The 57,412-nt window shown below is 38.6% G+C and carries 61 protein-coding genes, 1 pseudogene and 2 riboswitches (1 of these 64 cut by a window edge); of the genes and pseudogenes, 44 read left to right on the forward strand and 18 right to left on the reverse strand.

The genetic code is table 11. From position 1 onward, the window contains the following. Window positions 1-828 precede the first annotated feature (828 nt). From CEY16_RS09220 to CEY16_RS15045, 8 genes are all read left to right on the forward strand, one after another. Entirely contained in the window at window positions 829-1,665 is an 837-nt protein-coding gene (locus CEY16_RS09220) for a sulfite exporter TauE/SafE family protein (protein WP_101331694.1), read from the forward strand. 13 nt (window positions 1,666-1,678) lie between these two features. After that, window positions 1,679-3,061, forward strand: a complete 1,383-nt coding sequence (locus CEY16_RS09225; RefSeq protein ID WP_101331695.1) for a bifunctional metallophosphatase/5'-nucleotidase — start codon at window positions 1,679-1,681, stop codon at window positions 3,059-3,061. A gap of 61 nt (window positions 3,062-3,122) precedes the next feature. Beyond that, a complete protein-coding gene (locus CEY16_RS09230) occupies window positions 3,123-3,428 on the forward strand; it encodes a YunC family protein (RefSeq protein WP_101331696.1) in 306 nt (101 codons plus the stop codon). Between the two features lie 99 nt (window positions 3,429-3,527). Then, entirely contained in the window at window positions 3,528-4,628 is a 1,101-nt protein-coding gene (locus CEY16_RS09235) for an HD-GYP domain-containing protein (RefSeq protein ID WP_101331697.1), read from the forward strand. Window positions 4,629-4,686: 58 nt separating this feature from the next. Further along, window positions 4,687-5,469, forward strand: coding sequence for a sporulation protein YunB (yunB, locus tag CEY16_RS09240; protein WP_338015917.1), 783 nt, complete (start codon window positions 4,687-4,689; stop codon window positions 5,467-5,469). Between the two features lie 58 nt (window positions 5,470-5,527). After that, window positions 5,528-5,699, forward strand: a riboswitch (Lysine riboswitch). Window positions 5,700-5,826: 127 nt separating this feature from the next. After that, window positions 5,827-7,380, forward strand: a complete 1,554-nt coding sequence (locus tag CEY16_RS09245; RefSeq protein WP_101331698.1) for a Na+/H+ antiporter NhaC family protein — start codon at window positions 5,827-5,829, stop codon at window positions 7,378-7,380. A gap of 246 nt (window positions 7,381-7,626) precedes the next feature. Next, the gene (locus CEY16_RS09250; RefSeq protein WP_101331699.1) at window positions 7,627-9,156 is read left to right on the forward strand and encodes a sodium-dependent transporter; all 1,530 of its coding nucleotides are present in this window, start codon (window positions 7,627-7,629) and stop codon (window positions 9,154-9,156) included. A 1-nt stretch (window position 9,157) separates the two neighbouring features. After that, window positions 9,158-9,256 carry a methionine/alanine import family NSS transporter small subunit gene (locus CEY16_RS15045; protein WP_143484610.1) on the forward strand — a complete coding sequence of 33 codons (99 nt, stop codon included), beginning with the start codon at window positions 9,158-9,160 and terminating at the stop codon, window positions 9,254-9,256. A gap of 108 nt (window positions 9,257-9,364) precedes the next feature. On the opposite strand, the pseudogene CEY16_RS09255 reads toward CEY16_RS15045, so the two are convergent. Next, a pseudogene (locus CEY16_RS09255) lies at window positions 9,365-10,650 on the reverse strand (MFS transporter). 376 nt (window positions 10,651-11,026) lie between these two features. Between CEY16_RS09255 and CEY16_RS09260 the strand changes: the two are divergent. The 3 genes from CEY16_RS09260 to CEY16_RS09270 are packed head-to-tail and all read left to right on the forward strand — an operon-like array spanning window position 11,027 to window position 14,723. Further along, window positions 11,027-12,112 carry a GerAB/ArcD/ProY family transporter gene (locus CEY16_RS09260; protein WP_101331700.1) on the forward strand — a complete coding sequence of 362 codons (1,086 nt, stop codon included), beginning with the start codon at window positions 11,027-11,029 and terminating at the stop codon, window positions 12,110-12,112. Next, on the forward strand, window positions 12,109-13,560 hold the full coding sequence (locus CEY16_RS09265) for a spore germination protein (protein WP_101331701.1): 1,452 nt from the start codon (window positions 12,109-12,111) through the stop codon (window positions 13,558-13,560). The genes CEY16_RS09260 and CEY16_RS09265 overlap by 4 nt, the downstream gene beginning before the upstream one ends. Further along, window positions 13,557-14,723, forward strand: coding sequence for a Ger(x)C family spore germination protein (locus tag CEY16_RS09270; protein ID WP_101331702.1), 1,167 nt, complete (start codon window positions 13,557-13,559; stop codon window positions 14,721-14,723). The genes CEY16_RS09265 and CEY16_RS09270 overlap by 4 nt, the downstream gene beginning before the upstream one ends. Window positions 14,724-15,013: 290 nt before the next feature. On the opposite strand, the gene CEY16_RS09275 is transcribed toward CEY16_RS09270, so the two are convergent. Continuing rightward, entirely contained in the window at window positions 15,014-15,952 is a 939-nt protein-coding gene (locus tag CEY16_RS09275; protein WP_101331703.1) for a M23 family metallopeptidase, read from the reverse strand. Between the two features lie 114 nt (window positions 15,953-16,066). On the opposite strand from CEY16_RS09275, the gene CEY16_RS09280 reads away from it, so the two are divergent. Further along, window positions 16,067-16,348: a YutD family protein gene (locus CEY16_RS09280; protein WP_101331704.1), complete on the forward strand. Its 282-nt coding sequence runs from the start codon at window positions 16,067-16,069 to the stop codon at window positions 16,346-16,348. A 22-nt stretch (window positions 16,349-16,370) separates the two neighbouring features. Here CEY16_RS09280 and CEY16_RS09285 read toward each other — a convergent pair whose 3' ends face one another. Continuing rightward, window positions 16,371-16,646, reverse strand: a complete 276-nt coding sequence (locus CEY16_RS09285; RefSeq protein WP_101331705.1) for a cytosolic protein — start codon at window positions 16,644-16,646, stop codon at window positions 16,371-16,373. Window positions 16,647-16,692: 46 nt separating this feature from the next. Further along, on the reverse strand, window positions 16,693-16,965 hold the full coding sequence (locus CEY16_RS09290) for an SAV0927 family protein (RefSeq protein ID WP_101331706.1): 273 nt from the start codon (window positions 16,963-16,965) through the stop codon (window positions 16,693-16,695). A 126-nt stretch (window positions 16,966-17,091) separates the two neighbouring features. Between CEY16_RS09290 and hepT the strand changes: the two genes are divergently transcribed. Both hepT and CEY16_RS09300 read left to right on the forward strand, forming a co-directional pair. Then, the gene (hepT, locus tag CEY16_RS09295; protein WP_101331707.1) at window positions 17,092-17,541 is read left to right on the forward strand and encodes a type VII toxin-antitoxin system HepT family RNase toxin; all 450 of its coding nucleotides are present in this window, start codon (window positions 17,092-17,094) and stop codon (window positions 17,539-17,541) included. Then, the gene (locus tag CEY16_RS09300; RefSeq protein WP_101331708.1) at window positions 17,538-18,302 is read left to right on the forward strand and encodes a TIGR01457 family HAD-type hydrolase; all 765 of its coding nucleotides are present in this window, start codon (window positions 17,538-17,540) and stop codon (window positions 18,300-18,302) included. The genes hepT and CEY16_RS09300 overlap by 4 nt, the downstream gene beginning before the upstream one ends. Window positions 18,303-18,362: 60 nt before the next feature. On the opposite strand, the gene CEY16_RS09305 is transcribed toward CEY16_RS09300, so the two are convergent. Next, a complete protein-coding gene (locus tag CEY16_RS09305) occupies window positions 18,363-18,845 on the reverse strand; it encodes a phosphatidylglycerophosphatase A family protein (RefSeq protein WP_101331709.1) in 483 nt (160 codons plus the stop codon). A 93-nt stretch (window positions 18,846-18,938) separates the two neighbouring features. On the opposite strand from CEY16_RS09305, the gene CEY16_RS09310 reads away from it, so the two are divergent. Beyond that, window positions 18,939-19,907: a 2-hydroxyacid dehydrogenase gene (locus CEY16_RS09310; RefSeq protein ID WP_101331710.1), complete on the forward strand. Its 969-nt coding sequence runs from the start codon at window positions 18,939-18,941 to the stop codon at window positions 19,905-19,907. A 50-nt stretch (window positions 19,908-19,957) separates the two neighbouring features. On the opposite strand, the gene CEY16_RS09315 is transcribed toward CEY16_RS09310, so the two are convergent. Further along, window positions 19,958-20,182, reverse strand: a complete 225-nt coding sequence (locus tag CEY16_RS09315; protein WP_101331711.1) for a NifU family protein — start codon at window positions 20,180-20,182, stop codon at window positions 19,958-19,960. A gap of 147 nt (window positions 20,183-20,329) precedes the next feature. Between CEY16_RS09315 and CEY16_RS09320 the strand changes: the two genes are divergently transcribed. The 5 genes from CEY16_RS09320 to CEY16_RS09340 all read left to right on the forward strand — a co-directional run bounded on the left by CEY16_RS09320 (window position 20,330) and on the right by CEY16_RS09340 (window position 22,959). Then, on the forward strand, window positions 20,330-20,659 hold the full coding sequence (locus tag CEY16_RS09320; RefSeq protein WP_101331712.1) for a YuzD family protein: 330 nt from the start codon (window positions 20,330-20,332) through the stop codon (window positions 20,657-20,659). Window positions 20,660-20,734: 75 nt separating this feature from the next. Then, window positions 20,735-20,971 carry a YuzB family protein gene (locus CEY16_RS09325; RefSeq protein ID WP_101331713.1) on the forward strand — a complete coding sequence of 79 codons (237 nt, stop codon included), beginning with the start codon at window positions 20,735-20,737 and terminating at the stop codon, window positions 20,969-20,971. 18 nt (window positions 20,972-20,989) lie between these two features. Beyond that, window positions 20,990-21,853 (forward strand): diaminopimelate epimerase, encoded by an 864-nt coding sequence (gene dapF / locus CEY16_RS09330; protein ID WP_101331714.1) that lies wholly within the window; start codon window positions 20,990-20,992, stop codon window positions 21,851-21,853. A gap of 56 nt (window positions 21,854-21,909) precedes the next feature. After that, complete coding sequence (locus CEY16_RS09335) at window positions 21,910-22,266, forward strand: HesB/IscA family protein (protein ID WP_101331715.1); 357 nt, start codon at window positions 21,910-21,912, stop codon at window positions 22,264-22,266. Between the two features lie 36 nt (window positions 22,267-22,302). Next, window positions 22,303-22,959: a hypothetical protein gene (locus CEY16_RS09340; protein ID WP_101331716.1), complete on the forward strand. Its 657-nt coding sequence runs from the start codon at window positions 22,303-22,305 to the stop codon at window positions 22,957-22,959. A gap of 521 nt (window positions 22,960-23,480) precedes the next feature. On the opposite strand, the gene CEY16_RS09345 is transcribed toward CEY16_RS09340, so the two are convergent. Further along, the gene (locus tag CEY16_RS09345) at window positions 23,481-24,467 is read right to left on the reverse strand and encodes an NAD(P)/FAD-dependent oxidoreductase (protein ID WP_202908619.1); all 987 of its coding nucleotides are present in this window, start codon (window positions 24,465-24,467) and stop codon (window positions 23,481-23,483) included. A gap of 271 nt (window positions 24,468-24,738) precedes the next feature. Between CEY16_RS09345 and CEY16_RS09350 the strand changes: the two genes are divergently transcribed. The 3 genes from CEY16_RS09350 to CEY16_RS09360 all read left to right on the forward strand — a co-directional run bounded on the left by CEY16_RS09350 (window position 24,739) and on the right by CEY16_RS09360 (window position 27,122). Further along, entirely contained in the window at window positions 24,739-25,959 is a 1,221-nt protein-coding gene (locus tag CEY16_RS09350) for an NAD(P)/FAD-dependent oxidoreductase (protein ID WP_101331718.1), read from the forward strand. Between the two features lie 135 nt (window positions 25,960-26,094). Next, window positions 26,095-26,412: a YuiB family protein gene (locus CEY16_RS09355; protein ID WP_101331719.1), complete on the forward strand. Its 318-nt coding sequence runs from the start codon at window positions 26,095-26,097 to the stop codon at window positions 26,410-26,412. Between the two features lie 62 nt (window positions 26,413-26,474). Then, a complete protein-coding gene (locus CEY16_RS09360; protein ID WP_238378811.1) occupies window positions 26,475-27,122 on the forward strand; it encodes a 3D domain-containing protein in 648 nt (215 codons plus the stop codon). A gap of 45 nt (window positions 27,123-27,167) precedes the next feature. On the opposite strand, the gene CEY16_RS09365 is transcribed toward CEY16_RS09360, so the two are convergent. After that, on the reverse strand, window positions 27,168-27,641 hold the full coding sequence (locus CEY16_RS09365) for a divergent PAP2 family protein (RefSeq protein WP_101331720.1): 474 nt from the start codon (window positions 27,639-27,641) through the stop codon (window positions 27,168-27,170). Window positions 27,642-27,785: 144 nt separating this feature from the next. Between CEY16_RS09365 and CEY16_RS09370 the strand changes: the two genes are divergently transcribed. After that, window positions 27,786-29,270 (forward strand): leucyl aminopeptidase, encoded by a 1,485-nt coding sequence (locus CEY16_RS09370; RefSeq protein ID WP_143484612.1) that lies wholly within the window; start codon window positions 27,786-27,788, stop codon window positions 29,268-29,270. Between the two features lie 221 nt (window positions 29,271-29,491). Here CEY16_RS09370 and CEY16_RS09375 read toward each other — a convergent pair whose 3' ends face one another. From CEY16_RS09375 to CEY16_RS09385, 3 genes are all read right to left on the reverse strand, one after another. Beyond that, entirely contained in the window at window positions 29,492-30,094 is a 603-nt protein-coding gene (locus CEY16_RS09375; protein ID WP_101331722.1) for a biotin transporter BioY, read from the reverse strand. 126 nt (window positions 30,095-30,220) lie between these two features. Then, window positions 30,221-30,928, reverse strand: coding sequence for a purine-nucleoside phosphorylase (gene deoD / locus CEY16_RS09380; RefSeq protein WP_101331723.1), 708 nt, complete (start codon window positions 30,926-30,928; stop codon window positions 30,221-30,223). A gap of 111 nt (window positions 30,929-31,039) precedes the next feature. Further along, window positions 31,040-31,870, reverse strand: coding sequence for a VLRF1 family aeRF1-type release factor (locus CEY16_RS09385; RefSeq protein WP_101331724.1), 831 nt, complete (start codon window positions 31,868-31,870; stop codon window positions 31,040-31,042). A gap of 157 nt (window positions 31,871-32,027) precedes the next feature. Beyond that, a riboswitch (FMN riboswitch) is annotated at window positions 32,028-32,173 on the forward strand. A 35-nt stretch (window positions 32,174-32,208) separates the two neighbouring features. On the opposite strand from CEY16_RS09385, the gene ribD reads away from it, so the two are divergent. The 7 genes from ribD (at window position 32,209) to CEY16_RS09420 (ending at window position 37,960) form a co-directional block, all read left to right on the forward strand. Continuing rightward, complete coding sequence (gene ribD, locus CEY16_RS09390) at window positions 32,209-33,312, forward strand: bifunctional diaminohydroxyphosphoribosylaminopyrimidine deaminase/5-amino-6-(5-phosphoribosylamino)uracil reductase RibD (RefSeq protein ID WP_202908620.1); 1,104 nt, start codon at window positions 32,209-32,211, stop codon at window positions 33,310-33,312. Next, window positions 33,312-33,965 carry a riboflavin synthase gene (gene ribE / locus CEY16_RS09395; RefSeq protein WP_101331725.1) on the forward strand — a complete coding sequence of 218 codons (654 nt, stop codon included), beginning with the start codon at window positions 33,312-33,314 and terminating at the stop codon, window positions 33,963-33,965. Before ribD ends, ribE begins: the two co-directional genes overlap by 1 nt. 12 nt (window positions 33,966-33,977) lie before the next feature. Next, window positions 33,978-35,165: a bifunctional 3,4-dihydroxy-2-butanone-4-phosphate synthase/GTP cyclohydrolase II gene (locus CEY16_RS09400; RefSeq protein ID WP_101331726.1), complete on the forward strand. Its 1,188-nt coding sequence runs from the start codon at window positions 33,978-33,980 to the stop codon at window positions 35,163-35,165. 23 nt (window positions 35,166-35,188) lie between these two features. Then, window positions 35,189-35,653 (forward strand): 6,7-dimethyl-8-ribityllumazine synthase, encoded by a 465-nt coding sequence (gene ribH / locus CEY16_RS09405; protein ID WP_101331727.1) that lies wholly within the window; start codon window positions 35,189-35,191, stop codon window positions 35,651-35,653. 83 nt (window positions 35,654-35,736) lie between these two features. Beyond that, window positions 35,737-35,934 (forward strand): hypothetical protein, encoded by a 198-nt coding sequence (locus CEY16_RS09410; RefSeq protein ID WP_101331728.1) that lies wholly within the window; start codon window positions 35,737-35,739, stop codon window positions 35,932-35,934. Window positions 35,935-36,123: 189 nt separating this feature from the next. Further along, window positions 36,124-37,131: an NADP-dependent oxidoreductase gene (locus tag CEY16_RS09415; protein ID WP_101331729.1), complete on the forward strand. Its 1,008-nt coding sequence runs from the start codon at window positions 36,124-36,126 to the stop codon at window positions 37,129-37,131. A 250-nt stretch (window positions 37,132-37,381) separates the two neighbouring features. Next, window positions 37,382-37,960: a superoxide dismutase family protein gene (locus tag CEY16_RS09420; protein WP_238378812.1), complete on the forward strand. Its 579-nt coding sequence runs from the start codon at window positions 37,382-37,384 to the stop codon at window positions 37,958-37,960. Between the two features lie 84 nt (window positions 37,961-38,044). Here the strand turns inward: CEY16_RS09420 and CEY16_RS09425 are convergent, their stop codons facing one another. Then, on the reverse strand, window positions 38,045-39,220 hold the full coding sequence (locus tag CEY16_RS09425) for a MalY/PatB family protein (RefSeq protein WP_101331730.1): 1,176 nt from the start codon (window positions 39,218-39,220) through the stop codon (window positions 38,045-38,047). A gap of 291 nt (window positions 39,221-39,511) precedes the next feature. Between CEY16_RS09425 and yugI the strand changes: the two genes are divergently transcribed. From yugI to CEY16_RS09440, 3 genes are all read left to right on the forward strand, one after another. Next, window positions 39,512-39,892 (forward strand): S1 domain-containing post-transcriptional regulator GSP13, encoded by a 381-nt coding sequence (yugI, locus tag CEY16_RS09430; protein ID WP_101331731.1) that lies wholly within the window; start codon window positions 39,512-39,514, stop codon window positions 39,890-39,892. Window positions 39,893-40,000: 108 nt separating this feature from the next. Continuing rightward, window positions 40,001-41,164, forward strand: a complete 1,164-nt coding sequence (locus CEY16_RS09435; protein WP_101331732.1) for an iron-containing alcohol dehydrogenase — start codon at window positions 40,001-40,003, stop codon at window positions 41,162-41,164. Between the two features lie 245 nt (window positions 41,165-41,409). After that, entirely contained in the window at window positions 41,410-41,814 is a 405-nt protein-coding gene (locus tag CEY16_RS09440) for a YugN family protein (protein ID WP_101331733.1), read from the forward strand. Here CEY16_RS09440 and CEY16_RS09445 read toward each other — a convergent pair. From CEY16_RS09445 to CEY16_RS09460, 4 genes are all read right to left on the reverse strand, one after another. Then, window positions 41,811-42,815: an ion channel gene (locus CEY16_RS09445; RefSeq protein WP_101331734.1), complete on the reverse strand. Its 1,005-nt coding sequence runs from the start codon at window positions 42,813-42,815 to the stop codon at window positions 41,811-41,813. The two genes, CEY16_RS09440 and CEY16_RS09445, sit on opposite strands and share 4 nt — an antisense overlap. A 105-nt stretch (window positions 42,816-42,920) precedes the next feature. Then, on the reverse strand, window positions 42,921-43,265 hold the full coding sequence (locus CEY16_RS09450; RefSeq protein WP_101331735.1) for a TraR/DksA family transcriptional regulator: 345 nt from the start codon (window positions 43,263-43,265) through the stop codon (window positions 42,921-42,923). 18 nt (window positions 43,266-43,283) lie between these two features. After that, a complete protein-coding gene (locus tag CEY16_RS09455) occupies window positions 43,284-43,667 on the reverse strand; it encodes a hotdog fold thioesterase (protein ID WP_101331736.1) in 384 nt (127 codons plus the stop codon). A 43-nt stretch (window positions 43,668-43,710) separates the two neighbouring features. Further along, window positions 43,711-44,643 carry a 1,4-dihydroxy-2-naphthoate polyprenyltransferase gene (locus CEY16_RS09460; protein ID WP_101331737.1) on the reverse strand — a complete coding sequence of 311 codons (933 nt, stop codon included), beginning with the start codon at window positions 44,641-44,643 and terminating at the stop codon, window positions 43,711-43,713. 329 nt (window positions 44,644-44,972) lie between these two features. Between CEY16_RS09460 and CEY16_RS09465 the strand changes: the two genes are divergently transcribed. The 10 genes from CEY16_RS09465 (at window position 44,973) to ytkD (ending at window position 55,382) form a co-directional block, all read left to right on the forward strand. Beyond that, on the forward strand, window positions 44,973-46,367 hold the full coding sequence (locus CEY16_RS09465; RefSeq protein WP_162297913.1) for an isochorismate synthase: 1,395 nt from the start codon (window positions 44,973-44,975) through the stop codon (window positions 46,365-46,367). Beyond that, window positions 46,367-48,109, forward strand: coding sequence for a 2-succinyl-5-enolpyruvyl-6-hydroxy-3-cyclohexene-1-carboxylic-acid synthase (menD, locus tag CEY16_RS09470; protein ID WP_238378813.1), 1,743 nt, complete (start codon window positions 46,367-46,369; stop codon window positions 48,107-48,109). Before CEY16_RS09465 ends, menD begins: the two co-directional genes overlap by 1 nt. Continuing rightward, the gene (menH, locus tag CEY16_RS09475) at window positions 48,106-48,909 is read left to right on the forward strand and encodes a 2-succinyl-6-hydroxy-2,4-cyclohexadiene-1-carboxylate synthase (protein ID WP_101331739.1); all 804 of its coding nucleotides are present in this window, start codon (window positions 48,106-48,108) and stop codon (window positions 48,907-48,909) included. Before menD ends, menH begins: the two co-directional genes overlap by 4 nt. An 11-nt stretch (window positions 48,910-48,920) precedes the next feature. Continuing rightward, the gene (gene menB, locus CEY16_RS09480; RefSeq protein ID WP_101331740.1) at window positions 48,921-49,739 is read left to right on the forward strand and encodes a 1,4-dihydroxy-2-naphthoyl-CoA synthase; all 819 of its coding nucleotides are present in this window, start codon (window positions 48,921-48,923) and stop codon (window positions 49,737-49,739) included. 125 nt (window positions 49,740-49,864) lie between these two features. Then, window positions 49,865-51,328: an o-succinylbenzoate--CoA ligase gene (locus CEY16_RS09485; RefSeq protein ID WP_101331741.1), complete on the forward strand. Its 1,464-nt coding sequence runs from the start codon at window positions 49,865-49,867 to the stop codon at window positions 51,326-51,328. A gap of 5 nt (window positions 51,329-51,333) precedes the next feature. Further along, complete coding sequence (gene menC, locus CEY16_RS09490; protein ID WP_101331742.1) at window positions 51,334-52,437, forward strand: o-succinylbenzoate synthase; 1,104 nt, start codon at window positions 51,334-51,336, stop codon at window positions 52,435-52,437. A 100-nt stretch (window positions 52,438-52,537) separates the two neighbouring features. Further along, window positions 52,538-53,404, forward strand: coding sequence for an ABC transporter ATP-binding protein (locus CEY16_RS09495; protein WP_101331743.1), 867 nt, complete (start codon window positions 52,538-52,540; stop codon window positions 53,402-53,404). 428 nt (window positions 53,405-53,832) lie between these two features. Beyond that, complete coding sequence (locus CEY16_RS09500; protein WP_101331744.1) at window positions 53,833-54,165, forward strand: hydrolase; 333 nt, start codon at window positions 53,833-53,835, stop codon at window positions 54,163-54,165. A 137-nt stretch (window positions 54,166-54,302) separates the two neighbouring features. After that, window positions 54,303-54,884: a hypothetical protein gene (locus CEY16_RS09505; RefSeq protein ID WP_101331745.1), complete on the forward strand. Its 582-nt coding sequence runs from the start codon at window positions 54,303-54,305 to the stop codon at window positions 54,882-54,884. Window positions 54,885-54,911: 27 nt separating this feature from the next. Beyond that, the gene (ytkD, locus tag CEY16_RS09510; protein WP_101331746.1) at window positions 54,912-55,382 is read left to right on the forward strand and encodes an RNA deprotection pyrophosphohydrolase; all 471 of its coding nucleotides are present in this window, start codon (window positions 54,912-54,914) and stop codon (window positions 55,380-55,382) included. 35 nt (window positions 55,383-55,417) lie between these two features. Here ytkD and CEY16_RS09515 read toward each other — a convergent pair whose 3' ends face one another. Both CEY16_RS09515 and pckA read right to left on the reverse strand, forming a co-directional pair. After that, window positions 55,418-55,819, reverse strand: a complete 402-nt coding sequence (locus CEY16_RS09515; RefSeq protein WP_101331747.1) for a hypothetical protein — start codon at window positions 55,817-55,819, stop codon at window positions 55,418-55,420. 75 nt (window positions 55,820-55,894) lie between these two features. Continuing rightward, window positions 55,895-57,412, reverse strand: the 3' portion of a protein-coding gene (gene pckA / locus CEY16_RS09520) for a phosphoenolpyruvate carboxykinase (ATP) (protein ID WP_101331748.1). It continues 75 nt past the right edge of the window; the window shows 1,518 of its 1,593 coding nt (coding positions 76-1,593); its start codon lies off the right edge, out of view; it ends in the stop codon at window positions 55,895-55,897.

Here is a 57,412-nt window from a genome sequence, read left to right on the forward strand (position 1 = left end):
GAAGAAGCAAGAGAAGAAGCAGAAGAGCGAGAAGAAGCAAGAGAAGAAGCAGAAGAGCGTGAGGAAGAAGCAAGAGAAGAAGCAGAAGAGCGTGAAGAAGAAGCAAGAGAAGACGAAGACGAAGATGAAGACGAAGATGAAGATGATGAAAAAGACGAGTGAAATCTAAGAAATTAGATAAAGGTAGAGGAAATTAATGAATCTATTAACATCCCCACATTAATGGGGATGTTTTTATTTGTTCTATTTAGAGTTATAGTAATTGGATGATTATTAAGTTGATCTACTTGTTTACCATGCAGTTCCTTTTTTCACTAAAGAACAATTCCTATTAACAATCTGATATTCACAAAATAAAGTCGTTTGCTACGCAGTACAACGCTACTATGCAACAGAAAAATGATCTTCAACTATCAATCGCTATTATAGATCAATCCAGAAAATTGGAATTAACAAGGTAATTTAAAACGCATCGTTAATCAAATTTGAAATGGAAGGTTCAATCGGTTAAAATTTAACTAGAGACGTAAGATATATAGCTGACTCAAGGCTAAGGGGGAACTTCTTTCCGATGATTCCCTCCGTCCGGGTCAGCTTTTTCTTTTCTAATAGGTAAGAATGTATAAAGCAGTGGAGCATAACTGTCTAGCTTCAGCGCCCAGAAACTTGGTGACTTCAGTCATCAACCTACGATAAGTCAACAACGGCTCAATTCTTCACCGTGTTTCCCTTATCTCAGTTGTCGAACTCCAGTCCCTACGTTTCTAAACAGGCGCATGCGCTTTTCTTAATTGCAACATGAATAGTCGAAGATCGAAGGGATAAAAAATGGTATTTCTTATCATGTTTTTAATTGGTGTCTTCAGCGCCATTGTAGGAAGTGTCGCCGGGCTTGGAGGCGGCGTTATTTTTGTTCCAGTCTTATTGTTTTTAGCCCAATTTCATACAGATTTCTCTTGGGTGAATCCACAAAATATCGTAGCTATGTCCTTATTAGTCATGATTTTTACTGGACTATCGGCTACTTTAACCTTTTTAAAAAGGAAACGTGTCGATGTACATAGTGGTTCATTATTTTTAATAGGTAGTATTCCTGGTGCACTTACAGGCGTCTGGGTAAACCGTTTCATTGATATAGATACATTCCAATTGTATTTCGGTTTATTAATGCTATTTGTTTCAAGTATGTTTTTCATCAAAAAGAAATTACTAAAAAATGTGGAGTCTAAACAGGCATCTCGAGTAGATAAAAAATATTATGTTACTCGCACATTTGAACTGTCAGGTGTTTCAACCACTTATTCATATTCACTTATTCTCGGAATTTTTATCTCTTTTTTTGTGGGGATGATGTCCGGGCTGTTCGGAGTCGGTGGTGGATCATTAATGGTTCCAGCGATGATTCTTTTATTTGGATTCCCAGCGCATATTGCCGCGCCAACATCCATGTTCATGATTTTCTTTTCAAGTATCATGTCTTCAGGTGCCCATGTAATTGCAGGACATGTGCTGTGGTCTTACACGCTAGCTAGTATCCCAGGGGCATGGCTCGGTGGTTATTTAGGTGCAAAATTGAATCAAAGATTAAACAGTCATGTAATTGAATGGATCTTGCGTATCATAATGATAGTAATAGGGGTACGATTAATATTAGAGTCCTTATAGAAGGAGACTAAATATGAGCGAAACGATTCACGTGCTATTCACGAGTGATTTACATAGTCATTTCGATAACTGGTCAAAATGTATTCATGATATGAATACACAATTAAATAAGATTCAACAGAAAAACGAGTATGTTTTGATGTTGGATAACGGGGATCATGTGGATCGCTCCCATCCAATCAGTGAGGCGACTCTTGGACAAGGTAGTGTCCAATTGTTGAATCATGCAGGCTTTCATGCCGCGACGTTAGGCAATAATGAAGGTATTACGCTTCCGGCAGATAGTTTATATCATTTATATGATGATGCGAATTTTGATATTGTTTGTGCTAACTTGAGTACAATAGACCGTGAGAGTCCTCCTTGGTTGAAGCCATTTGAGACTTATAAGACACCTAATGGCACTAATATAGGTGTTATAGGTTTGACGGCCCCATTTCAATTGTTTTATGAAAAGTTGGGCTGGGAAACTTCAAACCCATACGAAGAACTAGACTACTGGGTACCCAAAATGAGAGAGACTTGCGATATAGTGATATTGTTATCGCATTTAGGTGTGAATGATGATGAAGCGATTGCTCAAAAATATGATATCGATGCGATCATCGGTGGGCATACGCATCATTTATTTGAACATGGTCAAGAAATTGAAGGGACTTTATTGACCGCAGTCGGCAAACACGGTTTTTATTATGGGTCGATGCGCTTGGAATATAACAAAAATCAGGGTCTGATTCATAGAAAAGAAGGGTATGCTCATTCTATATCTAAGCAGGATGATGTTGAAACGAACAGACTTCTGCAAACTTTACAAATCGAGTCAGATCACCAATTAAGTGAGGTTGTCGTAGATCTACCTGAGGCATACCCAGTCGACTGGTTTACAGAAACAAAACTGATGAAATCTTTTGTTCAAACGTTAGAAGATTGGACAGAGGCAGACTGTGCTATGCTCAACTCTGGTGTGCTACTTGAAGGTTTCAAAGAGGGCCCTGTCACAAAGAAGCACATCCATCAAAGTTGTCCTCACCCTATGAACCCCTGCACAATGATGATGAGTGGTAATGAAATCATAGAAGCTATTCGTATGCTTGAAACGGAACGGTTCATTCAGTTTGAGTTAAAAGGCTTAGGGTTCCGCGGTAAGAAACTCGGAAAAATGGTTTATTCTAATATTGAACTGGTCTATCACGATCAAACGAATTTTGTTGAAAAGATCTTTATAAATGGAAAAGAAGTTGAGTCTGACGAAAAATATAAGGTAGCAACAGCTGATACTTTTTCATTTTCATGGTTGTTACCACCGATTTCCTCTGTAAAAGAAAAGCATTATTATATGCCAGAATTTTTAAGAGATGTATTAGCGAAGTGCCTAGGGAATATCAAAGGTGTATAATTCCTGACAGGCACTTCTTTCTTTCCTTTTCATAGGGTATATGAAAAGGAGGTTACTTATAATGATACACGTTGAACCTTTGTGGATAGATGATGTAGGTTTTACTGTGGTTAAAGTCCAGTTACCTAAAACAAACTTGATGGTCATATCAAATGATATTGGCTACATTATGTGTGGAGCTTTAGATGTAGATTTGTTAGATGACCGTTTATCAGATCGGCAAATAATCGCTGGCCGCGCAGTAGGGGTCAGAACAATCGATGAACTTCTCTACGCGCCTTTGCAAAAAGTGACGAAGTATGCAGAAGATAAATATGGATGGTATGAAGGAATGATCGGTAAAGCAGCATTGTTAGCGTTAAAATAATTTGTTGAATTCTTCCTATAGTAAATATATGATATTAATATGTAATAACTTCCATAAAATAAAGTCATATTTACTATAAAAGGTATCGGAGAAAAGATTATGCGTGCTGTTCAAATTACAAATGTTTGGCCTGGAGATCGACTAGGGAGGCCTATTACTGATTCATACGGCAGGGTCCTTCTGCAAAAGGGAGTCATTTTTACAGAAAAATTAATTCGAAAACTAGAGGAATTACACTTCTCATTTGTTTTCATTGATGATGAAACAACAGATGGAATCATCCCACAGTCCGGAATTAGTGAATCTTTACGCCTCGAAGCGATTGATAATGTTCGATCGGCTTTCCGTTCCATAGATGGCTATGTGCAAGGTCATATGAACCAGTACATCCTTGAGCGGACGGTTGAGTCTATTCATAGAACTGTAGTTGATTTGACCCAGGCCATCAAGGACAATGACCAAATTATATCGATTATTTCAGACATTTTCGTGTATGATAATTATTTGTATGTTCATAGTGTTAATGTCGGTTTATATACGATTGCCCTCGCTAACAAACTCGGATTCAGCGATCGTCAAATAGAGGAAATTGGAATAGGCGCCTTGTTGCACGATATTGGGAAAATGCGTGTACCCCAATCTATTCTGAACAAGCCCGATAAGCTATCTGATATGGAATATGAAGTAGTAAAAGAACATACAACTTACGGATATAATCTTTTAAAAGACGTACCGAACTTACCACCCAACATCTCATTTTGTGCCTATCAACATCATGAACGGTTAAACGGGAGTGGTTATCCATTAGGTATAGAAGGATCGAATATTCATGAATATGCAAAGATTATAGCTGTCGCTGATGTGTTTGATGCAGTAACTTCAAATCGAGTTTATCGCAAGGGAATGTTACCTCATGAAGGTTTAGAAATCTTATATTCAGGGAGTAATGGATTGTTTAAAAAAGAGTACGTAGACCTCTTCAGAAAAACGATTTCAATATATCCGAACGGAGCCTATGTTGAACTGAATGATGGCAGAAGGGGTATAGTTGCTGATCAAAGCAAGTCAATTCCTGATCGGCCAATCATCCGCATTTTAGAAGACAAAGATATGAAGTTGAATATGCATGAGATTTACGAGATTGATCTATCAGTATCACCATCCGTCATGATTTCTAAATGCAATACGAATCCAATATAAAATACATATCGAATTCCCTTCAGGTTACAAGCATATATTTTCCTGAGGGGGTTTTTTTGTGAAAATAAAACATCGTAGGCCCATGAAAAAGAGAAAACCAAAGACATTTGGTCAAATCCTCTTTATTACGTTCGTGTCTTTTTTTATTGCTATTATATTTTCATTGTGGATTATAAATAAAGGGATAGAGCCGACGTTGATTGATATTGCTGAAACAAAAACGAGGGTCTTTGCCAGAGAGGCTATCAACGAAGCAGTCAGTAAACGGATTGTTGATGATTTGGAAGTGGAAGAGCTTGTTCAGTTAGAAAAAGATGATAATGGAAACATTGTATCAATAGGATGGAATACGGTAGTGGTCAACCGGGTTCTAAGAAATACAACGTTCCGAGTTCAAAATTTTTTGAAGCAAATAGAACGGGGAGAAATTTCTCCAGGAGATTCGCTTGACTTCGATTTGGACGAAGACCCTATTATACGTGAAGATACCGTTGAGAATTATCGGGTGATTGAAAGGATACCAATTGGTCAGGCAACAGGGAATGCATTACTAGCTAACTTAGGTCCTCGTGTACCTGTGTACTTCAGTGTCATTGGTGATGTTCAATCTGATGTAGTGCGCGAGGTGACGGAATATGGAATCAACAACGCAATGATTGAGTTGTCTATCCAGATTGAAGCCAATGTTCAGATCGTAATACCTTTCTCAACTAAAACAACAGTTGTTGAAACTAGCATTCCTGTCTATGTAGGTGTCTTACAAGGTGAGGTACCAAATTATTATAATAACGGTGGGCGAGCACCTGATATAGCGATTCCGTATGAGGATTTGCCAGATTAAATAGTGTATGCTATTATAATTTTCGTGAAAAATTATAAATTAAATATAACCTTATCTTCGATGAGGTAGAGGTGCACGATACAAGAGTAGTACTTATGAGAATGACAACGATGATTAAGTACGAAAGGGTAGCGGGCCGAAGTGATTGCTTATGTCATGAAGTAATCATTGGTGTATGTTTGAATAAAGCATATACTCTCGCGGGAAACTAGCGGGGAGCTACTGATCGAGAAATAACCGACTGTAAAAGTAATGGTAGATTTCTCTATCATTACTTTTTTTTAATACGCTTATTTTAAAGCTTATACCATGTCAATCTAGGGTATTTAATTTAATAAAAAATGAGGAGGTCAGGAGATGGAAGGAACTATTTGGTCATTAGTACCACCCCTTGTGGTAATCATTCTTGTGCTATTGACTCGTAAAGTTCTGCTTTCTTTAGGTGCAGGTATCGTCGTAGGTGCACTGATGATTGCAGAATTCGACGTAATTGAAGCGTTGAATCAGATTTGGAGTTCATTTATAGGTAACTTTTATGTAGATGGAGCTATTGAGACTTGGGGTGTTCAACTTATCTTATTCTTGCTTTTACTTGGTGTGCTCATTGCGTTTTTGACTGCAACAGGTGGAGCTCGAGCTTTTGGAAGATGGGCAATCGAACGGATTCAAACGCGTGAAGGCTCTCAATATACGACCGGTTTACTAGGTTTAGGAATTTTTATTGATGATTATTTCAATAGTTTGACGATCGGCCAGGTTTCTCGTCCAATTACAGATAGACAAAACGTTTCACGTGCAAAGCTGGCTTACTTAATTGATTCAACTTCTGCACCGGTTACAGTGTTGATGCCGATCTCGAGCTGGGGTGCCTATATCATAGGAACAATAGGAGTTATTATTGCTGATCATGAATTAGGTTATCAGGCTTTTGAAACATTTGTAAGAATGATTCCATTCAACTTTTATGCTATTGCAGCCATTATTTTAGTTTTTGTAGTCATTCGTTTGAACTTGGATATAGGCTTAATGCGTCAACATGAAAAGCGTGCTAAATCAACAGGTGAGTTGATCGATCCTTTGAATAAAGGTGATATTCCTGGTGACTTGAAAGATGATGTGCATGAAAGTGAAAGAGGTTATATATATCACCTAGTCGCACCTATCTTAATATTAATTGGTGCTACAGTGATAACGATGGTGGTTACAGGAATTGATGCTACTGAAGGCGATGTTTCACTTGTATCAATTTTCGCTAATACGAATGTAAACTATTCCTTATGTTTAGGTGGAGCTATTGCTGTGGTATCTTCGATGGCATTATATTTTATGCAAAAAGGTGAAAAGACGAATTTCTTCAGAGTAGTTTGGGAAGGAATTAAAGCGATGTTACCAGCTATTTATATATTGGTTCTGGCATGGATGACTGTTTCAATTATTGGTGGCATTGGAACTGATGCATATTTAGCTCAGAAAGTTGAAGAAGATTGGAATTTCACAATTACTTATTTACCAATCATCGTGTTCATGATTTCTGGGTTCATGGCTTTTGCTACTGGTACATCATGGGGTACCTTCGGAATCATGCTTCCTATTGCTGGTTCTATTGCTGCTTCGATGGATCCTAACTTCTTTGTTCCTGCACTAGCAGCAGTGTTAGCAGGTTCTGTTTTCGGAGATCACTGTTCTCCTATTTCGGATACGACGGTCCTATCATCTACTGGAGCAGGATCAAATCATATTGATCACGTCATGACCCAGATACCTTATGCAATAATTGCAGCAGTCTCATCATTGGCTGGGTATCTTCTTTACGGCTTAACAGGTTCATTGATTGTAGGGTTACTGGTTACAATTGGATTCATGTTCCTTATCGTATATTTTGTACATCGAAAAGTCCGAGAAGTACAATAGATAAAAAAGAGCGTCCTTGGGGCGTTCTTTTTTTTGCATTAATTCAACAAATCACTTCTTAAGTAGCGGGTCAATCTTTAATTACCAAATATTTTTTATGAAATCACTTTGACACTGGTACAAGGTAACTATATAATCATGATATAAGTTGCAATTATTCTGAAAAAAGAAAAAAATCAGTACATCCCATTTTGCAGCTAAACATAGAATAGATACAGGGATGTAATCCTGAAAGGAGAGAAAGATATGAAAATGCGTTCTCAGTGGGGAACACGCGCCGGATTTATTTTGGCCGCTGTTGGTTCTGCTGTCGGGCTAGGTAACATTTGGCGTTTTCCGGCAACAGCTTATGACAGTGGTGGGGGAGCATTCTTTATACCTTACTTATTTGCTTTATTAACAGCAGGTATTCCGCTTTTGATCATGGAGTTTACGATTGGTCATAAGTACAGAGGTTCAGCTCCGTTATCATTTGCACGTCTGAACAAGAAAACAGAATGGCTTGGATGGTGGGCAGTTTTTGTTTCGTTCGTCATCTCTACTTATTACGCGGTAATTATCGCATGGGCAATTATGTATTCATATTATTCGTTTAATCTTAATTGGGGTGCTGACCCTGAAGGATTCCTATTTAGTGAATACCTTCAATTATCAGTCGATCCAGGGCAAGCTGGTTCATTCGTACCAAGTGTTTTAATTCCGTTAATATTTGTTTGGGTTATTGTGCTAGGTGTTCTGTTAGCAGGGGTTAAAAAAGGGATCGAAGTTGCAAACCGAATCTTCATTCCAACTTTGATGGTAATCTTCTTAATCATTGTTATTCGTGCGGTGACACTTCCCGGTGCAGCTGAAGGTCTAGACGCTTTCTTCTCACCTGATTTCAGTGCTATTGCTGATCCAACTGTCTGGGTAGCAGCCTACGGGCAAATATTCTTCAGTTTATCCATCGCATTTGCGATTATGATTACTTACTCCAGTTATTTGAGTAAGAAATCGGATATAACGAACAATGCGTTCATCGTTGGATTTGGTAACTCAAGCTTTGAGTTATTAGCAGGTATCGGTGTCTTCTCGGTATTAGGATTCATGGCAACCTCACAAGGTGTAGCTGTAGACGAAGTTGTGGCCGGCGGGGTTGGTTTAGCATTCGTTGTATTCCCTGCTATTATCAATGAGTTTCCGACTATGCCACAATTGTTTGGTTTCCTGTTCTTTGCTTCACTAGTATTAGCTGGTTTATCTTCTATGATTTCAATCGTAGAGACATATGTAGCTGGATTTTCTGAGAAGTTCAACGTCTCTCGTAGAAAAGCCGTATTCTTCGGTGGGGGACTTGCAGCACTGGTTTCACTTCTGTTCGCGACACAGGGTGGACTGTTCTTCCTAGATGCTGCCGATTACTTCATCAACCAATTTGGTGTTGCATTCGTCGGTCTAGTAGAGGTTGTAGTAATTGCTTGGTTTGTACGCAAACTTAAAGTGTTCCAGACTCACGCAAATGCGGTATCAGATATCCGATTAGGATCATGGTGGATTGCATGCTTAGGATTAATTACACCACTTGTATTAGGTTATATGATGTTCGGATTATTCAAGCAGAACCTTTTGAAAGAATTCGATACTGAAACTGGTAACTATGAAGGTTATACAGATGGATTTATTTTATTCGGTGGTTGGTTTGTTGCTGCCGGCGCATTAATCTTAGGTTTCCTATTCATGATGAAAAAATGGAAACCTGAAGTATTAGCAATGGATACTACTAAGGAGGATGAATAACATGGGTCTTGATGCGATAATTGTTATGCTCATCGGAATGGTTCTCCTTTGGGGAGGCCTTGCAGTAAGTATTACTTCTGCAATCAAGAAAAGTAAATAATCTTTATTGTAAAGAGGGCGATCATAATTGATCGCCCTCTTTTTTTTGATGGCCTTAACTTACACACTCGCTACTTTTAGTTGTGAGAGGTTCACAAACACAGTTTATTTAGATAGAGATATCTTTTGATTTAGGTTTCATTCTATACCAGAGAACAAATGGCAAGAGGAGAATTGCGACCACTCCACCAATTACGGACAATACAGGGAAGTTTGATAGAGCGACAATGACGCCCGAAATTGCCCCGCCAGAAGCCCCGGCTAATGCGATAAAGACATCGACAGACCCCTGAGTTTTAGCGCGGTTCTCTGGAGTTGTATTGTCGACGAGTATGGCAGTGCCACTGATCAAACCAAAGTTCCAACCAAGCCCTAGAAGAGCTAGTGCAATCGCCAACCCTATCATGGATTCACCTGGTGAAATAGCACTTATAATACCTGAAGCAAGCAAAGTTATGCAGGAAGCTATTACCACTGGGAAGCGTCCGACTTTATCCACTAAAATACCAGTAACTGGAGAGGGAAGATACATTGCCCCAATATGAATAGCTATAACAAATCCGACAGCTCTTAGTTCATGACCATGTGCTCCCATATGCACCGGGGTCATTGTCATAATGGCAACCATGACAATTTGACTCACGATCATAACAGTTGCCCCGATAATGACACCCCTTTTATTAAAAGAGGAAGGTAACTTAATAGATGGTTCCGCATCTGTTGCTGTTTCTTCTGCATTAGCTAGCATCTTAGAAACGAAAAAAGGGTCTGGTCGCATGAATATAAAAATGGCCAAACCAGCTACGATATATGCTGCTGATGCCAAGATGAAAGGGCCAGCTAAGGCGGGAATTCGAATAGAGGTAGCAAATTGACCCATTACATCAACTAAGTTGGGTCCAGCAACTGCCCCAAATGTGGTAGCCATCATCGCAATGCTGACCGCAGTCGCACGTTGGTCAGATTTGGCTAAGTCAGTACCTGCATATCGGGCTTGTAGATTAGTGGCTGTACCAGCCCCATAAACTAATAACGAAACAAAAAGAAGAATGACACTGTTAAATACAGCGGCAATAATAACTCCAATGGCACCTATTCCACCAGAAAGGAAACCAATTGTTAACCCTAAGCGCCGACCGAGGCGTTGGGACAGACGACCAACAATTAATGCTGTACCAGCCGATCCAAGTGTAAATAGTGCAACGGGAAGACCTGCGAAACTATTGGTGCCAAGCATATCTTCAGCAAGCAAAGCCCCTACTGTAATCCCCGCGGCAAGACCTGCCCCTCCGAATAGTTGAGCCACCATGACGATAATTAAAGTTTTGCGATAAAGTCTTTTTTGTTTATGGGGTGATTGTATGTAAGTGTGAAACTGATTGTATTGATATCGATTTTCTTTCTTGGCCACCGTCTTCAACCTTTCTAAATGATTAATGCTGATCCGTAAATACATTAAAACCATTATACTACTAGGGGTATACAAACTTATACTATTTAGCTCATTCTGAGTAACTTTCAATTTTAGGAAATGATATTAAAAGAAACGACATTCTTCACAAGCATCAAATATGTGGTATGGTTCTATTCGACAATGCCTTTCGCAATGATTAATTAGAAAGTAAAACATTCTTTTATATAACGAAAGAATGTTTTTTTATTAACCACAAATGTTTAATAGAGTTCCATTAAGCAGCCTCACTATGATTGAATATAAACTACTTATTAGTCAATACTATGGAGAAAAAGTACCGAACTTAGGAGTTTTTCAATGAAATCAGGAGAGCAAGTAAAGTTTTTCTATGTAATTTTGTTGATTATCACATCAGGGGGCTTAGTAAACCACGTCATCATTATCCCGGCACTGTTTGACACCGCAGGTAGAGATGCCTGGTTATCAATTATTTTTTCAGCAGTTGCATTAATCCCATGGTTCTTCCTCGTTATATTTATCTCCAGAAAAACCAACAAAACTCACTTATTGGTATGGTTGACGAAGAATGTCAATAAGCCCATAGCTTATATAGTCATCAGCCTGATCGGGGTTTATTTGTTTATGATGAGCTTTGTGACAGCCAAGGATTTAATTATATGGACCCATATTACATATTTGCCAAAAACACCTCAATTTGTCCTTTTTATCCTAATACTCATTGCTTGTATTTTTTTGGCGAATACCAATCTTAGAACTATAGCTATTGTCAACACGGTTCTATTGCCGATCATTGTCATCCTTGGTTTTTTCGTTGCTTCGACCAATTTACCGAAAAAGGACTATTCCATGTTAATGCCAATGTTTGAACATGGGATTGAACCAGCGTTGATTGGAATGATTTTTTCAAGTGCTGGCATTTTAGAAGTAACATTAATTTTATTCATCCACCACCGCATTAAGTCAAAAATTAAATACTGGCAAGTACTTCTTTTAGGGTTTATTTTAGCTGGATTGAGTCTAGGTCCTACAGCTGGAGGTATTGCAACATTTGGACCTGAAGAGATGATCAAAAGCCGCTTTCCTGCATTTGAACAGTGGCAACTGGTCTCTCTTGGCCGTTTTATTGAGAACTTGGATTTTTTCTCGATATACCAGTGGTTGGCCGGGGCCTTAATCCGTATATCACTAAGCTTATATTTACTAATGGAAATTTTTCATATACCTAAGGGAAAAAAGAGAACCTGGATACTGATATTATTAGCTGTAATAATAATTTCAGCGAACTTTATACCAATAAATGATGTCATGTTTATTGATTTTTTAAAGTTTTATTATCTTCCTTTTAATTTTATTTTCTTGATTACTTTAACCCTTACCCTGACAATCCTGGTTGGGATTCAAAGTAGGAGGCAGCTGAAATGAAAAACAACACGATGATTCAAGACCTTAGAAAGTTATTTCATAATTGCCAAGATGTGATTTTTGAGGAAAGATCCTTTTGTGAAAACAAATATAAAGTTACTCTCGTATATACTGAAGGTCTTTCGGATCAAAAACTATTGAGTGAAGACATTCTACCAAGTTTAGGTAAATTGTTTAAGTCTTATAATGATCGCTGGAAGAAAGATACATTAATTGAAAACTGGCATAAATCATCGATTACTATAGAAGAGAAAAATGATGTGATGATGGAGAAGGTTTTTTCAGGTGAATTATTGATTTGTTTAGAATTTCTCGGGGTTATTTATAGTCTGAATATAGCTGATTTGCCCAGAAGAAAGCCAGAAGAAACAAATGCAGAGGTAGCGATAAGAGGGCCTAGGGATGGTTTCATAGAAGAAATTGAAACGAATGTTGCTTTGGTTCGTAAAAGATTAAAAACAAATACCTTGCTTTATGAAAAATTCACTGTCGGAGAGCGGGCAAAGACTAAGGTAGGACTAATGTATATCGAGGACATCGCGCGTCCGGAAATCATTTCTGATATCCGTAGGAGAATAGAAAACTTAAAGGTGGATGCTATTACCAATACCAACGAGCTGGAAGAACTATTGGAAGAAAGTTCATTAAGATTATTTCCTATGTTTCATTATACTGGGAGAACGGATTTAACCGTTGACGCATTGCTAAGAGGGAGGTTTATTTTGTTTTTAGACGGTGCTCCAATTGCTGTAATTGGTCCCGTTAATTTAATGCTGTTATTGAAAACAGGTGAGGACCAAGAATATATCTGGCTTTATAATTCATTTGAAAGATTCATTCGGCTTTTTGGGTTAATTATAGGAATTGCACTACCTGGCTTCTGGCTGGCTTTGGCAGGATTTCATCAAGACCAATTACCTTTAGTCCTACTCTCCAGTCTCACCCAAGCACGGCAAGGGGTTCCCTTACCGACGAGTCTTGAGATAATAATTTTGGTTTTGCTATTCGATCTATTCAGGGAAGCGGGGCTGAGGCTTCCGTTGGCTGTCGGGCAGATTTTAGCGGTAGTAGGTGGATTGATTATAGGGGATGCAGCGATTCGGGCAGGACTTACTAGCCCGTCCACCATAGTAATTATTGCAACTTCTACTGTTGCATCTTTTACAATTGCAAATCAGTCACTAACTGGAGTGATTAGTGTGATGAGATTATTTGTCGCGTTAGGTGCTTCACTAGCAGGAATGTTTGGTTTTTTGGTCACTGGCTTTCTAGTTTTAATTTACGTTAGCAATTTGAGATCGTTTAGTTTACCTTATTTAGCCCCTGTAGCTCCTATAAATTTTAAAGATTGGTTTAAAGCTGTTTTTAGACCTTCTCAAAAAGCGGTAAAAACCCGTCCTGCAATTCTACAGGTTACAGATGAAGATGATCAGGTGAGGGGAAAATGAAGAAAATACTCAATCTGGTTATGTGTAGCCTACTAACTATTCTTCTTTCAGGTTGCTGGGATGCAGAGGAATTGGAAGGGATGTATTATGTTCATGCGCTTGGTGTTGATTATGTAGACAATGAATACGAAGTCTATCTCCAAATAGTTAATTTTCAGTCATCGCCTGGTACGGGTGAACAACAAGGTGGGGGAGGGAGCGGGAGTGAGATTGAAGTCGGAAAAGCAAGAGGTAAAACGGCACTGGAAGCAATTCATCACTTATATCCATCTACACAGAGAAGGGTATTTTGGGGGCATCTATCTGGTATCGTATTTACAGAGAGAATGATGGAACATGGGATAGAAGAGGTTCTGGATTCGATTGATCGATATCGTGAAATAAAACCGACTCTATGGACATTTACTACTTCAGAATCCTTGCATGAACTCCTAGTTATAACACCAATTCTTGAGATGAACACAATTTTTTCTTTTTTAGGCGATCCAGAGAAGAGCTATCAGCAGAGTTCTTTGGTAGAACCTATACAGGAATATCAATTTTTATCTGTTTTGCGGGAGCCTGGAAAGACCCTGATTCTTCCTCACTTTAGTATTACTAGATCTGATTGGAAGAATAATCTGGGAGAGACTAAGGAGAACTTAAATATTTCATCGGCTTCTTTAATGAGTGATTCACATTATAAAGGTGTCTTAGAACATAACGAAATGCTGGGGATCAGGTGGATTCAAAGAGCTGCACAGAGAGCCTTGTTGGTTGTTCCAGACTCAGAAGGTAAACCCCTTGCCTCTGTTACCTTGAATACAGAAAAGGTAAAAATTAAACCGCATATAGACGAAGAAGGTGTGACCTTTTCCATAGATATAAAAGTTAGTGGTGATGTCTCTGTTTTGCAAGAAGATAAAAAACTAAATGAATTGGTGCAATCAGCTAAAGAACAAATAATAAATGAAGTAGAAGAAACTTATAAAAAGGGGCTTGAAATCGATGCAGATGTTTATAGTTTTTCAAATGCCTTGTACAAAGAAAATCCTCAGGAATGGAAGAAATTAACCGAAAAAAATGAGTTGCCATTAACTGAAGAGTCTCTCCAAGAAGTCAATGTAAAAGTTGTCATTGATACAACAGGACTAGAGAAATACAGACCTCCAGGGGCACCCTGATTGAATTGTGACTTCAGTTGACAAAACAATTTGATCAATAAAAATGCTGTTAACAAATGAAAATAAATGAGTGATTAGCTGAAAAAATGTCAGAAGACGGTATATTCATTGACCATAAATTTTGGAGAGTATGAAGTGTATCGTCTTTTACTTATAAGGGTCCACCTAAAGGTCTGTAATTAGAATCAACAACAAACTTTAATATAATCACAAAAACTAAAGTAGATTATCCCTACACATATAAAGAAAAGACTTCCAGTGTTCACTGGAAGTCTTCATATTTTATATTGCTATTCTTGACGTTCCCATCTTTTTAAGTATGGATAAGGATCATACGCCCATTCATTTTTACCGTTGTCTTTGTACATTCCATAATGAAGGTGTGGCGGGAATTTCCCAGCTGTTCCCTCAGGTCCATAACCGGAGGCACCGACAGATCCGATCAAGTCTCCTGGTTTTACGAATGAACCTTCTTCTATACCATCTGCAAACCCGTTCAGGTGTGCGTAGTAATGATAAATATTATACATATCACGAATACCTATTCGCCATCCACCAAATCGATTCCAACCCTTAATTTCTACGATTCCATAAGAGACGGACCTGACTGGAGTTCCATAGTGTGCGAATAAATCAGTTCCTTCATGAATTCGGTTGCCTCCGAACCCGCGACGGTCTCCCCATGTGGAACGGTAGCTATATTGTTGATGTTTTGGGATAGGGAAAGCTCTTTCATCTAATTCAATCGTACCGAAATGCTGAAACAATTTGGCGTATTGTGTAATTAATTCTCCAGCTTTTTCGCGCTCATAATACTCTTGGATGGCTGCTTTGAAGGAACCAACTTGACTTTGCGACTCCATGATTATTAGTGCTGCTGTATACAAAGCGTCTTCATCGTTTTTATGATTTGCAATCCCATCGCCATCTCCGTCTTTACCAAGCCCGTTAAACAGATCTAATTGTTCCTCTCTGAAGGGTTGTTCAGGTGCGGCACTCAGTAGACCGTACCACTTTTCGTTCGGAATTCTGATACCTGTCCATCGGTTGTCTTCTGTTCCGTTGATATTTCTCTCATATTGGTCCATAGCCGCGATGTAATTCCATGGCAGACCAGTTGTCGCTTCAATCTTTTCATATAAAGACTGTCTGACTTGATGTTCGTTTTCTTCTGCCGATACAAAGGTGACTGGTAATAAAAAAATAACTAGCATTAACATTGTCTTCATTGGACTACTCCCTATAAAAATAATCTTCAAATATTTTGTTCGAATTTGACCTAAAAAATGTACGCTAAGGCTTAGGAATATATGGTACACTGTGAATAACAGAGGTGATTTTGAATGGAACTGCAAGGATATCAATATGAACTGATGCACAATCATCGTGAAGGATTTCAAGAGGAAACACTTACAGAAAGATTCAGTGACATATTGACTAAGTATGATTATATTGTTGGAGATTGGGGTTTCGGCCAGCTTCGTTTAAAAGGCTTCTATGATGATCAAAATCAAAAAGCTACATTCGATACAAAAATCTCTACATTAGAAGATTATTTATATGAATATTGTAATTTTGGCTGTGCTTTTTTTGTATTGAAAAAAATAGGACAAGTAAGCGAATAACCTGATCCTTAGAGAGGTCAGGTTATTCTTTTTCTGGGTCCGTGATTCCTTTTTCATTAGGGGCATCTTGCGGGTTATGTGCTCCAGGGTATTTTCTTGGCATATCATGGTGTAATTGTTTATTTTCATAATTGAATGCTGAATAGTGTCGTCTATTTGGATTGTATCTCTTTGCCTTCAATGGCTCATCTTTATGAATCGGTTGGCCATAAGTACCTTCTGGAAATTCTTGAGCCCCTTGGTATTGGTTTTGAACTTCAACAACTTTAAAATCGTCTGAATCTTTATTGTTACTCATAAAACAATCGCCTCCTGCCATCTTAGTTTGGGCAGGAGGCGATTGTTTATACGAGAAAATCTTTTATATAGCTGTAAAGTTCCTCAGCTTGGTATTCGTTCACATTGAAGGCATGACAGAAAAAATCTCCATCATGTAATTGTTCAGGTCTGACTTTCGTGTAGCGACTTCCATCTAAATCAATGATGACGTATTCGGATAAGTTGGAAGGATTCTTCATAATGGCTAAGTCATATCGTCTCAATTCACCCATAAAACTGATATAGCGAATATCGACTTGCTTCGTTTCGTTAATCAAATACTTTTTCTGATCATCCAATACGCTCACTCCTTAAGACAAGTTGTTTACATTTTATCAATTAGATTCAGAACTGTCATTCGATATCACGTATGAATGAAGTTATGATAGACTGAGTGTGAGAAAGATATAAGGAGTGAAATAAAGATGTATTTTGTTGAAAGCAAACAAATTGAGGACACATTAAGTTATATGGAAAATCTTTTGAAGATATATGAAAAAGAAAACATATCGTCTGATTTTGACCGGTTGGGACTTGAAAGACTGGCACATATGGTGATTGAATCAATCATTGATGTAGGTAACATGATGATCGATGGTTTTATCATGCGTGATCCGGGAAGTTACGAAGATGTTATAGACATCTTGGTGGATGAAAAAGTAGTTCCTGAATCTTCAAGTGAAGCATATAAAAGTGTGATTCGATTAAGAGTTGAGCTCGTCAAAAATTATCAGTCGATCGATCACTCCACTATTGAAAACGTGATGAATGAACACCTTCAAACATTGAAACAATTTCGTCAGGATGTTTTGAAGTACTTGCAAAATGAAGCAGGAACCATCACTACATTTACGAAACGCGAGGATGAATCATGAAGAACTATTCAGCCTACTTGATCGATTTAGACGGAACAATGTATCGTGGGAAAGAAGTCATTGCAGAAGCAAGGCAGTTCATAGAACATTTACAAGCAAATGGCATTCCTTATCGATATGTAACAAATAACTCATCAAGAACCCCGGAGGATACGGCGAAAAAACTCCAGAATTTCGGTATAGAAGCGTCCGTTGAGCAAATTGTTACTGCTTCAATGGCAGCTGCAGCTCACATAAAAAGTCATTTTCCTGAAGCGAGGGCTTTTGCTATTGGGGAAAGGGGGCTTACTGATGCTCTGAAAGAAGTAGGAATTGAGATTGTAGAAGAGAGTCCGGACGTTGTCATCATGGGCATTGACCGAGAGAATAATTATAAAAAACTTCGAAATGCATGCCTTTATGTTCAGCAAGGGGCAGAATTTTTAGCCACCAATCCAGATATCAAAGTACCGACTGAAAAAGGTTTAGTTCCTGGAAACGGAGCCTTCATAAAGCTTGTTGAAAATGTTACAGGTGTTGAACCAACAGTTATCGGAAAACCTAAACGTCATATGATTGATTTTGCGCTAGAACAAATAGGTGCGAATGCAGAAGATACAATCATGGTCGGTGATAATTACGATACGGATATTCTAGCTGGAATGGAAGCTGGTTTGGATACGCTTCATGTCCACACTGGGGTAACCACTTTAGATGAAATAAAAAATAAAGACCGTCGACCGACTTACTCGATTGAAACTTTAGAAGAGTGGTTCAAATAAGAAAGGATCCTGGAACTGTTCTTTAATTTTATAAAAAAAGAGCATCACTCAGATGCTCTTTTAATCATCAAGGTGGATATCTCCACTATGAGCTAGACGACTAGAGGCAGCTGCAGCGATTGCACCTACAATATCATCTAAAAATGTGTGACACCCATTGCTTTTGTCGTTCAGTTTTTCCAAAATACCTGGTTTGACTTTATCGATATAGCCAAAGTTTGTGAAGCCGATTGACCCATATACGTTAATGATGGAAAAGGCCACTACTTCGTCAATGCCGTAAAGTCCTTCATCTGTATCTACAATTTGTTGAAGCGGCTGCTCCAATTGATTATTCTCTGCTAATTTATCAATTTGGATGCCTGTCATAATCGCATTCTGTACTTCTCTTTTCTTTAGGACCTTATCGACATTCGCTAAGCATTCTTCATGAGTCAGGTCATTTCTGTATCCTGATTGCAGGTAATAGACAAGCTCAGCTATATCGTCGAGTTTAACACCACGCTCGTTCAACATATCTACCACGATTTTTTCTAGATCCATTTTTACACATCCACTTCTTTTAAATATGATTATTTAATCTATTGTACTTGAAAGGTTCAGAAAAGCAAAATAATAATTTATAGGAGGATGTTTATGAGTGATAAGAAGAAAGTATATATCTGTCGCATGCTTCCAGAAAGCGTGGTAAGCCCGTTGAAGAAAGAGTTTGAGGTCGAAATGTGGCCGCATGAGGATCAACCTGTTACAAAAGAGGAATTAAATGCTCAATCAAAAGATGCGCATGCATTACTGACAATGCTTACCGATCCGATCGATGAGGATCTTTTAGCTAATGCTGAAAATCTTGAAATCGTATCTAACTTAGCTGTCGGTTACGATAATATCAATTTAAATGCAGCGAAAAAACAGGGAGTAGTTGTCACGAATACCCCGGATGTACTCACAGATACAACAGCCGATTTGACGTTTGCATTATTAATGGCTACTGCGAGAAGAATTCCTGAAGGCGTAGATTTTATAAAAGAAGACCAGTGGACGACGTGGTCACCGTTGTTATTAGCTGGCGCTGATATTCATCATAAGACAATAGGAATTGTTGGTATGGGAAAAATAGGAGAAGCAGTAGCTAGGCGTGCCAAAGGCTTTGATATGAAGATCTTATATCATAACCGAAGTCGTAAAGAGTCAGCTGAACGGGAAATAGGAGCGACTTATGTAGATTTTGATCAGCTTCTTGCTGAATCAGACTTTGTAGTGTGTATGACACCACTTACTGAGGAAACCGATGGGATGTTTAATGGAGAGGCATTTAAAAAAATGAAAAACAGTGCCATTTTCATTAATTCATCTAGAGGGAAAGTTGTAAATGAAAAAGATCTACAGAAAGCATTGGAAAAAGGTAAAATTAAAGCAGCAGGGTTGGATGTATTTGAACAAGAACCAATCCGTAGCAGCCATCCACTGTTAGAATTAGATAATGTTGTGGCGTTACCTCATATTGGTTCATCAAGTGTAGAGACGAGGCACAAAATGATGGAGCTGACTGTAAATAATATTAGCAATGTGTTAAATGGTGAAAAAGCAATAACTCCAATAAAATAATTGCTGAAAACAAAAAAGAGCTGGATAGACCAGCTCTTTACTATATGAGATTAAAATATTTGTTCAACTTCACGGACACCTGGAACTTCTGCCACTAATGCACGCTCGATACCAGCTTTCAATGTAATTGCTGAGCTAGGGCAGTTCCCGCATGCACCTTTTAAACGAAGAAGTACGATGCCTTCATCGTCAACATCGACCAATTCAACGTCTCCACCATCTCGTAATAAGAATGGGCGTAGTTTCCCAATGACTTCTTGCACCTGATCAAACATCGTCGATCTTCCCCTTTCATATCTCTATTATAACCATTTTTCATGAAAAAATCTATTGTCTCTGATATTGATAACCATTATCATTTTATCTTTTTTCGCTTATTTTGTAAAATGAAATTAACTGAAGTTTTAGCAGGGGGAGAAATAATGAAGAATGAAGTCGAATTAGTGGTTTATGGGGCTGAAGTGTTGTGCCCAAGCTGTGTGAACTTACCGAGTTCTAAAGAACAGTATGAGTGGCTCCAAGCTGCCATTTCAAGAAAATATGGAACAGAAGGAATCAATTATAAATATATTGATATTTACAACCCACCGGAAGAAAAGCCTTACGAAGAATTTGCAGAACGCGTAATAGAAGAAGATATGTTTTATCCGGTTGTCTTAGTTGAAGATGAAATCGTTGGAGAGGGAAACCCACGCTTGAAAACAGTTTACAAAGCACTGGAAGAAAGAGGTTTTGAACCTCAATCCTCATAATTGAAAGGATACCACTGCTGTGCTAGCATATGCTAAGGGTTCAAATAGAAAATAATAAATCAAGGGGTGTCATAAATGAACCCAATTATAGAGTTTTGCGTCAATAATTTAGCCAGTGGCTCACAAGAAGCATTCGATAAATTGGATAGAGATCCTGATCTGGATGTTATCGAATACGGGTGTACCAGCCATTGTGGGATTTGCGCTGCAACCACGTTCGCAATTGTAAATGGTGAATGTGTGACAGCCGATTCACCAGAGGAACTGGTTGAAAGTATATATCAGCATTTAGATGAAAACCCGTTATTTTAATGAAGGGATTCGAAATAAATGAAAATTCCATTTACAAAAATGCACGGCCTAGGCAATAGTTATATTTATATAAATGGATTTGAAACGACTATTGAAGAAAGTCGATTGAGTGAATTATCAATCGCAGTTTCAAATCCTAATTTCGGAATTGGTTCTGACGGGATGATTTTACTCTTACCATCTGAAATAGCTGATGTAAGAATGAGGATTTTCAATAAAGATGGTTCAGAAGCGATGAACTGCGGTAATGGCCTCAGATGCGTTGCAAAGCTAGCCTACGAGCTCGGCTATGTTACAAGTAGGAGTTTCACCATTGAAGCTAAGGCAGGAGTGGTGGATGCAACTGTCCAGTTAGATGAAGAGGGCAGTGTTGACCAAGTTACGGTGGATATGGGGGAACCCATTTTAGAAAGACAAAAGATCCCTATGGTGGGGCAGGGTTTTCCTGAAGACCGTGTAATCAATGAAGTCTTTCAAACGAAAAATGAGGCTTTACGCGGGACTGCGGTATCAATGGGGAACCCTCATATCATTTTTTTCATAGAAAATATAAAAAATGCTCCATTAGAATCATTAGGACCCGAAGTTACAAATGATTCTAGATTCCCTGAAGGAGTAAATGTCGAATTTGTGGAAGTCGTAAACTCAAATGAGTTGAATTTCCGAGTTTGGGAGCGCGGTTCCGGTGTTACTCAAGCTTGTGGTACAGGAGCATGTGCAGCAGGAGTAGCTTCTGTCTTGAATGATTTTTCAAGAAAAGATGAAGAAATCACTGTTCATTTAGATGGCGGCGATCTAGTTATATCGTGGTCTGAAAATGGTCACGTTTGGATGACAGGTCCTGCTGTAACAGTTGCAAAAGGTGACTTTTGGCACGTCTAGATAGAATTGAACGATACAAAAATAGTTTGTATACTTATTAATAGGAGGTATTAGCAATGGCAATCGAAATCACGGATCAAGCGGTATTGCAAATCAATGAAATGATGAAAGATGAAACAGCAGAGGAAGTTTATTTGCGCTTTGGAGTAAAAGGTGGAGGCTGCAGTGGTCTTTCATATAAACTTGGATTTGATTACGAAGTGAAAGAAACAGACAACTCTTATGAAATCAACGGGATTCCAGTTGTAATCGCAACAATGGATGTTCCGATAATCGAAAACACAAAGATTGATTTCAAGCAGAACATGATGGGTGGAGGTTTCACAATCGATAACCCTAATGCAATCGTTTCATGCGGTTGTGGGTCGTCTTTCAAAGCAAAAGATCGAGAAGGGTCGCCAGAAAATTGCTAAACTCCTAAAATGACACCATTTTAGAGGAGATACGAGATGAAAAAACAATTTTGGCTAATGCTCATTGCAGTGGCAACTGTTCTTTTGATGACAGCTTGTTCATCCGAAGGTGAGGATATGACTGAAGAAACAGATGAAGAAGTTATTTCTGAGCCGGATGAGAATGAAGAAGAGGAAGGCGAATCAGAAGAAGGAAATGAAGAATCAACTGACGAAGTGGAAGAAACTGAAACTAACGATGAAGAAGAAACCGAAAGTGAATCTGAGGAAACAGTAGAAGAAGCAGAAGAAGCTCAAGAGACATCTTCAGAGTTGAATGAAGAGGACGCTATTTCTATTATTGAAGGATTCCATGCACAAGCGTTTGTAGAAACGAATGAAGATTTGAAAGTGGTTAACTATTCTTCTATTTCAGGTATGATTGCTGACATGCAGGAGTTTACCACTGAAGAAATTGCGACCAATATCATTACTCCGATGTATTATGAAGAAGAAGGCTCTGTTTATATGAAACCTCAAGGTGAGTTTTCACTATTCGACACTGAAGGGGAATATTCATTAAGCCAAGAGGGTGAAAATGAGTACTTAGTTTCCCAATCAAGAGAAACTGACTTAGAAGGTAAAGTGGAGTTTAATATATCTATAGAGAATGTAGATGGTAATTATATCATTACGAATTACGGAATTAATTAGTCAAAAGGCCCGCGTGCGCGGGTCTTTTTTTTTATACTTTAAGAATGTTTAACTTTGTTAAAGGATTAAAGTATATGAAAAACAAAGGCTTTCGCCATTAAGACTTGGCGAAAAGCCAAGTTTTTCTCACAAGATAAGAGAGTCTAGAAGGAAGCCCATCTGTTCAGCTTTTCAAAAAATGGTCAGCCATTGATTTGATCCGTAACTATTTGAGTAAAATCTCTTGAAATAATGGGTAATATGTTAAAAATAAGGTAAAATATGATGTTTATCCGTAACTATTTTGCATTTATCCGTAACTATTTACTGTTTTTCTGTAGCAAATCATTCATCCTTCAAAAACAAAAAATCAGCCGGAAACTTATAGCCGGCTGATTTCTTTAATGACACTTTTAAGTATAGAAACTTTATCCGTAATTAATCGGCATTCTAAGAATTGCACCAAGTTAATCAATCAGCAACAACGACATAAAAAAGACCAGAAGGAACTCCTTCTGGTCTTTTAATCTATAAATCTTATATTAGTTGAACATATGAGTAGAATGTTTCGGTTGGACACGGGCCTCAGGGTCTATTCTAACCTTGGCGTTATTAACGGCGGTTGGACCTTCTCCGAACCCGGCAACAATTAGGTTCACTTTTCCTGGATACGTGCAGATGTCACCAGCAGCGTATACGCCCTCAATGTTCGTTTCCATTTTAGAATTGACAACGATGCTTGTTTTATCTAGTTCAAGTCCCCAATCTTTGATCGGGCCAAGAGAAGATACAAAACCATAATTGACGATCATGTCATCAATTTCAATTTCAATTGTCTCTTCTTCCTTCATTTTTTGAAGGATGACTTTCTCAATGTTTTCTTCACCTTGTACTTCTATAGGTACATATGGTGTCAAAATCTCGACATTGGAATTCATCAATTGTTCTACACTGTGCTCATGTGCACGGAACTTGTCGCGACGGTGAACAAGTGTCACTTTTTTCGCGATTGGTTCTAACATTAGAGCCCAATCAACTGCCGAATCCCCTCCACCACAGATCATAACGTTGCGATCGCGGAAGGATTCAAGGTCTGTTATATAATAATGAAGGTTATTATCTTCATATTTTTCCATTCCTTCAAGGCGTAGCTTTCTAGGTTCAAATGCTCCGTTCCCTGCAGTAATTATGACGGATTTAGTGAAGAACTCATCTTTGTCAGTTGTTAATTTGATCAAGTTATCTTCAATTTTTTCAATTGATTGAACCGCTTGGTTTAAAACGATCTCAGGATTGAAAGGTTTTGCTTGTTCGTATAAATTATCGACAAGCTCTTGGGCGCGGATTTTTGGAAATCCGGCTACGTCATAAATATATTTTTCTGGATAAAGGGCTGAAAGTTGACCGCCTATATGCGGCAAGTTCTCGATGATTTGAACATCCGCCTGTCTCAAACCGCCGTAGAAAGCAGTGAAAAGACCAACTGGACCAGCGCCAATGATCGTGATATCTCTTACATTTTCACTCATATATATTCCTCCAACATTAAAAATTCGAATTCACACCAAACGTTATTATAACATTATCTTAATGGATGTTAAATACATAACGGTTTTTGTCAAGAGGAATGAAGAAATTATCAGAAACATTTGAAATTGACGAAATGCTTGAAAAAACGATAAAAAAGTTCTATTATGGTGGTTAGATAATGTTTACGAATTTATGACATTTTTCTTTGAATCAGAACGTGAAGTAAATCACAAAGATAATTCTCAAAATTTATGGATGGATGTGATGTAAATGCAAAAGCCAAACATCGTAGTGCTTGGTGCAGGGTACGGAGGAATGATGACTACCGTCAATCTTCAGAAGAAATTGAACACACATGATGCGAATATCACTCTAGTGAACAAACATGATTATCACTATCAAACAACGTGGTTACATGAAAATGCTGCTGGTACGCTTCACCATGATCGTACGCGTATCCAAATCAAAGATGTACTTGATTTCAGCAGAGTGAACTTTGTGCAGGATTCTGTCGTTTCGATCGACCCGAAACAAAAGAAAGTGAAATTAGAAGACGGCGAATTGGATTATGATTATCTAGTTGTCGGTCTTGGTTTCGAATCTGCTACTTTCGGCATCAAAGGCCTAGAAGAGCATGCATTCATGATTAACAATATCAATAGTGCACGTTTAATCCGTGACCATATTGAATATAACTTTGCGCAATACAATAACTATAAAGAAGATCGCCCTGAACTATTAACAATTATTGTGGGTGGAGCTGGCTTTACAGGAATTGAGTTCGTTGCAGAACTAGCGAATCGTGTACCTGAACTTTGCCAAGAATATGATGTTGATCCAAGTAAGGTTCGCGTGATTAATGTTGAAGCTGGTCCAACGGCTTTAGCAGGATTTGACCCAGAATTGGTCGAATATGCGATGAATCGTTTAGAAGAGAAGGGTGTAGAATTCCGCTTGGGCACAATGATTAAAGAGTGTTCTCCAGAAGGAATTTTAGTTGAAAAAGATGACGAACAAGAAACAATCAAGTCTAATAATGTTATTTGGGCCGCCGGTGTTCGCGGTAACTCGATCGTTGAAGAGTCTGGATTCGAAGTGAATCGTGGACGAGTACCTGTACGTGACGACTTACGTACACCTGACTATGATGATGTTTTTGTTGTAGGTGACTGTGCGGTTCTATTTAATAAGGAAACAGAACGCCCATATCCACCAACAGCTCAGATTGCTACACAAATGGGCTCTACAGTTGCAACAAACATCAAACTTCTAATGAATGGTGCAAAAGAACTTGAATCATTCACACCTGATCTGAAAGGTACAGTTGCTTCACTTGGCCATACGGATGCAATCGGTGTAGTATTTGATGATAAAAAATTATTCGGTCGTTCAGCATCAATTATGAAAAAAGTGATTGATAACCGTTATCTAATGCAATTAGGAGGTCCAGCACTAGTCCTTAAAAAAGGTAAACTGGACATGTATCACTAAGTTTATAATGTGATAAAATGTTGACAATTGAATGAGCAAAGGGCTTTGAGTCGATCAACGCCCTTTGCTTTTTTTATATGATGATATAAAATGTAGATTGGTACATAGTGAGACTTCAGATTAGGAGGAGTCAATTTGGGCGTTTTATTTATATTTGTAGAATCAGTATTGTTTTTTGTGTTATTTTTCGGAATAGCTTTTATATTAAATATGTTGTTAAGGGCAACGTGGATCATGTCGATTGTCTTTCCAATAGTCGTTGTTTTGATTGTTGATGAGGTTTCGATCATGTCATACTTCACTTCACCAGGATCGTCATTTGCTATGCTCGGAGAACAACTTGTCAACTTGAAAGTGTTCGATATGATCATTTTAACAGCTGGTTTTATTGGAACGATTGTCTCGGGAATCGTCATAAAATTACTTCGTAAGAACGGTTATCAAATGTTCTAATAGACAGAAATGTATAAAAGTTTCTTAATCTGGTTACGCTTTTGGACAAAGAGGTGTTCAAAATGAATAAACCGTTAAGAAACTTTTTTCTGTTTCTCAGTGCTTTTCTGATCTCAACAACTGGGGTAATTCTCATCATGACTCAATCTTCAGAAGCAGATCAACAAAAGCCTGGACAAAGCGTAAATTCTCATCAATCTGAATTAGAAAACAAAGCAGACATTTATATACAGCATGAGGAAGTTAAGGATGCAGAGCATGCAAATATTGAACTGGCATCAACGAAGTCTGAAGATGCTTTTAAGCGATACCCTACACAAGTAGTAGTTGCTACAGGTTATACAGCCGGCTATGAATCTACTGGTAAAACAGAGGGACATCCTCAATATGGCATCACATTTTCAGGCCTTAAGGTGCAAAGGGATGAAATTTCGACCATTGCCGCTGATCTTAGTACCTTCCCTTTAGGAACAGTGCTATACATCCCAGAGTATGGCTATGGAATCGTGACAGATATTGGAGGAGCTATCAAAGGGAATAAAATAGACCTTTATTATGATACAGTGGATGAAGTATTCAATGAATGGGGCAAACGAGAACTTGAAGTATACGTGATTGAACAGGGCGATGGAACTGTTAATCAAGAAGACTTAGAAGTTTGGAAAAAGAAAATCGAGGATCGCGTTGTTCCTGTCATGAGTAATGAATAATGACCATTTTGAAAAACTCAGCTGAAAAAATTTCAGCTGAGTTTATTAAATAATCCCATATGCAAGTATTGCTAACAAGATTCCTGTTACTGCTCCGAAGAAAACCTCCACAGGCTGGTGACCTAATAGCTCTTTCAGTTCTTTTTGTTTTTCTACCTCTTTTTTATTGGGCCAATCTTTTGCATCATCCACAAATCGCTGAAAATCTTTTACCAGTTGATTCAAAAGAGTCGCATGTTGACCTGCTTGACGTCGCACACCTGTTGCATCATACATAACAATAATACTCAGTACACAAGCAATGGCGAAGAAATGAGAGTCAAGCCCGTGTTCAATGCCAACTGCCGTTGTAAGGGCAGCTACGGCCGCTGAGTGGCTACTCGGCATACCACCGGTACTGAATGCCAATCCGACGTTCAGTTTTCGTATAGCAATAAACTGAATGGGTATTTTGATTACTTGAGCAAATATGACTGCGAATAGCGCAATCATAAGAGGTGTATTGTTGAAAATTTCCATGCGTAGTGACACCCTTTCTTATACTTACATCATACCCTAAGTAACCTTCTAAAAAAACGGGAAATCTTCAATTGTTATATAAAATATATTTCGAATTATGAATTATTTTGTTAAGATAATACTATTAATATGGAGGTGAAAAACGTGTTTCAAGTAATAAATGAAGATATTTTAAACCACCAAACAGAAGCACTAGTAATTGGACTTTTTGAAGAGAACAAACATGAACAAAATGAGTATCAATTGCTCAATGAAAGAATGAGTGAACAACTGGACGAACTTGTCCAAGCTGGAGATCTTTCATATACATTCGGTAGTGTCTCTAAAATTCACACATTGAATCAACTGACTGCCAAGCGTATTTATGTAATAGGAATGGGTAAGAGAGAAGAGCTGAATGTCGATAAACTTCGTAAATCGTTCGGTCGTTTATTTAAGCAATTGAAAAAAGACCGTATCAATGAAATCAGCATTTCTTGGGATAGCTTTTTATCCACTAAATCTTTTGACTACGTTGAAGCTGTGGGAGAAGCACTTGCGATGGCCCCTTATAAGCTGGAAACATACCATACAAAAGATAAAGAAGAAGTCGTTGAGTTAGAAAAGTTGACGATGATTACAGGGTTAGAAGAGGAGTTAGTATTAAAAGCATTGGATACTGGTTTTGCTCTAGGTAATGGTACTAATATTGCCCGTCATCTAGTCAATTTACCTTCAAATATTTTAACAGCATCTGAGCTGGCATCTTTCTCAATCAACATTGCGGAAAAACATGGCCTAGAAATAGATGTTTTTGATAAGAAAGATATTGAAGACCTTGGTATGGGCGCACTTCTTGCGGTCAACCAAGGATCAGAAGAACCACCACGTTTCATCGTTATGAAGTATCAAGGAAAAGCTACTTGGGAAGATCCAATTGCATTAGTAGGTAAAGGAATCACTTTCGATACTGGTGGTTATTCAATCAAACCAAAAGACGGTATCGTTGGCATGAAGATGGATATGGGTGGAGCTGCATCAGTATTAGGTGCTATGGACGCAATTGGTGCTGTGAAACCTGAAGAGAATGTTATCGCATTGATTCCTTCTACAGATAACATGATCAGCGGCTCAGCTTTCAAACCAGATGATGTCATTGTCTCGATGAGCGGGAAGACGATCGAGATTCGTAATACCGATGCAGAAGGTCGCCTTGCACTTGCAGACGCTATCACGTATGCGAGACAACAAGGAGCTTCACGAATCATCGATGTTGCTACTTTGACAGGTGGCGTAGTAGTTGCATTAGGTGATGAAATGACCGGTGCAATGACGAACAATAATGATTGGCTAGAAGAAGTAACGAAAGCTTCAGAACAAGTAGGAGAGCTGATCTGGGAACTTCCTTACAATGATGTTTTCAAAAAGAAAGTCCGCACAAGCCACATTGCAGACTTGAACAATTCACCAGGACGTAAAGGACATGCCGTGTTGGCTGGCGCATTCGTCGGTGACTTTGCTGAGGATACTCCGTGGGTCCACTTGGATATCGCGGGTACAGCGATGTCGGAAGGCGAACACGACTTAGGACCAAAGGGACCAACTGGCTCCATGGTCCGTACACTAGCAAAAACAATTATGAACAGATAATAGGTACAGGCCTCCTCGGTGGGAGGCCTGTTTTTATATAGATGGGTTGTTGAAAACTAGTCGCAAGAGGATTTTAACTAGTCATAAGGCGGGTCTTACTATTCGTAAGCAGGGGTTAACTAGTCGTATGCAGAGATTAACTAGTCATAAACAGTTAAATACTACTTGCAAGCATAAAAAAACTTGCGAACATTTATATATTCGCAAGTTTCTCTCAAAAGTTATTGTCTCGCCAGTGACGGACTGGCTTTTGTAAGACGAGTCACAAATTGAGGCAACAAGAGTGCAAATAGCATGGTGATGATGAAGTCTTTAATAAAGAATGGCACCATGATCATCGTCGCACCCCAAAGCGTAATGCCCACTTCGAGCACGTAATTCATTGAGTACCACATATAAGGTGTTCCGATCAAATAATTCACCAATAATCCAGCAAAGGTAGCCAATAAATATGTCATGATGGAAGACTTGCTTCCTTTTTCGACGATGTAGCCTGCGACAAAAGCTACGAAGATAAATGAAATCAAAAATCCGCCCGTTGGCATAGCAAGTTGAGCTACTCCAGATTTCATTTCAGCAAATACAGGAACACCGACAATCCCCACTAATAAGTATACAATCATAGAGAATGCGCCTAATTTTTTACCTAATAAAATACCCGCTAAAATTGCAAAAAATGTCTGTAAAGTCAGTGGCACTTCTCCAGCTCCGTAAGAAATCCTCAACGCTGGGAACCAAATAGCGATATTTGCTCCGATCATCATCAGAACAACGAATACTGCTCCTAACGTTAATTCAACTGTACGGAAAGGTCTCTTTTTCATGTGTAAATCTCCCCCTTCGTACTTTATAGTACTCAATTCGACATTTGATTGTCAACCTAATTTTTAATTAGGTAAACAATGAAAATAAAAATAAGATGCTCATCGTGAGCACCTTATGCATTGGGATTATTTAATGCTTGCTTCTAATGCGATCTCGATCATGTCGTTGAAAGTCGTCTGACGCTCTTCGGAAGTTGTTTCTTCACCTGTAAGGATGTGATCACTTACTGTCAACACGGCCAACGCTTGACGATTGAACTTGGCAGCTAATGTATATAGAGCTGTCGTTTCCATTTCTACAGCGAGAACGTTATATTCAGCTAATTGTTTAAAAAGATCCATCGCATTATCACGGTAAAAGCTATCGCTTGTGAATACGTTACCTACAAGCGGCTTGATACCTTTCGTTTCACCAACTTCATAAGCATTCTTTAATAAATCAAAGTTGGCAGTAGGGGCGAAATCAATGCCTCCGAAAGTCATACGGTTCATTTGTGAATCAGTTGTTGAAGTGGATGCTAGAATAACGTCACGCACTTTTACATCTTCCTGAAGAGCACCACAAGAACCAACGCGGATTAGTTTTTTAACATCGAACTCTTGAATCAATTCATTTACATAAATAGAGATACTCGGTACTCCCATTCCAGTTCCTTGAACAGAAATACGTTCACCTTTGTAAGTACCTGTATAGCCATACATGCCACGTACTTCGTTATAGCATGTTACATCTTCTAGAAAATTCTCAGCAATATATTTTGCACGTAAAGGATCCCCTGGTAGTAAGATTGTTTCAGCTATGTCACCTTTTTTTGCGCCAATATGTGTACTCATTTAAAAAATTCCTCCTTGAATTTAAGTCCCACAATAAATTACCACAATTATAACTCATTTGGAAGTGAAATTAAAAAGGAGATCGGGGGGAACCGATCTCCTTTTTCATTATTATTTATCTTGGTCATCATCTTCTTGGTTAACCACTTGGTCGATTACTTTCATTTCTTCATGATCAAGTAAGTTTTTGTTGACGACTTTATAAGGCTCTTTATTCATTGCTGCTTGTAAGTCGGCAACCTCACTCTTATCACCGACAAAATAAAGGCGCTGCCAGTCGTTTTCTTTTGCTAATTTATCAAGTTTTGGGGCAACACTCTTATACCAGCGTTGACGGTTTGCTTCAAATCTTGACTCGTACTCTTCTTGTTTAGAAGTTTTTGCGCCGCCTGACCCCATAGATGGCTGTGCACGGTGAGGTCCTTGGTGCATTCTCCAGTCTTCTGTATCCAAGTCTAACTCAAACAAGTTGGTATCATTCACATTTCCGAGTTGAGCGTCAATCGTTTTGATTTCATTTTTCTGAGTTAAAATTACACCAGAACGAGGGAAACGTTCTTGCATTTCTTTTAGTTGGTCCAGTTGTGGCTGTTCTTCCCAGTAGAATTTGCTCTCAACTGGCATTTGGAATTTTTCAGCAAACCAGATTGTTTCATCTGAACTAGCAAAGATTACTACACTTTTTTTCAAGTCTGGCTCGTTATCTTGCATGAACTTCTCAACTTTTTCTTTGACGGCCCAGTAGTTACGTTTTTCATCTGAATCGCCGTCCTCTTGTAAATATGTTTCGAAGTTATTTAAACCATTTTTCAAGTGAATCTTCCACTCGCCACCTTGGTTATCTTGACTAGCAGGATCCGTATTTAAATACATTGTAAAGACTCTTTGAGGTTTTTCTAAATATACACTTTCAAGTTTTTTGATTTCTTTATTCAAGTCCATTGCTTACTTCCACTCCTTCTGAAAAAAATATTGCGTTCTATTCTAACAATTGCCGAAGTTACATTTTTTTAAACTTCAATTTTCAGAGGGGTGAATTACGGTTCAAACGCTTGACACCTGTACTCAAAAAGTTGGATAATCAAAGGAGATCATATGGGTGATCCTTCGGGGCAGAGTGAAATTCTCGACCGGCGGTGTTGAACAAACATGTTCTCAGTCCGTGACCCGCGCGACATATGTCGTTCGGTGGATCCAGTGAGACCCTGGAGCCGACAGTTAAAGTCTGGATGGGAGAAGGATGTTAAAAGTTGTGACTCAGTTGAGAGGAGGAACAACATTTGAAAGACCCAGAATTTTATATGCTTCATGCCTTAGAATTAGCGAGACTGACCATTGGACAGACACGGCCTAACCCTTCTGTGGGAGCTGTCGTCGTTAAAGACGGTCTTGTTGTCGGAACAGGTACACATATGCGTCCTGGCCATCCCCATGCAGAAGTTTATGCACTTGGTCAGGCTGGAGAACTCGCTCAAGGGGCGACTATTTATGTGACGCTCGAACCTTGTTCTCATTACGGGAAGACACCACCTTGTGCCAAAGCGATTATTGACGCTGGTATTTCCAAGGTGTATGTTGCGATGCTTGACCCTAACCCAAAGGTTGCTGGTCAAGGGGTCGAATGGTTACGTAAAGAAGGCATAGATGTTGAAGTAGGACTATTGGAAAAAGAAGCGGAGGAGATCAATCCGTCGTTCTTTTATTTTATGAAATATAAACGTCCATTCATCACACTGAAAACGGCCGTTTCTTTTGATGGAAAAATGACCGCGAACAGTGGCGATAGTAAATGGATTACTAGTGAAGAATCCAGGTTAGATGTGCATTATCATCGTCATCGACACGAGGCGATCTTAGTTGGTATAGAAACAGTGAAAAAAGATAACCCACTTTTAACTACCCGTTTGCCCCACGGAGGATTGAACCCCATACGTATCGTCCTAGATACGAATTTATCTATTTCCTTAGATGTTAGGCTATTACAATCAAATGATGCACGGACGATTGTTGTTTGTGGATCTGATTCAGATTCTGAAAAAATAGAAGCTATCGAACAATTGGATCATGCTGAAGTATGGCAATTGGATAGCTCATCAATTAGTATCCAACAGTTCGTTGAATTACTGACAGATAAGAAAATCATGAGCTTGTATGTTGAAGGTGGATCGAGCATTCATTCTGCATTCATACAAGAACAGTTATTCAATGAGATTCATTTATATATGGCACCAAAACTTATTGGTGGTGCGAAAAGTAAATCCTTTTTCAATCAATTAGGGTTTGACGAAGTGAAAGACGCCATCCAATTGGACTTTGATTCAGTTGATAAGATCGGAGACGATTTGAAAATCGTTGCCAAACCTCATTCGAAGGAGGATGAATGATGTTTACAGGAATTGTGGAAGAAGTCGGGCGTGTGCAGCAGATGAAACAAGGTTCTGAATCTCTGCAACTCACGATTGGGACGAAAAAAATAACCAATGATGTTCAGCTCGGAGACAGTATCTCCGTGAATGGGGTTTGTTTAACTGTCACGAACTTCACACCAGATTCTTTTGATACAGATATTATGCCGGAAACTTTCCACCAAACTGCCCTGAGAGGTCTGACGGTTGGCTCAGGAGTCAATCTTGAGCGAGCAATGCCTGCTGACGGACGGTTTGGCGGACATTTTGTTTCAGGTCATGTGGACGGTCTCGGTGAGATTGTGAGTCGTGAAACCAAAGATAACGCGGAATATTTTCATATCAAAGTTTCACCTGAATTAAGTCAATATATGATGATGAAAGGTTCTGTCAGCATTGATGGAACATCTTTAACAATCTTCGGATTGAAAAATGATACATTGACGATTTCACTTATCCCTCATACTCAGGATGCTACGATTCTCACGAGTAAAAAAGAAGGGGACCAGGTTAATATCGAGTGCGACATGTTATTGAAATATGTTCATCAGCTATTGCAACCAAGTGAAGAGAATAATACAAGCGGTGTATCAATGGAAGCGTTGAAGAACGCAGGTTTTTTGAATAATTAGGGGGCTCTAATCATGTTTGATGATATAAAAGGTGCAATCGAAGATTTACAACAAGGGAAAGTAGTTATCGTAGTCGATGACGAAAATCGTGAAAACGAAGGTGATTTCATCGCTTTGGCTGAGAAAACCACTCCTGAAGTAGTCAATTTCATGGTCACAGAGGGGCGCGGGTTGTTATGTACGCCAATCACCAAAGATAAAGCTGATCAACTACAGTTGAATTTAATGTCAGATGTCAATACTGATAGCCACGGAACAGCTTTTACGGTCAGCATTGATCACGTTGAGACTACGACAGGAATCAGTGCAGACGAACGTTCGATGTCGATTCAGCGCTTAGCAGATGACGATGTTGTGCCGACTGAATTCAAGCGTCCAGGTCATATTTTTCCGTTGATCGCGAAAGATGGTGGTGTCCTTCGCAGAGCGGGCCATACGGAAGCAGCAGTGGACCTTGCTAGAATGGCAGGAGGTAAGCCTGCAGGAGCGATCTGTGAAATCATGAATGAAGATGGTACGATGGCTCGTGTCCCGGAATTACGTGAATTAGCAGATAAACACGGATTGAAACTTATTACGATTGAAGATTTGATTAAGTATCGTCGTCGTCATGAAAAATTGGTTGAAAGAGCCGTAGAAGTGAACATGCCGACTTCTTTTGGAGATTTCAAAGCAATTGCTTATACAAACCAAATTGATGGCCGGGAGCACGTAGCATTAGTAAAGGGTGATATTTCACCCGAAGATCCGACACTTGTTCGTGTTCACAGCGAGTGTCTGACAGGGGATGTATTCGGCTCACAACGATGCGATTGTGGCCCACAGTTAGACGCAGCCTTGCAACAAATCGAAGAAGAAGGCAAAGGTATTTTGCTATATATGCGTCAAGAAGGTCGTGGTATCGGATTGCTTAATAAATTGAAAGCCTATAAACTTCAAGAAGAAGGGTACGACACGGTCGAAGCCAATCATAAATTGGGTTACCCTGCAGACTTGAGGGATTATGGAATCGGAGCTCAAATTTTAGAAGATTTAGGGGTCCGTAAGATGAGACTGCTAACGAACAATCCTCGTAAGATCAAAGGTTTACACGGATATGACTTGGATATTGTCGAGCGTGTTCCGCTGAAAATGAACCCGAATAAAGATAACGAAAAATATTTGAAGACGAAAAGAGATAAATTAGGACACTTATTTTAGGAAAATATGAGGGAGCGATAGAAATGAACAAGTTTGAAGGTAATTTGATAGGTACAGATCTTAAGGTAGGAATAGTAGCGGGCCGATTCAACGGCTTCATCACTGAGAAATTATTAGAAGGGGCTATTGATGGATTGAAGCGTCATGGCGTCGACGAAAAGAATATAGACCTCGCATGGGTCCCGGGTGCATACGAAATTCCATTAGCTACTAGAAAGCTGATTAACAAAGGTGATTATGATGCAGTCATTACATTGGGTGCAGTCATTCGAGGGGCGACTCCACACTTTGACTATGTATGTGGTGAAGCGGCAAAAGGCGTTTCCTCAGTAGGCATGGAAACGGACACACCAGTAATCTTTGGTGTACTGACAACTGACACAATCGAGCAGGCTATAGAACGTGCCGGCACAAAAGCTGGAAACAAAGGCTACGAATCAGCAGTCGGTGCAATTGAAATGGCTAACTTGATGAAAGAATTGTCATAAAGCTGAAACAAGTCTTAAGAGCATAAGTTGCTGAATTCTGTTAAAATGATAGCAATCAAGCTATTAAAAGCAGGTGATTCATTATGATGGAGTTTTTATATTTTCCAGAAGATAAAACCGAGTATTTACCAGCAATCCTCATGTTGATTTTATTCACAGTGATTGCTTTTATTGCGATGCGTTTTATTATAAAAGCATCTAATAACGAAAAAAAGAAATTCGAAGAGCAATTCCCAGGGGCAAAACGGGAAGAACAACAGATTGATAAATCCTCTAGCTGAAGCTAGAGGATTTTTTTATGGATTCAGACACAACTTGAGCCCTTTCGAATAAATAATATGGTTTGCTTAAGTGCTGCCGATCTATACATCAGAGGCATGAATCGCCATACTGAGCAAGTATCTTTAGTTGAATTCTCGTTCCTGTTACTTTAAGGAAGAAGATTATTTATAAAACGAGGAGTGGAAGGTATGAACAAAAACAAACAGATACTCTTAGCAAAGAGACCAGAAGGAACCCCCGATAAAAACACTTTTAAGTTTGTGGAAACAGATATAAGAACGCCAGAAAAGGGAGAAATACTAATTCGCACAATCTATGTCTCTGTTGATCCATACATGCGTGGCAGAATGGTGGATGCTCCTTCATATATCCCCCCATATCAAATAGATGATGTACTTGGCGGGGGAGCAATCGGTGAAGTAGTGGAATCTAAATCAGATCGGTTTGAGCATGGCGATATTGTCTTGGGGAGTTTTGGGTGGCAAAGTTATTATACGGCGAAGGAAGATGAAGTAAGAAAAATAGATAAAGATATCGCACCGATTTCTACTCATTTAGGAATTTTGGGGTTGACTGGGTTAACTGCATATTTTGGGCTCCTTGACATTGGCGAACCAAAAGAAGGGGAAACAGTAGTTATCTCTGGTGCAGCGGGCGCTGTCGGTTCCGTTGTTGGCCAAATTGCTAAAATAAAAGGGGCAAGGGTTGTTGGAATCGCAGGTACCGATGAAAAAAACAAATATCTGAAAGAAGAGTTGAATTTTGATGAAGCGATTAACTATAAGACTAGTTCTAACCTCCAGCAGGACATCGCAAAAGCGTGTCCTAATGGTGTAGATGTATACTTTGATAATGTTGGCGGAGAAATTTCCGATGCAGTTCATGTAAATATTAATAAATATGCACGTATCACTGTGTGTGGTGCAATATCTAGTTATAACCTTGAAGGTAAGGATGTTGGCCCTCGTATTCAGACGACACTAATTAAGAAAAGTGCTAAAATGCAAGGCTTTACCTTAGGAGATTATACTGACCGATTTGGTGAAGGGTCTGAGGCACTTGCTAAATGGCTTAACGAAGGGAAACTGAAATATGAAGAAACAATTAAAGAAGGATTTGATCATATTCCAGACGCATTCCTTGATTTATTTGAAGGTAACAATATAGGAAAACTTTTAGTTAAAGTGGATAAGTAATAATAACGAAAGTTATTCGAACCAGTAATGAGGAGGAATAACTCCTTTAGAAAAGGTTAGTTTTTATATAGTTATCTAAGCAGCTTAAGAAAAATCTCCATCTTATAACAGGTGGGGATTTTCTGTATGCTTGATAAAATAATAAATAACTATCTCAAGAAGCAGACGAAATAAAATAAGCTGAGAAGCTAAAGCATTTGTGTTATAAAAATATTCAATGCAGGGCACCTTATTCTTGAGGTGATCATTAATGAGAATGATAGGTATGATAATGGTAGTACTTCTAATGACGGCATGCCAAGCTGATGCAGCTACTGTTTATGAAGTCGATATCAAAAATCGAGATTCTGACGTAATCGGCAAAGCCAAATTTCAAGAAGATGCTGGTGGCGTAACAGTTGAGGTTAACGTAGCTGGATTGACTCCAGGCTTTCATGGAATTCACTTACACGAATTTCCGAAATGTGAACCGCCAACTTTTGAGTCGGCAGGAAGCCATTGGACCAATGATGATTCGAAGCATGGATTGATGCATCCGGATGGTCATCATATAGGTGATATGCCCAATATAGAAGTAGGTGGAGATGGAACAGCAACTTTTGAATATTTAATTGCTGATGCGACGCTTAAAGATGGTAAAGGTTCGATTTTTTCTGATGGTGGAAAGGCCTTGATTATACATGAAAAAATTGACGATGGGGTAAGTCAACCATCTGGAGATGCTGGTGAGCGAATGGCTTGTGGAGTCATTCAGAAAGATTCTAAAAGTACGACTGAGGACGCGAGTAACCCTGGTGATCAAGTAGAAGATGCAGAGGAAGAAAAATAAAAGAGCTCGCTATAATTGAACTGTCTTCAATCGAAAATGAGTCGACTGGAAGAGATACAGTTTAATTATGCGAGCTTGTAGTGATTACTTTTTAAACGCTTGGATGATTCGGTCAATAGCTTCCTCTACAACACTAGAAGGTGAAGCAATGTTAAGGCGCATGAAACACTCACCTTGGTCTCCGAAACTCTTGCCGTCGTTCAAACCGACTTTAGCATCTTCTTTCAACTTACGGGAGATTTCATCGTGACTCAGACCTGTATCTCGGAAGTCGAGCCAGATGAGATAGGTACCTTCCGAATCAAAAGCTTTGACCGAAGTCTTACTCTCCTGGAGCTTTCGATGCACGAGGTCACGGTTTTCTTGTAGCTGCTCATTAAGTTGTTCCAACCAGTCTTCTCCGTGTTTATATACAGCCTCCATTGCTGTATAAGCAAAAGTGTTGAGCACAACGAAACCTTGTCTTCCAAGCTGTTTATCAAAAATTTCTTTTGATTTTTGATTTGGAGATATCACATAAGATCCTTGTAATCCAGCAATATTGAATGTTTTAGAAGGAGCCATCAAAGTGAATATCCGTTTGTTTGATTCACTATTATTAGATAAAGTTTCTGATGGATAGTGCCTTCCTTCCGAGAAAATAATATCGGCATGGATCTCATCAGAAAATAAATACACGTCATATTTTTCACAAAGGTCGACCATTCTTTGCACTTCATCCTGAGTCCAAACTCGGCCAACTGGGTTATGAGGGCTACATAGAATGAAAGCTTTAGCCCCATTTTTAAATTGTTCTTCTAGCTGAGTGAAATTAATTTCATAGTGATGATCTTTTTCAATAAGAGGATTTTCTACAATTTCCCTATTATGCTCTTTAACTACTGAAAAGAATGGAGGATAAACGGGTGGTTGAATGACAATTTGATCCCCTTCTTCGGTGAAAGACTGGACTAATGCATGTAATGACGGGATAACACCTGGACTCAGACTGATCAAGTCAGTACTCACATCGAACTGGTGTCGTTCTTTCAACCAACTCTGAACTGTTTCTAATAGTTCTTTATCATAAGTAGTGTAACCATAAACATTATGTCGGGCACGCTCTATAATAGCTTCTTGAAGAAAAGGAGTCGATGCGAAGTCCATGTCTGCAACCCACATCGGCAATATTTCGTTGGAACCAAATAGTTTTTCACGAAAATCGTATTTTACCGCTCTAGTATTTTCTCTGTTGATTGTTTGATTGAAATCATATTTCATATGTTATCACCTCTATATCCCATATTAACTGAATCATTAGCTAAATACTAAAAATGTGCAAAAAAATAGCAAAGCGGTTTCGGACCACTTTGCCAAAGGGGGAATACGAGAAAGTATTACATTACTAGGTATAACCTTTATTCAGAAAAATAAACACGTTTTTACAAAAAATATGTAGAACTTGCAAAAAAATTTGCCTATAAGTATTGTAGATAGGTTTTTTGCCAAGATGATGATTCTGTGATAGAATATAAAATTGTGTTAAAGAAAAGTATCGGGAGTTGTATAGTTATGTCTAAAGTTATTGAAGAAGGCCAAGTAATCGAAGGTCAAGTAAAAGGAATCAAACCTTATGGTGCTTTCGTTGAAATTGATGAAAATGTTCAAGGACTTGTTCATATTTCAGAAATTACTCATGGTTATGTAAAAGACATCAATGAACACATTAGTGTTGGTGATGATGTTAAAGTCAAGGTTTTGAATGTAGAAGAGAACCAAGGTAAGTACTCTCTATCAATCCGTGCAACGGAAGATAAACCTAAGACAGCACCACAGAAAAAAGCACCTGTTCAATCATCTAATGATGAAAGTGCAGGCTTCAACGTATTGAAAGACAAACTTGAAGATTGGATCAACCAATCTAAAGAACGTGAAAATACGTATCGCAACTAATGCGATTGGAAGTGCCCAGGGAATTAAATTCCCTAGGGCGCTTTTTTTGATTAATGGGACATGTTTATTCATAATAATATTAGTGTTGAAAAAGAAAGGAGATCAATGATGGAAAATTTCACTTTTTATAATCCAACTAAATTAGTATTTGGAAGAGGACAATTAGAGAGCCTACCAAAGCTTATTCCAGATGGTGTCAAGAATGTGCTCATCGTTTTCGGTGGGGGAAGTATCAAAAGAAATGGTATTCATAGCAACGTCACGAAAAAACTACAGAATAATGGATATGAAACTTTTGACTTTGGAGGAGTAGAACCTAATCCTCGTCTAGCTACAGTTAATAAAGGTGCACAATTCTGTAAAGATAATAATATCGACTTTCTTTTAGCTGTTGGTGGAGGAAGTGTTATTGATGCTACTAAGACCATCGCATCTGCTGCGAAGTATGATGGGGATGCATGGGATCTGGTTACAAAGAAAGCTCAACCAGAAGACGCTTTACCATTAGGGACAGTATTAACACTAGCTGCAACTGGTTCAGAAATGAATGCTGGGGCAGTAATTACTAATTGGGAAACAAATGAAAAATATGGCTGGGGCTCACCGTTTTCATATCCTCAGTTTTCAATCTTAGATCCGGTGCATACGTATTCAGTACCAAAAGATCAAACGGTATACGGAATTGTTGATATGATGAGTCATATTTTCGAACAATATTTCCACCCAGAAACAAATGCTCCCGCTCAAGATCGCATGTGTGAAGGAGTTTTGAAAGCAATTATTGGGACTGCACCGAAATTGTTGAACAATCTTGAGTCTTATGAACACCGAGAAACGATCATGTACTCAGGAACAATTGCTTTGAATGGTATGCTTCAAATGGGTTATCGAGGTGACTGGGCAACACATAATATTGAGCACGCAGTATCAGCAGTCTACGATATTCCACATGCCGGTGGCTTAGCTATTCTATTCCCTAACTGGATGCGCCATAATGTGGATGTTCAAACTGATCGCTTCAAACAATTAGCTGTTAGAGTGTTCGGTGTTGATCCAGAAGGCAAGAATGACCGTGAAGTTGCGTTAGAAGGGATAGACCGATTGCAACAATTCTGGACCTCCCTTGGAGCTCCGACGAAGCTGGCTGACTACGATATCGACGGATCTCAAATCGATTTCATGGTCGACCGCGCAATGAAAAATGGTTCATTTGGTAACTTCAAACCACTTGAGCATGAAGACGTAAAAACAATTCTAGAAATGTCACTATAAATAAACTAAGTAAAACTCGGTAGCTTTTGGCTGCCGAGTTTTTTTGGTGCAGGATAACAAAAGCGGAATTGCGTCACTTTCATTGGTAATTGCGTTACTTTCTTTAAGTTGATAGTTGGCGCTTTCACTTTTCTTATTCACTAAAGAAAGCCTTACAAACCTGCATCATAGAATCTTTTTCCATTCATCATTACATTTTAGCCGTACATACTAATATCGTCAGTCCATTGAAGAGAGGTGACGATATGTATACGATTCAGTCTGGTATTAATAATCAACTGTACGAATATAAACAGGTCAGTGATTTATTGAGCAAATTAGGTTTTTCGATCGGAAGCAGTTATGAATTCGACCATGGTTATTTTGACTATGAAATGTACAAAGATGATGAGCAGTATGTTTTTATCCGAATTCCAGTTACATCTGAAATTGGAAATTTGGACGAACTAGACGCACAGGTCCGCTTAAAAGATCCCTTTGTTCTCAGTCACCGTTTTGAATCAGGAGTCGATCAGGAAGGTATGTCCGGAAATATCACAGGAAGCTTTAATCAGTTCGCTTCGCCTGAAGAAAAAGATGCGGAACTAGATCCGAAATTTATAGAAGAAGCGGAAAAGGTCGTTCAAAAAGTTGAGCAGTTATTGATTTAGTCATGGGAGATTTTTCGGGCAATGATTAAATGATCTTTTTTTTGAACCTTGTCTGTTGATAACGGGTTCATCAGCATTTCATTGTCTCGAATAACCCCTAAAAGTAATTCTTCTTCCTTTTTAAGATGATCAGTTATTACCAAGAAATCGGACCCGAGCCAATTTTCATGAGCCTGCTTGATCGAAAATTCCTGTTCAGCTAAAAACGACATAATATATTTAAATGCATCTCCATGACGGTGACCTGTCAATTCGTGAAAGAAGAGGGTACTTGTTGAGATATTTGTACAGATGATTTCTGTAGCTCCCGCTCGTTCTGCATTCACTTGCTGGTCTTTCGTCAATATCTCAACAAAAATTGGGATAGTCTTGTGCAGGCCCCGTGCCGTGATGGTCAAAAGAATGGTGTGAATATCAGCTTCTTTTTCAGAATAAGATTGATCAGCTGTAATCATAATCTTTTTGGCTTGAGATATGTTTGCCTTTTGCCATGTTTCATCTCTGGAAGGGTCCCCTTTAATAAAATGAACATATTTTGAATTGACAGGATCCGACCTCAGTGACTCGTCTACTAGGACGATAGAAGTGTCGCTCATCTTTTCTTGAATCATTTCGATTAATCTTTTTGAGCGCTCGTTCCAACCAACAATTATAAGGTGATTATCTTTGTAATAAGATATTTCCCCTTTTTGATAATCTTGTTCCCATTTAATGGCACCTCGGGATATAGACACCATATAAAAGGTAAGCAATCCGCCCCCACCTAAAATTAATACCATAGTAATGACCCGCCCTAACGTAGTAGCAGGGACCAAATCTCCATATCCAACCGTTGAACCTGTAATCATTGCCCACCAAATACCATCGAATATTGTAATGAATGTATCAGGTTCGATGAAATGCATCAACGATCCAAAAGCAATCATAAAAAAAATAACTGTCAAAAATAACCTTAATAGAATGGGGATTTGAAAATATGTACGCCAAACTTGATACCACATCTCATTCACCTCAATTGTATTCTTTCCAATAATGAGTAAGGCTATGAGATATATTTACCATCACATAAAAAATCTCCGCAGCTATGCGGAGATTTTTCGTTTGATTTACTCTTTTATTTTATATCTTGCAGTAGGCATGGCTTTTAGTCTCTCTGTAGGAATTTCTTCACCTGTTTCTTCGTCGTAGCCGTATTCACCTTTTTCTATTTTTTCTAAAGCATGGTTTACTTCCTCTAATTCTTTTTGCTGTTTATTGAATAGAGTCAAATCCTTTTCGCGTTCAAATTGTTCGGTTCCCAAATCACCGTAATGTTGATCGGAAGCAGTAAGCTCTCCTACAGAATCTTCTAGAGAAGAACCTCCCTCAGTATAGCTGTGGATCTGTTCCTGTAAATGCTCTCGCTCTTCAAGCAATTGTTTCTTAACAATATTCAAATCTTGTTGATTCAATATGATCACCTCAAGTGGTTAGTTTTTCTCAACTACACCAATCGTACACCTGGAGATACATATCAGTTCATCTTCTTCATCCGTGATGTTGATTTCCCAAACCATTGTTCGTTTACCAGTATGTTTAGGAATCGCACTTGCTTGAACCATTCCATCGCGTTTGCTTTTGACATGATTCGCATTGATTTCAATACCGAAAACACTGTACTTCTCAGGATCGATATTAAGAAACGCTCCCAAGCTTGCAGCTGATTCAGCAAGCGCCACAGATGCTCCGCCATGAAGGTATCCCATAGGCTGATGAACGGTGGAATCGACTGGCATCGTCAAGACGACTTGATCTTTTGTCGCTACTTTTGTATCAATATTAAGTGTATTGAACAACGTCTGATCTAAGTTCATTTTTATTAATTCCCTTCTCCTCTTTTATTAAACTTACTGAATCCTAAAACAATAATTCAAAAACAAATGCAAGTCCATATAATATGCCGAAAATTGTATTCGTTTGAGCTGTATACTTCATAGCAGGCATCATCTCAAGGGGAGTATAGTTATTTTTGAATACACGATAGGCATTAATCGGTTTTTTTAAGCTTAGTAACGTAATAAGTGCCCATATTGGTAACAAATCCATGAAAATAAAAGCGATAGTGATCAAGTAGGTCGCAATAAAGAAAATGAGCAGTGTCGTAATCGCATTGTCTCGACCGACTAGTATAGCTAACGTCTTTCTCCCATTTTCCTTGTCACCATCTAAATCCCTAATATTGTTAGCCAGCAAAATTGCTCCAATCAAGATTGCAATAGGTATGGATAACCAGATAACATCCCATGTCACCACCTCTAGCTGAATGTAATAGCTGATACCGATAATCACGGTTCCCATAAAGAATCCTGCAAAAATCTCACCAAATGGAGAATAGGCGATCGGGTATGGTCCACCAGTGTAGAAATAACCAAAAGCCATAGATACTACACCTATGACGGCAATCCAGAAGGTTGTTTCAATACATATGTATAGGCCTAATAAAACGGCAATTCCGTAAAAAGCGAATGCTAAATTTCTTACTCTGTTGGGAGCGATCCCATCTCTTACAATCGTTCCACCGATCCCAATCGATTTCTCCGTATCCAAGCCCTTTACAAAGTCATAGTATTCATTAAACATGTTGGTTGCTGATTGAATCAACATGGACGCTAATAACATGGCTAGAAATAATCCTATATGAATACTTTCTTCGAGACTGGCAATCATCGTCCCTATAAAGACAGGAACAAAAGATGCGGTCAATGTATGGGGCCGAAGCATTCGCCACCATATTTGGAAACCTTTTTTTTCCCCTAACGCATGTTGTATATTTTGATTCGTACTACTCATCTTGTCATTCCTCTCGATATAATCCCTGTAATCTATCTAGGATTTCAATTAATAATTTGCTCAATTTCTTGAGTTAAACTTCTTTAGTTCGAAACCTCTATTTGAATGGGGTTCCTTTAAAAAAGGGTTCTAATCTAAAAATAGTTTAGAGAATCGAATATACTCTGTCAATGCAGTAATTAGTGTTCTTCTTGTCGTATAGCCAAAAAAATCATACAATAAAGAATGGACACTTTTGTGACAGTCTAAATGTCACCTAATATTAATTGACCATACTTGCAGAATGTAGGTATGAATTATATGCCCTTGTCGCAATGGAGGGACAACTTATGTTACAAACTCAGCAAAATTCTATAGATAAACAATTGAAAGAACTTCAAAATCAAATGATTGATGATAATAAAGAATACTCCGTTTCTGTGGTAGAACAGATCGAGCCCATTGATCCGGTAGATTTTTTTGCGAAATTTGAATCATTCCAAGGACAACGCATGTTATGGAAAAGTGCGGATGACGAATATGCTTATGTTGGAATAGGTGTACAAAAGGCTTTTCAAGACAAACATGAGCAAGGTCGTTTTGAATCTATTCAAAGTCAATGGAAAGAATTCTTAGAAAACACTCTGATCTCTAGCGATATCACTCAAAAAGGAACCGGACCGACATTGCTCGGTGGATTTTCATTCTTAGAAAAATCTATTTCATCAGATATTTGGGCGGCGTTTCCTTCAAGCTATATGCAATTGCCTAAAGTCATGCTTACTAATTATAATGGCAATTCCTATTTGTCGTACAATGTAACTTTATCACAGCAGTCAGATATTAAAAATGTATCTGATCAATTAGCTAAATGGAAAAGACCGATCGTTCATCATTCTTCATCTGCTGAATCTAATCGTCTTTTATCTAAAAGTAGTTCACCATATCAAGATTGGGAAGCATTGATCAACGATGCTGTATCACAGATAAAAAATGGAGAAATGGGTAAAGTAGTGTTAGCCAGACAGTTAGAAGCGGATTTCGAACACAAAATCACCACACTGGAAGTTTTGAATCGGTTATATAAACAGCAGAAGGATAGTTATATTTTCGCAGTTGAGAATGGGGAAGATACATTTATTGGAGCTTCACCTGAACAACTTGTGAATGTTGAAGGGCAACGTTTGTCTTCGGCTTGTTTGGCAGGAACAACTTCAAGAGGCAACACCATCGAGTCAGATGAGCAGTTAGCATCGGAGTTGTTTTATGATGAAAAAAATCGCCAAGAGCATCACTATGTTGTGGAAATGATGAGAGAAGCGATTTCTCCACTATGTGAAAATGTTGAAATTCCTGATGATCCGACTATTTATCCTTTAAGAGCGCTCCAGCATCTGTATACGCCTGTCCAAGCCCAGCTGAAACAAGACTACAATGTACTTGATGTCGTGAAGCACTTACATCCTACTCCAGCGCTCGGAGGTGAACCACGTGAAAAGGCATTAGAGTTCATTGAAAAAAATGAACAACTTGACCGTGGTTGGTACGCAGCTCCTGTCGGGTGGATGAACCACCATTGGGATGGCGAGTTCGCTGTTGGTATCCGTTCAGGATTAATCCGTAATCACAAAGCGATTCTATTTGCTGGTTGTGGGATTGTAGAAGATTCAGATCCAGAAGCTGAATTCAACGAAACTGAGCTTAAGCTCAAACCAATGCTTGAAGCTTTAGGAGGCACGTCTTAATGAACATGGGCAAGAGCACCTATTATGTGTCTAATTTTATCGATGAACTTTTCGTTAATGGAGTAGAAGATATTGTGATCTCTCCAGGGTCAAGATCTACCCCATTAGCGATGACAGTTGCTGAACATCCTCATCTAAAAGAGTGGATCCACTTTGATGAGCGTTCAGCGGCTTTTTTTGCGCTAGGAATCGCCAAGACTAAAAGAAAGCCAGTTGTTCTCGTATGTACATCGGGTACAGCTGTTGCGAACTATTTTCCTGCGGTTGTAGAAGCCTACTACTCAAGAGTGCCTTTGATTCTACTTACTTCAGATCGACCACATGAACTTCGTGATAACGGTGCACCACAATCGATCGATCAAATTAAAATATTCGGTGATTACACGAAATTTTTCCATGAAATGGCCTTACCTGACGGAGCATCTAATATGATTGATTACGCAAGGAGACAAGCTAGTCGAGCTTGTTATTTGGCCTCGCAAAGTAACCCAGGGGTCGTCCAATTTAACTTTCCTTTTCGTGATCCCCTAATTCCAGACCTATCACTTGAAAACTTATGGGGTGAAAGGTCTACACCTTATTTAGGTAATGTGAATGGAAGGGAAACAGTATCTTTTGACGAAATGGAGCTGTTGGTCGATCAGTTAAAAGGTGATAAAAAAGGATTGGTCGTATGTGGCGAATTGACTGATGAAGAAGATGCAACAGCTATATTAGAATTAGCTGACGAACTCAACGTTCCAGTACTGGCTGATGTTCTCTCAAATTTACGACAGCATGAGTCGACTAATGATAATATCATCTCAACATATGATGCTGTTTTAAAAGATGAAGAAATAGCTAGTCAGCTTAACGCGGACTTCATCATCCGTTTTGGGGCTATGCCTGTATCAAAAGCCTATTTCAAGTGGCTGCAGAGCCAATCGAATATCAAGCATTATGTAGTCGAACAATCGAGTGGTTATCGTGAACCGACAAATGTCCCAACAATGATGATTTATTCTGATGTTGAAACATTTGCGACCCAGTTAATAGGGTATAAGCATGAGATTTCAATCAATGAACAATGGACTCAAACTTGGATGCAGTTAGATAAACAATCCAGGCTCATTTTGGAGAATACAGAGGAAGAATCCGAGTTGACCGAGGGGCATGTTGCTCTTGCATTATCAAGATCTTTACCTTCAAACCATTCAGTTTTTGTAGGAAATAGTATGCCGATTCGAGATATGGACACGTTCTTTTTAACTGAGAAAAAACAGGTGAAGGTTTTTGCGAATCGTGGTGCAAATGGAATTGACGGGGTCATATCTTCAGCTCTTGGAGCGGCTGTTGCAGGGGAAAAGGTAACACTTTTGATTGGTGACTTATCCTTCTTGCATGATTATACTTCCCTATTCATTGCAAGAAAATATAAATTGAATATCCGAGTGATTGTCAATAACAACGACGGGGGAGGAATTTTCTCATTTCTTCCTCAGCACGAGGAAAAAGAACACTTTGAGCCATTGTTCGGTACACCTTTCGATCCACAACTGAAACTATTAGTGGAAGCTGTACAAGGTAACTACCGCAAAGTAGATTCGATGGAAGAATTAGAGAAATTGATTTCAGAAGATGTTACAGGAACAGAAATCATCGAAGTACAGACGGATAGGGAAGCGAACCTTGAATGGCACCGAAGCAAGTGGCAGAACGTCAAAGGGAGTGTTGAAAAACATTTGAAAGGTTCTTCTTCATGATTATAAATGTGGGCTTGAATAAATATTATGTTGAGCGGATCGGGGAAGGTACTCCCATGGTCTGTTTTCATGGATTTACTGGATCAACTGATACTTGGAGAGAAATTGCTGAGAAGTATAGAGGTCAATTTCAGTGGATTTTGATTGATTTACCTGGTCACGGAAAATCCAATACAGATTATTTGAATAACATGGAAGATGCATGTAAGGAATTAGATGAAGTGCTAGACCAATTATCCTTAAAATCTTTTTATTTAATGGGATACTCTATGGGCGGTAGGACAGCGCTTGTGTATGCACATCTTTTTCCAGAAAAAATAAAGAAGCTTATTTTGGAAAGTGCTTCTCCTGGCCTTGAAGGTGAAAGTAAAATAGAACGAAAAAAGAAAGATGAAAACCTTGCTGAGTGGATTGAAATTGTTGGCATTGAAATGTTTGTCGATTACTGGGAAAGCATCCCTCTTTTCGATTCTCATGAACAACTTTCATCTAATAAAAAAGCTCATTTGAGAAATGAACGTTTAAGCCAGACGGCGACGGGTCTTTCGTTATCGTTAAGATCAATGGGAACAGGGCATCAGCCGTCCATGTGGAAGCACTTACCTGATATAAATTTTCCAGTTTTATTAATAACTGGTAGTCTTGATAAAAAATTTACCGAACTCAATCAAAACATGAAGGACAAGCTTCCACAGGCACAACATTATATTTTTTCTGGGGTAGGACATGCTCCTCATATGGAAAATAGCGAAAGTTTTGGTAGAATAGTAAGTGAGTTTTTAATTCAAAGATTAAATTAGGAGGATTACATATGACTGTCGAATGGGTCAAACAGAAAGAATATGAAGAAATTATTTATGAAGTGTATGACGGTATTGCTAAAATCACAATCAACCGTCCGCATAAAAGAAATGCATTTACTCCTTTAACTGTAAAGGAATTACTAGATGCTTTCACAATTGCACGTGACGATTCAAGTGTGGGTGTCATTGTACTTGCAGGTGCTGGAGATGAAGCATTCTGTGCCGGTGGTGACCAGTCAGTTCGCGGCCACGGTGGTTATGTAGGTACTGACCATGTACCTCGATTGAATGTTCTTGATTTACAGCGTTTAATCCGTGTGATTCCTAAACCTGTAGTTGCTATGGTATCTGGATATGCAATTGGTGGAGGACATGTATTACACGTTTGTTGTGACTTGACGATTGCTGCTGATAACGCAGTATTCGGACAAACCGGACCGAAAGTAGGAAGTTTTGATGCTGGTTATGGTGCTGGACTCCTTGCTCGTATTGTCGGTCATAAGAAAGCGCGTGAAATCTGGTACCTATGCCGACAATACAGTGCAAAAGAAGCTGAAGATATGGGCTTAGTAAACACTGTAGTACCAGTGGATCAATTAGAAGCTGAAACGATACAGTGGTGTCAAGAAATGCTTTCTAAATCACCTACTGCTCTACGTTTCTTGAAAGCTTCATTCAATGCAGATACAGATGGTCTTGCAGGTCTTCAACAAATGGGTGGAGACGCAACACTTCTCTATTATACAACTGACGAAGCGAAAGAAGGACGCGATGCGTTTAAAGAAAAACGCGATCCAGACTTCAAACAGTTCCCTCGTTTCCCATAAGGTATCAAAATTAAATGATAAAGGTCGCATGGAAATCCATGCGACCTTTTTATGATTTAATTTGTTAAAATAAAAGAAGCAAGTTACATAAATTGTACGAGGTTTAGAAGAAAGGTTTGAATTAAATGAAAACAATGCCGAACTGGTTAGAAAAGCGTGCCTATCTGACTCCGGAAAAAGAAGCTGTGATCACTGAAGACGGATACCGCATGACTTTTAATCAATTAAGAAATGATGCTAAGTCAGTAGCAACTTATCTACAACATTCAGGGATACAATCTGGCGATCATGTAGCTGTTTTAGCTATCAACTCCTATAAGATGATTGTTTTGATTCATGCTTTACAATACATTGGTGTTGTCAATGTATTGTTGAATACCCGTTTATCAGAGAAAGAGTGGGAATTCCAACTCAGTGATGCCCGTGCAAAATTACTTATCCATGACCCTGTATTTAAAGAAAATATTAAAGACACTGTTATAGAAACGATTGATATGACTAGTATCCCTTTAGATGCTAATGTGGCTGAAAACCTTCGCACTACTATCAATCAAGAAGAAACATCTCACATCATATATACCTCTGGAACAACTGGCCAACCAAAGGGTGTGCAATTGAGTTATGACAATCACTGGTCTAGTGCAACAGCTTCTGCTTTGAATCTTGGATTACATAATGATGATCGATGGCTTTTATGTCTTCCGATGTTCCATGTAGGTGGTCTTTCAATTATTTACAGAAGTGTAATTTACGGAATGCCAATCCATCTTTTCGAAAAATTCGATGTGGAAAAAGTTCACCAAGCAATTATGGAAGAAAATATTACAATTATATCGGCGGTTTCAGTAATGGCTGAGCAAATGATGGTACGTTTAGGAGATGGAAAATACCCAGATTCCTTCCGTTGCTTATTGCTAGGAGGGGGCCCAGCTTACCGCTCATTATTAGAAAAATGTCAGGGAAAAAATGTTCCTGTTTTTCAAACTTACGGTATGACCGAAACAGCTTCCCAGTTCAGTACACTGGATGAAAGTCACGCACTACAAAAATTAGGTTCAGCCGGAAAACCTTTATTTCCCGGGGAATTAATCATAGCGAATGAAGGCCACGAGGTGCCTATGGGTGAAGTTGGTGAAATTCTTGTAAAAGGCCCGAACGTGACTGAGGGTTATTGGAATCGACAAAAAGCGAATGATACCTCTTTTGAAAACGATTGGTTACATACAGGTGACCTAGGTTATTTGGATGAGGATGGCTTCTTATATGTCCTTGATCGACGCAAGGATCTTATCATATCAGGTGGGGAAAATATTTATCCAGCTGAAATCGAAAATGTATTAAAACAACATCCTGATATTGTAGATGCAGGGGTTGTCGGCAGAAATGATGAAAAGTGGGGTCATGTGCCTGTAGCATTTGTTACAATCAAGAATGAAGCATTAAATGAAACTGATGTGATTGAACACTGTCATCAATATTTAGCTAAATATAAAGTTCCTAAGCAAATATTTTTCAAAGAAAACTTACCAAGAAATGCAGCAAAAAAATTAATGCGTCATTTATTGGCGGATGAAGTACCAGAAAGGTAGATTCGATGAATTTAAAACAATTTGTAGTCAGGCAAGTTTCGATGAAGTTGAAGCAACCTTTTCAAACGGTAAATGGACTGGTAGTTACAAGAGAATGTCTAATCATAGAAGCTCACGACCAAGACGGCCGAATCGGCTACGGGGAGTGTGTGGCATTTCCAGATCCGTTTTACACTTCAGAAACGACTGCAACTGCATGGAACATCCTGAGAAATTTTCTATTCCCAATGTTAGAAAAAGAAAAAATAGAACGGCCTGAAGAAGTTGCTGGAGCTTTAAGCTCTGTCCAAGGGCACCAGATGGCAAAAGCAAGTATTGAAATGGCTTTGATGGACCTATATGGAAAACAACAGATGAAATCAATCAAAGAACTGATCGGTGGGAACCGGAATGAAGTAGCTTCAGGCGTTGTATTATCATTAACCGATGATGTTGAAAAACAACTGAAAGAGTACCAAAAGAAAGGGTATAAGCGATATAAGTTAAAGGTTCAAAAAGGAAGAGAACGTGAAATGATCGAAGATGCCAGAAAGCACATCGGTGATACTCCAATCATGTTTGATGGAAATGGCATGTACGATCCCGAAGACATGTTGCACTTGAAAAAGCTTGATGATTTGAATTTGTTGATGATTGAGCAACCTTTTCGATCGGATGACTTCTATTACCACTATCAATTAAGACAACAACTTCAAACACCTATCTGCTTAGATGAGTCAGTTCAGTCTGAACATGACGCATTTCAAGCAATGGAGCTAGGAGCTGTTGATAATATCAATGTAAAGCTTGGAAGAGTAGGTGGATATTCTGTAGCGCTTGATATTCATCGCTTTGCGAAAGTTGCTGATGTTCCGTTGTGGTGTGGAGGAATGCTGGAAACGGGGATTGGTAGGGCCCATAACGTTGCCTTAGCTTCATTAGAACAATTTGATTTGCCTGGCGATCTGTCAGAGTCATCAAGGTACTGGGAAAAAGATATTATCAAACAACCATTCAAAGTGAAGGATGGAATGGTCCAAGTACCTCACGCACCAGGCATTGGAGTGGACGTACATGAGAAAAGATTGGAAAAACAAACGACCCGAATGTTTGACTATTATCTATCATAAATTATTATATAACGGTTGCAATGATAATGATTTTCATTTACAGTATACTTAGAGATATCAAACAGGAACGAACGACAATGCCTAAGGAGCGGTGTGTGTTATGGAATCGCTGATGACGAATCAACTGACGCTAGGTTATGGTGATAACGTAATTATAGATGAATTAGATATACAAATCCCAAAGGGTGAAATTACTGTTTTCATTGGAAGTAATGGTTGCGGAAAATCCACCTTACTTCGTTCGATGGCACGTTTATTGCAGCCTAAGTCGGGAGAAGTCGTTTTAGATGGTAATGGAATCGCTAAAATGAATACTCGTGAAGTTGCTAAGCAAATGGCAATCCTACCACAATCACCATCTTCACCAGAAGGATTGACTGTTTATCAGCTAGTTAAGCTTGGACGCTATCCACACCAAGGTTGGTTGAAAAAGTGGACAGAAGATGATGAAACAGCAGTAGAAAAAGCTCTGATCGATACGAATATGCATGAGTTGAAAGATCGTCCTGTCGATGAATTATCAGGTGGTCAAAGACAACGTGCATGGATCGCGATGACTTTATCTCAGAACACAGAAATCATCTTTTTAGATGAGCCGACCACTTACTTAGACATGACTCATCAAATAGAAGTATTAGATTTACTGTTTGAGTTGAATGAAAAAGATAACCGTACAATCGTAATGGTCTTGCACGATTTAAACTTAGCTTGCCGCTATGCTGACCATGTCATTGCATTGAAAGACAAAAAGGTTTATGCATCAGGTAAACCTGAAGAAATCGTTTCTTGTGACCTAGTCTACAATGTATTTGGGATGAACTGCGATGTTACGTATGATCCGCTATTCGGAACACCGATGACGATTCCACATGGGAGAGGTCGTTGCATTCTAGCTCAAGCAGCAGCCGAGAAGTCAGGCATGCAAAATAATTGTGTAACTGAAAATAAAGTTAAAACAGCATTATAAAATTTTAAATCCAAATCACGGTCGTAATGACCGTGATTTTTTGATTTTTTAATGATTTAAAATAGACTTTGCTAACTGTTGTAAACTCATATTTAATCCACCATAAGTCAAGTTCAATCCATCATAACTGCAATTCAAACCACTACAATCCTAGTTCAATCAACCATTACTCAAGCTCAATCAACCACAACTTGAGTTTAATCCACCATAAATCATGTTCAATCCACCATAACTTAAATTTAATCCTTCATAACTTAAGTTCAATCGGACATAACAGAGAATCCCTGCTAATTTGAATGATCAGGATATGTACTCATTCACCCATATACAGGGTGTCTCTTATTTTTGCTAAGTAATTTCTTTTGCATATCTCTATAATATTTCTATGGTTTCTTGGAAAACTATCTGTAAAAAGAGGAGGCAATAAGATGGATGAACGTAAATTTTATGTCAATATTGAAGCAGGAGAAATCTCAGAACTGAAAGCAGGAAATAACGATACATTTGTGATCTACGGTGAGCCTAATGATATTATTGCATTACGTGAATGTTTGGACGAAATGAAACATGCAGAGTTCGGAACATTTTTAAGGTCGCATGTACCTTTCAAGGAATATCATCATGATGAGGACAATGACGCAGTAGATGATTGTATGATTCGTGCGTATCGGTTGATTTATGAACTCGGTGTCCCGGAGACGAAAAAGCATATCGAGTCATTTTCTTTTTTCGATACATTGATTAAAGATGAAGAATACTAATAAGTATTATTGCTCATGGTGGTAAGGACCAATTAGACCCTTTGATCTATTTTAGGAGTAAATGTAAAAAAGATGTTTATTTCTATTGTGTTACAGGAATAGGATTATTAACAACACATAAAAGGGTGGTCACGATCATGAAGAACTTATCATACTTAGTAATTATAACAGCGTTGATTATTGCGCTACCAACAGCATTATCGCAAGTTAATGCAGAAACAGAAGTCCATGAGATGGACAAGCAGAAAAACCACCAATCGGAATTAAAAGACAAAGAGGTTAACATAGAAGCTGAGGTTGATTCAAAAGAGGAAAATGAACAAGAATCAGCAACGTTAACTGACAAGCAAATAAAATATGTAACAGAAGAATTTATGAGTCGATTAGTACAAGAAGCAGATGAAAATTATAAAGTTAAAAACTTCGATACCTTAGCAAAATTGAAAGAGCATTTTCAACCACTAGCATCTGAAGATGTAATCAATGAATTCGTTAATTACTTCTATAAGGAACAAGAAGACGGCCTTTATATTGTGCCTACAGAAACTCCAGCTTGGTTTATCCCAGATAATGATTACGAAGTTGAGAATGTGAATGAGCAAGAATATGTTGTAACACAAACCAATCAGACTGAATTAGATGGAACGTATACGATCGTTTTCAATATTCAATTGAATGAAGACGGTAAAGCTACTATAATAGACGTACAGTATCAATAATTCATCTAACTAAGGGACCGAGTAATTGTGAATGTATTTAAGGACTATTATGACAACACCGTAAAATTCATGGCAAATGAACAACGATTTTCAAAAGAACCGAAGCACGTCTGGGTGATAACGAAATATAAGGATAAATGGTTACTGACTCGCCATAGTGATAGGGGATTAGAGTTTCCCGGCGGGAAAGTAGAACCAGGTGAAAATGCCGAAGAAGCGGCTATCCGTGAAGTAATGGAAGAAACGGGTGGTAACGTTTCTTCGCTTCGTTTTGTCGGTCAATATTTTGTTGACGGAAAAGGCGGACAGATCATCAAGAATGTATATTTTGCCAAGGTTGATCAACTAGATAAGCAAGAGCACTATTTTGAAACAGAAGGTCCTGTCTTATTCGACCGGTTGCCTCGAGACTTAAAGAAAAATGACTCATTCAGCTTTATGATGAAAGATGATGTATTGAAATTATCCATGGATTTAATCAATCAAATGAACACATAGAAAAGTTCCGAATTCAGTTTCGGAGCTTTTTTTCGTTACCCTTCTATTAATGCTAAATATAATTTCTCTTCCTCATCGACCTCTGCAATATATATACCTTTTCCTACATTTGTCTCGTAAATTTTAGTTCCAACAGGCAAGTCAGTTGCTGTGCCATTCTTAAATGATTCTGCATCTGAGGTTTGACTCTCAATTTCACCAACTTGCTCGCTGCTTGTAGGGTTTTCATCTATTACCCACTGAAGGTTTTCAGCATTTTGGTACACAATTCCTTTTAGCATAAAAATATCTGCGTCCTCATTTTGTGAAAGTATCTCTCCAGGTGTTGGATTACGGTTTTCGATTTTTGTGGGAGACCCTTTTACATCGTTGTCGTTGGTTTCATTTACGCAATTGGTAATCATAGCTAGTGAGGCTAATAAAATGATGATTTTCAAAATAGAAACCCCTTCTTTATCAATGTTAATAAAAAAACTACTTCACCCTAATTGGATGAAGTAGTTGGTAAATGTTTATCCTTTGTATTTAGGACCAGCTTCTGCGATATCAGATGTTACATAGTCGAATTTTTTGAAATTCTCGTGGAATTTCGTTGCAAGTTCTTTTGCTTTTTGATCGTAAGCATCACCATCTGTCCAAGTTTTTCTAGGTTGAAGAACATCTGAAGGCACTCCAGGACAAGTGGTTGGAATCGATAAACCGAAGATTTCATCTTCCTTTGTGTCAATGCTGTTCAAGTCACCTTCAAGGGCAGCTTGAATCATTGCACGAGTATACGAAAGCTTCATACGTGAACCTTCTCCATATGATCCACCAGTCCAGCCTGTGTTTACTAGGAATACGTCTACATCTTGCTGGTCAATCTTTTCACCTAGCATTTTTGCGTAATTTGCTGCTGGTAATGGTAAGAATGGTGAACCGAAGCAAGCTGAGAATGTAGCTTCTGGTTCTGTAATTCCACGCTCAGTTCCTGCTAGCTTACTTGTATACCCACTTAAGAAGTGGTACATCGCTTGCTCTTTCGTCAACTTACTGATTGGAGGTAGGACCCCGAAAGCATCAGCAGTCAAGAAAATGATGGTATTAGGATGGCCCGCCTTGCTAGGCGTAATAATATTATCGATATTATCAATTGCATATGCTGCTCTAGTATTTTCAGTTAAACTCGTATCATCATAATCTGGTAGACCAGTCGTTTCATCTATTCCCACATTTTCGAGGACAGAACCGAAACGGATGGCATTATAAATCTGAGGTTCTTTTTCTTCAGTCAAGTTGACACATTTCGCATAACATCCGCCTTCGATATTGAAGACACCGTTTTGTGACCAGCCGTGCTCATCATCACCAATCAAACGACGGTTAGGATCAGCGGATAATGTTGTTTTCCCTGTTCCTGATAGGCCGAAGAATAATGCAACGTCACCTTCTGCACCAACATTTGCTGAACAGTGCATCGGAAGAACGTCTTTTTTCTCTGGTAAAATATAATTCATGACAGAGAAAATTGATTTTTTAATTTCACCAGCATATTCTGTACCACCGATCAACACAATGCCGTGTGAAAATGATACAATTATGAAGGTTTCAGAATTCGTACCGTCAACTTCAGGGTCTGCTTTGAATTGAGGTGCTGAAATCACTGTGAATTCTGTGTCATGATTAGATAATTCCTCTAAAGTCGGACGAATGAATAGTTGGTTAGCAAAAAGATTGTGCCAAGCATATTGGGTGACTACTTGGATAGGAAGGCGATGCTTTTCTTCTGCACCAGCAAACCCTTTAAAAGAGAATAATTCATCTTGATCAACTAAATAATCAGTCACTTTTTGTAAAAGATTAACGAATTTTTCTTCACTAATTGGTTGGTTAACTGGACCCCATTCGACTGTATCTCTAGTTTCTTCATCTTCAACGATGAACTTATCTTTTGGAGATCTACCCGTATATTTTCCCGTTGTCGCACGGACAGCTCCTGTTGAAGTAAGTGAGCCTTCCTTTCGCTCTAATACCTTTTCGACTAGTGATGA

It is taken from the genome of Halalkalibacillus sediminis, from assembly GCF_002844535.1.
Taxonomy (GTDB): domain Bacteria; phylum Bacillota; class Bacilli; order Bacillales; family Alkalibacillaceae; genus Halalkalibacillus_A; species Halalkalibacillus_A sediminis.

Excerpts from the sequence above, each read along its gene's own strand:
- CEY16_RS09325 (WP_101331713.1), top strand. The coding sequence starts at position 20,735 with ATGAACCCAATTATAGAGTTTTGCGTCAATAATTTAGCCAGTGGCTCA.
- ribE (WP_101331725.1), top strand. The coding sequence starts at position 33,312 with ATGTTTACAGGAATTGTGGAAGAAGTCGGGCGTGTGCAGCAGATGAAA.
- CEY16_RS09435 (WP_101331732.1), top strand. The coding sequence starts at position 40,001 with ATGGAAAATTTCACTTTTTATAATCCAACTAAATTAGTATTTGGAAGA.
- menD (WP_238378813.1), top strand. The coding sequence starts at position 46,367 with ATGAACATGGGCAAGAGCACCTATTATGTGTCTAATTTTATCGATGAA.
- CEY16_RS09360 (WP_238378811.1), top strand. The coding sequence starts at position 26,475 with ATGAATAAACCGTTAAGAAACTTTTTTCTGTTTCTCAGTGCTTTTCTG.
- CEY16_RS09335 (WP_101331715.1), top strand. The coding sequence starts at position 21,910 with ATGGCAATCGAAATCACGGATCAAGCGGTATTGCAAATCAATGAAATG.
- CEY16_RS09375 (WP_101331722.1), bottom strand. The coding sequence starts at position 30,094 with ATGAAAAAGAGACCTTTCCGTACAGTTGAATTAACGTTAGGAGCAGTA.
- menH (WP_101331739.1), top strand. The coding sequence starts at position 48,106 with ATGATTATAAATGTGGGCTTGAATAAATATTATGTTGAGCGGATCGGG.
- CEY16_RS09250 (WP_101331699.1), top strand. The coding sequence starts at position 7,627 with ATGAAAATGCGTTCTCAGTGGGGAACACGCGCCGGATTTATTTTGGCC.
- ribH (WP_101331727.1), top strand. The coding sequence starts at position 35,189 with ATGAACAAGTTTGAAGGTAATTTGATAGGTACAGATCTTAAGGTAGGA.
- CEY16_RS09320 (WP_101331712.1), top strand. The coding sequence starts at position 20,330 with ATGAAGAATGAAGTCGAATTAGTGGTTTATGGGGCTGAAGTGTTGTGC.
- CEY16_RS09445 (WP_101331734.1), bottom strand. The coding sequence starts at position 42,815 with ATGTGGTATCAAGTTTGGCGTACATATTTTCAAATCCCCATTCTATTA.
- dapF (WP_101331714.1), top strand. The coding sequence starts at position 20,990 with ATGAAAATTCCATTTACAAAAATGCACGGCCTAGGCAATAGTTATATT.
- deoD (WP_101331723.1), bottom strand. The coding sequence starts at position 30,928 with ATGAGTACACATATTGGCGCAAAAAAAGGTGACATAGCTGAAACAATC.
- CEY16_RS09350 (WP_101331718.1), top strand. The coding sequence starts at position 24,739 with ATGCAAAAGCCAAACATCGTAGTGCTTGGTGCAGGGTACGGAGGAATG.
- hepT (WP_101331707.1), top strand. The coding sequence starts at position 17,092 with ATGTATTTTGTTGAAAGCAAACAAATTGAGGACACATTAAGTTATATG.
- CEY16_RS09465 (WP_162297913.1), top strand. The coding sequence starts at position 44,973 with ATGTTACAAACTCAGCAAAATTCTATAGATAAACAATTGAAAGAACTT.
- CEY16_RS09315 (WP_101331711.1), bottom strand. The coding sequence starts at position 20,182 with ATGTTTGATCAGGTGCAAGAAGTCATTGGGAAACTACGCCCATTCTTA.
- CEY16_RS09280 (WP_101331704.1), top strand. The coding sequence starts at position 16,067 with ATGGAACTGCAAGGATATCAATATGAACTGATGCACAATCATCGTGAA.
- CEY16_RS09245 (WP_101331698.1), top strand. The coding sequence starts at position 5,827 with ATGGAAGGAACTATTTGGTCATTAGTACCACCCCTTGTGGTAATCATT.
- CEY16_RS09345 (WP_202908619.1), bottom strand. The coding sequence starts at position 24,467 with ATGAGTGAAAATGTAAGAGATATCACGATCATTGGCGCTGGTCCAGTT.
- CEY16_RS09365 (WP_101331720.1), bottom strand. The coding sequence starts at position 27,641 with ATGGAAATTTTCAACAATACACCTCTTATGATTGCGCTATTCGCAGTC.
- CEY16_RS09460 (WP_101331737.1), bottom strand. The coding sequence starts at position 44,643 with ATGAGTAGTACGAATCAAAATATACAACATGCGTTAGGGGAAAAAAAA.
- CEY16_RS09500 (WP_101331744.1), top strand. The coding sequence starts at position 53,833 with ATGGATGAACGTAAATTTTATGTCAATATTGAAGCAGGAGAAATCTCA.
- CEY16_RS09420 (WP_238378812.1), top strand. The coding sequence starts at position 37,382 with ATGAGAATGATAGGTATGATAATGGTAGTACTTCTAATGACGGCATGC.
- CEY16_RS09310 (WP_101331710.1), top strand. The coding sequence starts at position 18,939 with ATGAGTGATAAGAAGAAAGTATATATCTGTCGCATGCTTCCAGAAAGC.
- CEY16_RS09270 (WP_101331702.1), top strand. The coding sequence starts at position 13,557 with ATGAAGAAAATACTCAATCTGGTTATGTGTAGCCTACTAACTATTCTT.
- CEY16_RS09385 (WP_101331724.1), bottom strand. The coding sequence starts at position 31,870 with ATGGACTTGAATAAAGAAATCAAAAAACTTGAAAGTGTATATTTAGAA.
- CEY16_RS09485 (WP_101331741.1), top strand. The coding sequence starts at position 49,865 with ATGAAAACAATGCCGAACTGGTTAGAAAAGCGTGCCTATCTGACTCCG.
- CEY16_RS09495 (WP_101331743.1), top strand. The coding sequence starts at position 52,538 with ATGGAATCGCTGATGACGAATCAACTGACGCTAGGTTATGGTGATAAC.
- CEY16_RS09275 (WP_101331703.1), bottom strand. The coding sequence starts at position 15,952 with ATGAAGACAATGTTAATGCTAGTTATTTTTTTATTACCAGTCACCTTT.
- CEY16_RS09300 (WP_101331708.1), top strand. The coding sequence starts at position 17,538 with ATGAAGAACTATTCAGCCTACTTGATCGATTTAGACGGAACAATGTAT.
- CEY16_RS09220 (WP_101331694.1), top strand. The coding sequence starts at position 829 with ATGGTATTTCTTATCATGTTTTTAATTGGTGTCTTCAGCGCCATTGTA.
- CEY16_RS09415 (WP_101331729.1), top strand. The coding sequence starts at position 36,124 with ATGAACAAAAACAAACAGATACTCTTAGCAAAGAGACCAGAAGGAACC.
- CEY16_RS09340 (WP_101331716.1), top strand. The coding sequence starts at position 22,303 with ATGAAAAAACAATTTTGGCTAATGCTCATTGCAGTGGCAACTGTTCTT.
- menC (WP_101331742.1), top strand. The coding sequence starts at position 51,334 with ATGAATTTAAAACAATTTGTAGTCAGGCAAGTTTCGATGAAGTTGAAG.
- CEY16_RS09505 (WP_101331745.1), top strand. The coding sequence starts at position 54,303 with ATGAAGAACTTATCATACTTAGTAATTATAACAGCGTTGATTATTGCG.
- CEY16_RS09305 (WP_101331709.1), bottom strand. The coding sequence starts at position 18,845 with ATGGATCTAGAAAAAATCGTGGTAGATATGTTGAACGAGCGTGGTGTT.
- CEY16_RS09425 (WP_101331730.1), bottom strand. The coding sequence starts at position 39,220 with ATGAAATATGATTTCAATCAAACAATCAACAGAGAAAATACTAGAGCG.
- CEY16_RS09235 (WP_101331697.1), top strand. The coding sequence starts at position 3,528 with ATGCGTGCTGTTCAAATTACAAATGTTTGGCCTGGAGATCGACTAGGG.
- CEY16_RS09400 (WP_101331726.1), top strand. The coding sequence starts at position 33,978 with ATGTTTGATGATATAAAAGGTGCAATCGAAGATTTACAACAAGGGAAA.
- CEY16_RS09225 (WP_101331695.1), top strand. The coding sequence starts at position 1,679 with ATGAGCGAAACGATTCACGTGCTATTCACGAGTGATTTACATAGTCAT.
- CEY16_RS09440 (WP_101331733.1), top strand. The coding sequence starts at position 41,410 with ATGTATACGATTCAGTCTGGTATTAATAATCAACTGTACGAATATAAA.
- menB (WP_101331740.1), top strand. The coding sequence starts at position 48,921 with ATGACTGTCGAATGGGTCAAACAGAAAGAATATGAAGAAATTATTTAT.
- CEY16_RS09410 (WP_101331728.1), top strand. The coding sequence starts at position 35,737 with ATGATGGAGTTTTTATATTTTCCAGAAGATAAAACCGAGTATTTACCA.
- CEY16_RS09455 (WP_101331736.1), bottom strand. The coding sequence starts at position 43,667 with ATGAACTTAGATCAGACGTTGTTCAATACACTTAATATTGATACAAAA.
- CEY16_RS09265 (WP_101331701.1), top strand. The coding sequence starts at position 12,109 with ATGAAAAACAACACGATGATTCAAGACCTTAGAAAGTTATTTCATAAT.
- CEY16_RS09260 (WP_101331700.1), top strand. The coding sequence starts at position 11,027 with ATGAAATCAGGAGAGCAAGTAAAGTTTTTCTATGTAATTTTGTTGATT.
- CEY16_RS09230 (WP_101331696.1), top strand. The coding sequence starts at position 3,123 with ATGATACACGTTGAACCTTTGTGGATAGATGATGTAGGTTTTACTGTG.
- CEY16_RS09285 (WP_101331705.1), bottom strand. The coding sequence starts at position 16,646 with ATGAGTAACAATAAAGATTCAGACGATTTTAAAGTTGTTGAAGTTCAA.
- CEY16_RS15045 (WP_143484610.1), top strand. The coding sequence starts at position 9,158 with ATGGGTCTTGATGCGATAATTGTTATGCTCATCGGAATGGTTCTCCTT.
- yugI (WP_101331731.1), top strand. The coding sequence starts at position 39,512 with ATGTCTAAAGTTATTGAAGAAGGCCAAGTAATCGAAGGTCAAGTAAAA.